Origin of the sequence: Arcicella rosea (genome assembly GCF_014204325.1) — a bacterium.
GTDB lineage: Bacteria > Bacteroidota > Bacteroidia > Cytophagales > Spirosomataceae > Arcicella > Arcicella rosea_A.
The window spans coordinates 57,672-112,077 of the sequence record NZ_JACHKT010000018.1; the positions used below are offsets into that span (position 1 = coordinate 57,672).

42 protein-coding genes and 1 tRNA gene (1 of these 43 running past the window's edge) are annotated in these 54,406 nt (G+C 34.4%); 22 read left to right on the forward strand and 21 right to left on the reverse strand.

Translation table 11 applies throughout. The features are described from left to right. Positions 1-243: the final stretch of a DNA-3-methyladenine glycosylase gene (locus HNP25_RS12890; RefSeq protein ID WP_184134708.1), read on the forward strand. It extends 321 nt beyond the left edge of the window; only the last 243 of its 564 coding nucleotides appear in the window; its start codon lies beyond the left edge, outside the window; the stop codon is at positions 241-243. Between the two features lie 4 nt (positions 244-247). Here the strand turns inward: HNP25_RS12890 and HNP25_RS12895 are convergent, their stop codons facing one another. From HNP25_RS12895 to HNP25_RS12910, 4 genes are all read right to left on the reverse strand, one after another. Beyond that, positions 248-1,141 (reverse strand): EamA/RhaT family transporter, encoded by an 894-nt coding sequence (locus tag HNP25_RS12895; protein WP_184134710.1) that lies wholly within the window; start codon positions 1,139-1,141, stop codon positions 248-250. A 240-nt stretch (positions 1,142-1,381) separates the two neighbouring features. Beyond that, positions 1,382-2,446, reverse strand: coding sequence for a ferrochelatase (gene hemH, locus HNP25_RS12900; protein WP_184134711.1), 1,065 nt, complete (start codon positions 2,444-2,446; stop codon positions 1,382-1,384). Between the two features lie 139 nt (positions 2,447-2,585). Continuing rightward, on the reverse strand, positions 2,586-3,722 hold the full coding sequence (locus tag HNP25_RS12905; RefSeq protein WP_184134713.1) for a DUF4249 domain-containing protein: 1,137 nt from the start codon (positions 3,720-3,722) through the stop codon (positions 2,586-2,588). A 50-nt stretch (positions 3,723-3,772) separates the two neighbouring features. Further along, a complete protein-coding gene (locus HNP25_RS12910; RefSeq protein WP_184134715.1) occupies positions 3,773-6,199 on the reverse strand; it encodes a TonB-dependent receptor in 2,427 nt (808 codons plus the stop codon). Positions 6,200-6,881: 682 nt separating this feature from the next. Here HNP25_RS12910 and atpA point away from each other — a divergent pair. The 7 genes from atpA (at position 6,882) to HNP25_RS12945 (ending at position 14,628) form a co-directional block, all read left to right on the forward strand. After that, entirely contained in the window at positions 6,882-8,459 is a 1,578-nt protein-coding gene (gene atpA / locus HNP25_RS12915) for a F0F1 ATP synthase subunit alpha (RefSeq protein WP_184134717.1), read from the forward strand. 101 nt (positions 8,460-8,560) lie between these two features. Further along, a complete protein-coding gene (atpG, locus tag HNP25_RS12920; protein WP_184134719.1) occupies positions 8,561-9,445 on the forward strand; it encodes an ATP synthase F1 subunit gamma in 885 nt (294 codons plus the stop codon). Between the two features lie 200 nt (positions 9,446-9,645). After that, entirely contained in the window at positions 9,646-10,482 is an 837-nt protein-coding gene (locus tag HNP25_RS12925; protein WP_184134720.1) for a DUF2911 domain-containing protein, read from the forward strand. A gap of 536 nt (positions 10,483-11,018) precedes the next feature. Then, positions 11,019-12,281 (forward strand): GTPase HflX, encoded by a 1,263-nt coding sequence (gene hflX, locus HNP25_RS12930; protein ID WP_184134722.1) that lies wholly within the window; start codon positions 11,019-11,021, stop codon positions 12,279-12,281. A 98-nt stretch (positions 12,282-12,379) separates the two neighbouring features. Then, positions 12,380-12,451, forward strand: a tRNA-Arg gene (locus HNP25_RS12935). Positions 12,452-12,621: 170 nt separating this feature from the next. Then, positions 12,622-13,638, forward strand: coding sequence for a glycosyltransferase family 2 protein (locus HNP25_RS12940; protein WP_184134724.1), 1,017 nt, complete (start codon positions 12,622-12,624; stop codon positions 13,636-13,638). 15 nt (positions 13,639-13,653) lie between these two features. Then, entirely contained in the window at positions 13,654-14,628 is a 975-nt protein-coding gene (locus tag HNP25_RS12945) for a hypothetical protein (RefSeq protein ID WP_184134725.1), read from the forward strand. A 58-nt stretch (positions 14,629-14,686) separates the two neighbouring features. On the opposite strand, the gene HNP25_RS12950 is transcribed toward HNP25_RS12945, so the two are convergent. The 3 genes from HNP25_RS12950 to HNP25_RS12960 form a co-directional block, all read right to left on the reverse strand. Continuing rightward, positions 14,687-15,124, reverse strand: coding sequence for a hypothetical protein (locus HNP25_RS12950; protein ID WP_184134727.1), 438 nt, complete (start codon positions 15,122-15,124; stop codon positions 14,687-14,689). A 26-nt stretch (positions 15,125-15,150) separates the two neighbouring features. Further along, positions 15,151-15,609 carry a Panacea domain-containing protein gene (locus HNP25_RS12955; protein WP_184134728.1) on the reverse strand — a complete coding sequence of 153 codons (459 nt, stop codon included), beginning with the start codon at positions 15,607-15,609 and terminating at the stop codon, positions 15,151-15,153. A gap of 184 nt (positions 15,610-15,793) precedes the next feature. Then, positions 15,794-16,822, reverse strand: a complete 1,029-nt coding sequence (locus tag HNP25_RS12960; protein WP_184134730.1) for a quinone-dependent dihydroorotate dehydrogenase — start codon at positions 16,820-16,822, stop codon at positions 15,794-15,796. A gap of 238 nt (positions 16,823-17,060) precedes the next feature. Here HNP25_RS12960 and HNP25_RS12965 point away from each other — a divergent pair, with 238 nt between their 5' ends. Then, a complete protein-coding gene (locus tag HNP25_RS12965) occupies positions 17,061-17,720 on the forward strand; it encodes a hypothetical protein (protein ID WP_221432466.1) in 660 nt (219 codons plus the stop codon). Between the two features lie 12 nt (positions 17,721-17,732). Continuing rightward, on the forward strand, positions 17,733-18,404 hold the full coding sequence (locus tag HNP25_RS12970) for a hypothetical protein (protein WP_184134733.1): 672 nt from the start codon (positions 17,733-17,735) through the stop codon (positions 18,402-18,404). Positions 18,405-18,441: 37 nt separating this feature from the next. Here the strand turns inward: HNP25_RS12970 and HNP25_RS12975 are convergent, their stop codons facing one another. From HNP25_RS12975 to HNP25_RS13000, 6 genes are read right to left on the reverse strand one after another with little or no spacing between them, the layout of a single operon-like run. Continuing rightward, the gene (locus tag HNP25_RS12975) at positions 18,442-19,068 is read right to left on the reverse strand and encodes an SCO family protein (RefSeq protein WP_184134735.1); all 627 of its coding nucleotides are present in this window, start codon (positions 19,066-19,068) and stop codon (positions 18,442-18,444) included. Next, a complete protein-coding gene (locus tag HNP25_RS12980; RefSeq protein WP_184134736.1) occupies positions 19,058-19,654 on the reverse strand; it encodes a toxin-antitoxin system YwqK family antitoxin in 597 nt (198 codons plus the stop codon). Before HNP25_RS12980 ends, HNP25_RS12975 begins: the two co-directional genes overlap by 11 nt. A gap of 35 nt (positions 19,655-19,689) precedes the next feature. After that, a complete protein-coding gene (locus tag HNP25_RS12985; RefSeq protein ID WP_184134738.1) occupies positions 19,690-20,436 on the reverse strand; it encodes a YHYH protein in 747 nt (248 codons plus the stop codon). Between the two features lie 26 nt (positions 20,437-20,462). Continuing rightward, positions 20,463-20,930: a Spy/CpxP family protein refolding chaperone gene (locus HNP25_RS12990; RefSeq protein ID WP_184134739.1), complete on the reverse strand. Its 468-nt coding sequence runs from the start codon at positions 20,928-20,930 to the stop codon at positions 20,463-20,465. Further along, the gene (locus HNP25_RS12995; RefSeq protein ID WP_184134741.1) at positions 20,927-21,223 is read right to left on the reverse strand and encodes a hypothetical protein; all 297 of its coding nucleotides are present in this window, start codon (positions 21,221-21,223) and stop codon (positions 20,927-20,929) included. The genes HNP25_RS12990 and HNP25_RS12995 overlap by 4 nt, the downstream gene beginning before the upstream one ends. A 7-nt stretch (positions 21,224-21,230) precedes the next feature. Next, on the reverse strand, positions 21,231-21,806 hold the full coding sequence (locus tag HNP25_RS13000; protein WP_184134743.1) for an RNA polymerase sigma factor: 576 nt from the start codon (positions 21,804-21,806) through the stop codon (positions 21,231-21,233). 220 nt (positions 21,807-22,026) lie between these two features. Here HNP25_RS13000 and HNP25_RS13005 point away from each other — a divergent pair, with 220 nt between their 5' ends. The 9 genes from HNP25_RS13005 to HNP25_RS13045 all read left to right on the forward strand — a co-directional run bounded on the left by HNP25_RS13005 (position 22,027) and on the right by HNP25_RS13045 (position 38,688). Further along, the gene (locus tag HNP25_RS13005) at positions 22,027-22,614 is read left to right on the forward strand and encodes an RNA polymerase sigma factor (RefSeq protein WP_184134744.1); all 588 of its coding nucleotides are present in this window, start codon (positions 22,027-22,029) and stop codon (positions 22,612-22,614) included. Between the two features lie 127 nt (positions 22,615-22,741). After that, a complete protein-coding gene (locus tag HNP25_RS13010; RefSeq protein ID WP_184134746.1) occupies positions 22,742-23,851 on the forward strand; it encodes a FecR family protein in 1,110 nt (369 codons plus the stop codon). Between the two features lie 286 nt (positions 23,852-24,137). Beyond that, positions 24,138-27,572, forward strand: coding sequence for a SusC/RagA family TonB-linked outer membrane protein (locus HNP25_RS13015; protein WP_221432467.1), 3,435 nt, complete (start codon positions 24,138-24,140; stop codon positions 27,570-27,572). 165 nt (positions 27,573-27,737) lie between these two features. Further along, complete coding sequence (locus tag HNP25_RS13020; protein WP_184134747.1) at positions 27,738-29,237, forward strand: RagB/SusD family nutrient uptake outer membrane protein; 1,500 nt, start codon at positions 27,738-27,740, stop codon at positions 29,235-29,237. A 57-nt stretch (positions 29,238-29,294) separates the two neighbouring features. Beyond that, entirely contained in the window at positions 29,295-31,349 is a 2,055-nt protein-coding gene (locus tag HNP25_RS13025; RefSeq protein ID WP_184134749.1) for a hypothetical protein, read from the forward strand. 17 nt (positions 31,350-31,366) lie between these two features. Continuing rightward, a complete protein-coding gene (locus HNP25_RS13030) occupies positions 31,367-32,980 on the forward strand; it encodes a family 16 glycosylhydrolase (protein ID WP_184134751.1) in 1,614 nt (537 codons plus the stop codon). 648 nt (positions 32,981-33,628) lie between these two features. Beyond that, complete coding sequence (locus HNP25_RS13035) at positions 33,629-34,240, forward strand: hypothetical protein (RefSeq protein WP_221432468.1); 612 nt, start codon at positions 33,629-33,631, stop codon at positions 34,238-34,240. A 201-nt stretch (positions 34,241-34,441) separates the two neighbouring features. Beyond that, a complete protein-coding gene (pheS, locus tag HNP25_RS13040) occupies positions 34,442-35,479 on the forward strand; it encodes a phenylalanine--tRNA ligase subunit alpha (protein ID WP_184134780.1) in 1,038 nt (345 codons plus the stop codon). Positions 35,480-35,718: 239 nt separating this feature from the next. Beyond that, a complete protein-coding gene (locus tag HNP25_RS13045; RefSeq protein ID WP_184134754.1) occupies positions 35,719-38,688 on the forward strand; it encodes a glycosyltransferase family 117 protein in 2,970 nt (989 codons plus the stop codon). Between the two features lie 239 nt (positions 38,689-38,927). Here HNP25_RS13045 and dnaJ read toward each other — a convergent pair whose 3' ends face one another. The 3 genes from dnaJ to HNP25_RS13060 all read right to left on the reverse strand — a co-directional run bounded on the left by dnaJ (position 38,928) and on the right by HNP25_RS13060 (position 41,714). Continuing rightward, positions 38,928-40,088, reverse strand: a complete 1,161-nt coding sequence (gene dnaJ / locus HNP25_RS13050; protein ID WP_184134756.1) for a molecular chaperone DnaJ — start codon at positions 40,086-40,088, stop codon at positions 38,928-38,930. 63 nt (positions 40,089-40,151) lie between these two features. After that, positions 40,152-40,754, reverse strand: a complete 603-nt coding sequence (locus HNP25_RS13055; protein ID WP_229202859.1) for a nucleotide exchange factor GrpE — start codon at positions 40,752-40,754, stop codon at positions 40,152-40,154. Between the two features lie 63 nt (positions 40,755-40,817). Continuing rightward, positions 40,818-41,714, reverse strand: coding sequence for a DNA-3-methyladenine glycosylase family protein (locus HNP25_RS13060; protein WP_184134758.1), 897 nt, complete (start codon positions 41,712-41,714; stop codon positions 40,818-40,820). Between the two features lie 68 nt (positions 41,715-41,782). Between HNP25_RS13060 and HNP25_RS13065 the strand changes: the two genes are divergently transcribed. Next, on the forward strand, positions 41,783-42,295 hold the full coding sequence (locus tag HNP25_RS13065) for a methylated-DNA--[protein]-cysteine S-methyltransferase (RefSeq protein ID WP_184134760.1): 513 nt from the start codon (positions 41,783-41,785) through the stop codon (positions 42,293-42,295). 91 nt (positions 42,296-42,386) lie between these two features. Here HNP25_RS13065 and HNP25_RS13070 read toward each other — a convergent pair whose 3' ends face one another. The 5 genes from HNP25_RS13070 to HNP25_RS13090 form a co-directional block, all read right to left on the reverse strand. Beyond that, entirely contained in the window at positions 42,387-43,385 is a 999-nt protein-coding gene (locus HNP25_RS13070) for a THUMP-like domain-containing protein (RefSeq protein ID WP_184134761.1), read from the reverse strand. 455 nt (positions 43,386-43,840) lie between these two features. Then, positions 43,841-45,016 carry a DEAD/DEAH box helicase gene (locus HNP25_RS13075; protein ID WP_229202860.1) on the reverse strand — a complete coding sequence of 392 codons (1,176 nt, stop codon included), beginning with the start codon at positions 45,014-45,016 and terminating at the stop codon, positions 43,841-43,843. Positions 45,017-45,241: 225 nt separating this feature from the next. Beyond that, positions 45,242-46,705, reverse strand: coding sequence for a TolC family protein (locus HNP25_RS13080; RefSeq protein WP_184134765.1), 1,464 nt, complete (start codon positions 46,703-46,705; stop codon positions 45,242-45,244). Position 46,706: 1 nt separating this feature from the next. Further along, positions 46,707-48,074 carry an HlyD family secretion protein gene (locus tag HNP25_RS13085; RefSeq protein WP_184134766.1) on the reverse strand — a complete coding sequence of 456 codons (1,368 nt, stop codon included), beginning with the start codon at positions 48,072-48,074 and terminating at the stop codon, positions 46,707-46,709. A gap of 3 nt (positions 48,075-48,077) precedes the next feature. Next, positions 48,078-50,264 (reverse strand): peptidase domain-containing ABC transporter, encoded by a 2,187-nt coding sequence (locus HNP25_RS13090; RefSeq protein WP_184134768.1) that lies wholly within the window; start codon positions 50,262-50,264, stop codon positions 48,078-48,080. A gap of 359 nt (positions 50,265-50,623) precedes the next feature. Here HNP25_RS13090 and HNP25_RS13095 point away from each other — a divergent pair, with 359 nt between their 5' ends. After that, complete coding sequence (locus HNP25_RS13095; RefSeq protein ID WP_221432469.1) at positions 50,624-53,008, forward strand: DUF5686 family protein; 2,385 nt, start codon at positions 50,624-50,626, stop codon at positions 53,006-53,008. A 371-nt stretch (positions 53,009-53,379) separates the two neighbouring features. After that, positions 53,380-54,225 (forward strand): SMP-30/gluconolactonase/LRE family protein, encoded by an 846-nt coding sequence (locus HNP25_RS13100; RefSeq protein ID WP_184134771.1) that lies wholly within the window; start codon positions 53,380-53,382, stop codon positions 54,223-54,225. Positions 54,226-54,406 lie beyond the last annotated feature (181 nt).

The following is a 54,406-nucleotide window of genomic DNA, read 5'->3' on the forward strand; positions in this document are numbered from 1 at the left end:
AGACGAAAAAGTAATGTTTTAAAGAATCTATGTTCTGGACCAGGAAAACTAGTACAAGCAATGGGCATTCATAAAGGTATGAACAACTGGCATATTTTAGAAGATGATTTAAAAATACTTCCTCCACTTTCAGATTATGTTCAAAACCCAATTGTTACCACTACTCGAATAGGCATTACGCAAGGAGCAACATTACCTTATCGGTTTTATTTTGAAGGAAATGCGTTTATTAGCAAAAAGTAAATTGCTAAAAAAGTCCTTGATACGAAATCAAACCAATAGCAATTACCGCTAAGACTAAACCTATTTTATTCAATAATGTAAATTTCTCTTGAAAGAAAATAAAGGCAACCAATGCCGAACCTACAATAACACCAATATTATAAATTGGTAAAACGAAAGCACCATTATTTTGATAAGCATCCAATGCTTTCAGCAGATAATAGAATGATAAAAAGTTCGGAATGCCCAACGGAATTGCCGCTATCAAACTTTTAAATACCAATTTTTCTTTTCCTTGAATTATCCTAATTCCTAGAACAATTCCTCCAATTAAAACAGAACCCACTAAAATGGTTAACGTAAAAGGAATAGTTGTTCCTGAGGCTGTTACATACTTGGCATTCAAGTAATTAAAAGTTGTATTAGTGATACCATACATTACAAATACAGCAATTGGTAATAGCCAATCTATATTTTCTTTTTTGCTGCTGCCATCGCTTTCGCTCTTTTTAAAAGTACTTAGTGCTACTGCTACGATGGCTAAGACTAATCCTAAATAATTTAAAGTATCAAAACTGCTACTCATTTTCAAAACAACTAAACTGAAAATCACTGGCACTACCAACGACATATTATTTGCCAGAGAAGTCATCGCCATGCCGATACGCTGTGTAGAAATACCCGAAAGCATAAAAGTAATGACAAAACCTACGCCCAAGAGCATGGCTAATTGTGTTGAGGTTTCGGATAAATCAAGACTAAAATGCTGATTTTCTGGCAAGAATAACAATCCTGTAACGATACAAACTGGATAATTAAGAATAATTGTCTGAAAGGTATTAACGCCAAATCGTGGATGTAACCGAAAGTTGATTAACAATAAAACCGAGAAGATAATACTGAGTAATAAATCTATCATATCGAAGAATGGTTAAGTGCTTTTAATGTTGATGAGTTTTTAAATGCTTATTATTCAAATTTAAGCATTGTAATATTATGTTTAAACAAATATTCCCAAATTCAGGAAGATACTTTTTCGAGAAAGCATCATTTCCTAAATTCGGGAATATAATTGGGTCGTGAGTGGGGAGTGATGAGTTGCGAATTTTGAGTGATGAGTCTAAAATTCATAACCCATCACTCAAAACTCGCCATTCAACTATGCTTTTTTAACTAAGTCTTCTAATAAATCAACCCACATTGGTGAATTATTTAAGCTTTCTACCAATTGCCAATGTTGTCCGCCAAATTCTTCAAACATTTCACGGTACTCTTCACCAATTTCGATAGTTGTTTCTAAACAATCTGCAACAAAAGCTGGTGAGAAAACTAAAATCTTCTTTTTGCCTTGTGCTGTTAATTCTTTAATCACAACATCTGTATAAGGTTGAACCCAAGGGTCGCTTCCTAATCTTGATTGAAAAGTAGTAGCATAAGTACCTTCTTTCAAACCTAATTGTTTAACTAATAATCGAGTTGTTTCATGACATTGTGCTCTGTAACAATATTGATTCATCGAATGAATAGTATCACAACATGAACCAAACTGGCAAGTATTACCTGTACAATCTCCTTTTCTGATTTGACGCTGCGGCAAGCCATGATAACTAAACATGAAGTAATCATAATCTTGCTTTGCCATATAATTACGAGCCGCTGTTGCGAAGTATTCTATGAATTTCGGATGGTCGTAAAAAGTATTGACAAAACTTATTTCTGGAATAATCTGCCATTCTTTTACAATACGCATAGTTTTTTCATACACCGAACCTGTACTTGCAGAAGCATATTGTGGAAAAAATGGCACTACAATGATTTTTTTATAGCCTGATTTTTTAAATAATTCTAAGCCTGCATCCATACTTGGACTTTGATAACGCATCGCCAGCTTCACATCATACTCTTCGCCCAATTGTGCTTGTAGCATTTTCTCAATATCTTCTCCGTAAAATTTCAATGGTGAGCCTCTTTCTGTCCAAAGTTCTTTATATACTTTAGCTGATTTTGGTGCTCTGAATGGAGCAATGATAAGATTCACTAACATCCATCTAAAAGCATAAGGAATATCAATTACTCTTCCATCCATTAAAAATTCTCGTAAATATTTACGAACATCTGGCGTACTTGGCGAATCTGGAGTTCCCAAATTAACAATTAATACGCCTGTTTTAAGCTTAGTTGCTACTGATTTCTCAGACGATACTTGTGGTTCTTGTACTTGCATTTTAATAAATTATGTTTCTTTTATTTACGCAAAAAATCGCTAATAAGATTGTTTAAAGACAACATTCAAAGTACAAATTTGTTTGATTTTAATGTTTCTACCACTTATTTGTGTTTTTTTATTTTAAGAAACTTCTAGCTTAATCCTTCCAACCTGTTGGTTTGAAAGGTGTTCTGTTTAAATTATCCAAACATTCTACGTACTCATTACAAACCCTTGTACCAGCTGGACAAGTATATACTTCCCCTTGAAGTCTCACATAAGATGGTTTTTCGCCTTCAGGAATTCCCACAGAACGATCGATATAAAACACTTTTTTTCTTACAGAATGGACATCAAAAACACCAAGAATTTTTTCGCTACGATTGGTTACAGATTTAATGTTATAGCTAAAACGTGTTTCCGCAGGAACATCAAACAACGTTCCGTTATTTTGTGTCTGTGCAACAAGCCCTTGGTAATAATTATAAACACTTTTGGTAATAGAACGCTGTTCAAATTGTAAATAATATGGCGTTGTATCATCAAATGGCACTCTAGCTACTTGTTTGCCAGTTATTCTTTGCCCGTTCAGGTATGAATCAGAAAAAATATTAAGTGCCGTTGAAAAAGTAATATTCCAACAATCTCTATCGCATTTATAGTTGAGTGTTAAATCAGTTGGCTGCGGCGGGAACATGCACGTTTTTTTAGCAAAATCATAATATCCATTGGTGCAGGTTTCACAAATAAAAGCTTTTTGATAATGTTTCCAAAACCATTGATAATTATCACCAAGATTGGGAGAATCCTGAAAATCGACATAAATATTAAAACCTCCACGACGAGCATCACCTTTTACGTAAATATCCATTACTTCAAATTTTGTAATCAGATTTTCAATTTCTGGGACTGGTCTCATCGTTTCAGCAGATGAAACGTACTTTTTGCCATCACTGGTTTCAATCGTTAAGGTATATGTTCCACCTACTCTGCCTGCAAATGTTCCAGAAGTTTGATAATCCCCCGTTCCTTTGGGGTCACTTAGGTTTTCAATTAAACCTTTTTCGTCTGTAAAATATACTTTTGCTTTTAGAATTGGCAGAAAAGACCCTCCAGTTAGTCTGTTCGACGACATGTAGAGTTTCACTTTGTGTAAACCAGGTTGGTCTGACAAAGTGGCTTCGACCGAAAAAAAGCTGTTGGTTGAAACTTGTTCAAAATCGGTGATTGGTGTGATGCACGAAATCACTAAAACACTTATTAGTAAGGTTAATATTGGAAATTTAGTTTTCATGTTGAATCTATTTTCAGCCTTTCTGTTGGAAAGGAATGGAAAGTCTGTCTTTATAAAAATTTAAAATTATAGGTCAGCGAAATTAGTGGATTGGCAAAAACGCTTAGCTCATAAGGCTTTAAACCGTTTCCTACAGGTTTGAAGAAAACAGAGTAAGGATTCTTTCTTCCATAAATATTATAGACTGTAAAAGTCCAACTTCCCTCCCATCGCTTTTCTTTTAAACTAGGATTAGTTATCGTCCAAGAAAAATCTAATCGATGATAATCAGACATTCTATCATTATTACGAGCTTCATAAACAGGATATTTCTTATTGTCTAACTGAAAAAAACCTGAAGGAGATGAAAACGGACGACCAGTATTATAAGCAAACGTAAATGAAAAACTATGGTGATTCGTTGGCTGAATATTCATCATGATATTCAAACTATGCGGTTTATCATAATTTGAAGCATACCAATTACCATCCGAAATCTGTTGAAGTTCAGGAAAATCACCTCTTACTTGTTGTAAAGAGCGGGCATAAGTATAACTCATCCAGCCACTCAGTTCCCCTCTTTTTTTAGTAACCATTACTTCCAAGCCATAAGCTTTTCCTTTTCCAGCAATCAATTGTGTTTCTATCGCTTTGGTTAACTGCAAATTTGCTCCAGAAATATAATCTACCACATTTTGAGTAGAACGGAAATAGCTTTCTCCCGACAATTCCCAAATATTATCTTTAAAGGTTTTAAATACTCCTAACGAAATAAAATCGCTTACTTGAGGTTTAATGTATTCATCAGCAGTTTTCCAACGAGCCGTCGGTAACGGTGTAGTATTGTTTGATAATAACTGAATAAATTGTTGCATTCTGTTATAACCAAATTTCAACGTGCTGTTTTCGCCCAAAGAGTATTTTATGGCTAAACGGGGTTCAAAGCCACCATACGTTTTTTCGACAGCACCGCTTGAAATAGTTTCTTCTCCAATCTGCGATGAAATCGTTCTAGGTTCATTATCCAGATATTTTCTTACCGTGGTAGGACCAAAACTCAAATACTGAGCGTAACGAATACCTGCCTGAATCGTTAGTTTTTCATTCGCTTTGTATTCATCATCAACAAACAAACCCAATTCTAAAGATTGTTCTCTTGGTAACAATACTGTAGAAATTCTTGAACTAACATTCTCATTCAACTTTCCGGGTGAAATCTGATAATTGATTCCGCTTATTCCAAAGTTAATTTTATGTTTTTCGTCTGGATTGTAATCAAAATTGACCTTCACACTTTTATAATTGACACTATTTCTTAAATCAATTCTGTTCACACTATCAGGTGCATACGTTTTGGTTTTATAATTACTCAAAACGCCTACCACATCCAAACTCATTTTGGTATTAAAGTAATGGCTCCATCTTGATGAAAAATTCAAATGTCCATAATCAAACTGCGTTTGTTTTGCTACCACATTTTCTAAACTGAATAATGAATCTACCTGATAAAAATCCTTACTCACATAAGTTGACAGTGAAAATGTATTATTCTTATTGGGCCTGAAAAATACTTTAGTAGCTAAATCATAAAAATTCGCACGGGTATTTCGCATATTCTCAGGGCCAATCAATTTAAACCAAAAATCATTGAACGATAATCTGCCAGCTACAACCACTGAAAGTTTTTCTTTAATAATAGGAATCTCAGCCATTGCTCTGTTAGAAACAAAACCTATTCCACCCGAAAGTTTAAACTTTTCTAAACTTGGGTCAGTCATTTTAATATCTAAAACAGAAGCCGTTCTACCGCCAAATCTTGAAGGAATACTTCCTTTATAAAGTTCTAATTCACGAATAGCATCTGATGCAAAGACAGAAAACAAACCAAACAAATGAGTTGAATTAAAAATTGGTGCATCATCAATATAAATCAAATTTTGGTCGATATTTCCACCACGAACATTGATTCCATTTGAACCTTCACCAACCGAAGAAACACCCGGTAAAGTTTGTAAGGAACGAATAATATCAACCTCGCCCATCATTGCAGGCAATTTTTTGATGCCTTTGATACTTAATAATGTTACTCCTAATGATGGCGTTTGAATACTTTTACGAGTAGCTTGGCTTGAAACAATTACTTCTTCTAAGGTTTTTGATACATCATCGAGTGCTAGGTCAAAGGTTGTGTTCCCTTTCAATGTTATTTTCGTTCTGTAAGGCTTATAACCAACATGACTGAACTTGAGGACATAATCGCCTTTGGGCAAGTAAATATTAAATCTCCCAGTCGTATCCGTTATTATGCCAGATTTTCTAAAATCTAAGAAAATCGTTACTCCAACGATTGGCTCACCTGTTTTAGAATCTGTAATTTTTCCTGTTAAAAGAGGCAGTTTAAATTCTGCATTTTGAGCAACAATTTGTGATGGTAATATTATGTAAGTGCAACAAAAAAGTAAACACTTCAATGAAAGTATTCGTAATAGTTTTTTCATAGTTTAGTTTTAAAATCGACTAAGTTCAAAAGGTTAGCAGATTTTACAAAGAACGACATTTTAGCGGGAATCTATGACATGACCTACTAAAACAACTATCAATATAATACAATAAAAAAGATGAAATGTATAAAAACAGAGATGAAACCTCAAAAAAATAGCGTCGAAACAAAATCCTGCCCGACTTGTTTCAACGCCATATTATTTAGAACATTATTTAAAATTGTTAATTATACTTCACATGCTGTTTAGCGATTAAACAGATGATTTGTTTTTATGTTGCAAACTTAGAATATTTAAAACTATCAATCAAATCGATAATAATTATTACAAAATAGGCTATAACTATAAATAAGCTTAATTATTCAACGAAAAAAGGATTTTTTAAAGACAAATGCCCAAAAGGTTACAGAATTTATAGAAGCCCAAAATAATGAATCCCCAAAAAGTATAACATTTAAGCACTAATTGTTAATCATTTCATGGAATTGTGAAATTTGTTCCCTAATTTTGCACCTGAAAAATAAGTAATTTATTAATTAAAGAAATCAGTTAACAACGACAGAGTATTTATTAATATTGTAAGTCTTTAATAATTAATCTCTAATTGACATTTAACTAATTCTTATCTAGTAGATTAAATACTATTCCAAATTCAAAATCACAAAACAAACTTATTATAATGGCATCAGTCAGACCAGATGAAGTATCAGCAATTTTGAGAGAACAACTCTCAGGAGCAAAATCAGAGGCTGAACTTCAAGAAGTAGGTACCGTATTACAAATCGGTGATGGTGTAGCCCGTATTTACGGACTATCGAAAGTACAGGCGGGTGAATTACTCGTTTTTGATAATGGCTTAAAGGCCCTAGCTTTGAACCTTGAAGAAGATAACGTAGGAGCGGTATTATTGGGGGATTCGTCTGATATCAAAGAAGGAGACACTGTAAAACGTACTGACGAAATCGCATCTGTTAAAGTTGGCGACGGTATCTGCGGTCGTGTTGTAAACACACTTGGTGAACCAATTGATGGTAATGGACCAATCACGGGTGACTTATATGATATGCCTTTGGAACGTAAAGCTCCGGGTGTAATCTTCCGTCAACCAGTAACTGAACCCCTTCAAACAGGTATCAAAGCAATTGATGCAATGATTCCAGTAGGTCGTGGACAACGTGAATTGGTAATCGGTGACCGTCAGACAGGTAAAACTACTGTTTGTATCGACACTATCATTAACCAAAAAGAATATTTTGAAGCTGGAAACCCTGTTTACTGTATTTATGTAGCTTGTGGTCAGAAAGCATCTACTATCAAACAAATCGAACAAACGCTTCGCAAAGCTGGTGCGATGGACTACACTGTAATTGTAGCTGCGGGTGCTTCAGATCCTGCTCCGATGCAATTCTTTGCTCCATTTACTGGTGCTGCTATTGGTGAATTCTTCCGTGATACAGGTCGTCCGGCATTAATCATTTATGATGATTTATCTAAACAAGCTGTTTCATACCGTGAAGTTTCATTGTTACTTCGTCGTCCTCCAGGACGTGAAGCTTACCCAGGTGACGTATTCTATCTTCACTCTCGTTTATTAGAGCGTGCAGCTAAGATTAACTCATCTGATGAAATTGCTCGTAACATGAACGATTTACCTGAATCTATCAAACATTTGGTAAAAGGTGGTGGTTCATTAACAGCTCTTCCAATCATCGAAACACAAGCTGGTGACGTTTCTGCTTATATTCCTACAAACGTAATCTCGATTACGGATGGACAGATTTTCTTAGAATCTAACCTTTTCAACGCAGGTATTCGTCCAGCTATTAACGTAGGTATTTCGGTATCACGTGTGGGTGGTAACGCTCAAATCAAGTCGATGAAAAAGGTAGCAGGTACTTTAAAGCTTGACCAAGCACAATTCCGTGAATTGGAAGCATTTGCTAAATTTGGTTCTGACTTAGATGCTGCAACGAAATTGACTATCGAACGTGGTCGTCGTAACCTTGAAATGTTGAAGCAACCAAACGGTGCTCCACAAAGAGTTGAAGAGCAAATCGCAATGATTTTCCTTTCAACAAAAGGTCTTCTTGATACTGTAGCTGTAAGTAAAGTTCGTGAATTCGAGAAAGATTTCATCAACGTAATGAACGCTACTCAAAAATCAACGATGGATGCTTTGAAAGCAGGAAAATACGATGATTCTTTGACAGACGTATTGACAAAAGTATCGAAAGAAGTAGCGCCGAAATATGCGTAAAAAATAATTTCCAATTTTGAATGATAGAATGATAGTGATTTTACAATTTTATTAATTCACTATCATTCATTCATTCTATCATTCATTTATTAGAAAAGAGAATGGCTTCATTAAAAGAAGTAAGAAACCGAATAGTATCGGTAAACTCAACTCAGCAGATTACCAAAGCCATGAAAATGGTGTCGGCGGCTAAACTTCGTCGTGCGACAGACGCAATCACTCAGATGCGTCCCTATTCAAAAAAATTGACTGAAATGATTGCTACCGTTTCTGCAAATGCAGAAGGTGCAAAAGAAAATCCATACACTATCGTTCGTAATATCAATAAAGTATTAGTTATTGTTGTTACTTCAGACCGTGGTTTGTGTGGTGCTTTCAATGCCAATGTTGGTAAAGCAGCAGTAAGCTTAATCGCTGAAAAATATGTAGAACAACAAGCAGCTGGAAACGTTGAAATTATGGCTCTTGGCAAAAAAGGTGGAGAATACCTTGCACGCCGTGGATATAATGTAAACACTCAATATGCTGATATTTTCACAAAACTAAGCTTTGCTAATGTTCGTATCGCAGCAGAAGCAGCAATGAATGGTTTTGAAGAAGGAAAGTACGATGTTGTTGAACTGGTTTATAACGAATTCAAAAACGTTGCAACTCAAATTTTAAAAACAGAACAAGTAATGCCTATCGTTGAGAAAAAAGACGATAAAGTAAAAGCATCTTCTGTTGATTATATTTTTGAACCTTCTGAAGAAGAAATTATCAATGAATTAATTCCTAAAGCATTGAAATTGCAAATCTATAAAGCAGTACTAGAATCAAATGCTTCTGAGCATGGTGCTAGAATGACAGCAATGGATAAAGCAACAGATAATGCTGGTGAATTATTAAAAGAATTGAAATTACAGTACAACCGTTCTCGTCAGGCAGCAATTACTAACGAAATCCTTGAAATCGTGGGTGGTGCAGAAGCTTTGGCTGCGGCATAATATTATTATATATTTCTCTAAAAAACTCATTCTCGAAAGGAATGAGTTTTTTGTTTTTATGACAATCCACGATAAAGTATTTTATTGAGCTACTAATATTTACTGTTTATCGAAATTTTATGTACTTAACAAAAAGCTAAAGAATTCTTGAATAAACTATACTTATATTTGTAGCTTACATCAAAACAAATTTTCTTCTCATGAAAAATTTTATTCTTTCAATTCTAGCAATTTTCACTTTAAATACTTCATTAAATGCACAGGGAATTAAAACCCCAGCGCCAAGTCCAACGCAAACGATTAAACAAGACTTTGCATTATCAACGATTGAAATTACTTATTCAAGACCCAACATCAAAGGCAGAGTAGTTTTCGGAGATTTAGCTCCTTTTGGCAAACTTTGGAGAACAGGTGCTAATGCAGCCACAAGAATAACTTTTGGCGAAGATGTAAAAGTAGGTGGCGTAGCTTTAAAAGCTGGTACTTATGTTTTATACACGATTCCAAACAAAGACGAATGGGAAGTAATCTTCAACAAAGGCATTAATAACTGGGGTATTGATGGCTATAAAGCCGAAGAAGATGTTGCTAAATTCAAAGTAAAACCTAATGCTTTAGCGAAATCTGTTGAAACATTTACCATTGAAATTGCGAATGTTACAGCATCATCGGCAGACATTGAGGTTAGTTGGGAGAAAACATCGGTTGCTATTCCTGTAACGGCTGATATTGATAGCAAAATTTCAAATGCTATTGAAACAGCAATGACAGTTGATAGTCGCCCGTACTTTCAAGCAGCAAGTTATTATTTTGAAACAGGTAAAGATTTGAATAAAGCTTTAGCTTGGGCTGATAAAGCGATTGAACAAACACCTAAAGCATTTTGGATTATGCACTTAAAGGCAAAAATTCAAGCAAAATTAGGAAATAAGACTGTAGCAATTGAAACTGCAAAAAAATCAATAGAATTAGCGAAAGAAGCCAATAATATGGATTATGTAGCGTTAAATGAAAAGTTAATTGCTTCAATGAAGTAATATTCATTGAATTCTTTTTTAAACCTGTAAGCGAATCTAACGTTTACAGGTTTTTTTGTGTATAATGCTATAGAAATCAGAAAATAATTATACCTTTGCAAGACTAATTTTAAACGATTCTTTCAGAATCCAGTAAACATGAAGCTAAGACAAATTTTCTGCTAATTCCCTTTCTCGGCTCTGCAAAATCCAGTCTTCATGGATATTGCCCTCCGAAAGGGCAGTAATTTCAAATCATTCAATTCCTGTTTAAATGTTTTAATTTCTGGAAGATAAAATCAATTGTGTATCTTTAAAATACTCAGTTAGATTAATCTTAGCCTTTTGATTTGAAACAAAGCAAACAAGATAAATTTCCTATAAAACAATGTCAATTTAAGATAATACTCTCAACATTTCTCATGAATATTTACCCTTACCGACAGATGAATCTGTGAAAGAGTAATGAACCAATCTTGTGTTCTTTAATATTCATGAAAAAGTCTGAATTCATTTAGACTTCTGAATAACATTCCAATATTGATTATCAAGATATTATGCATACTACAGAAGAAGTAAAAGAGACAGCCGTATTGGTGGCTGTACAAACACAAAAGCAAACAGCAGAACAAACCAAAGAATATTTAGATGAATTAGCTTTCTTGGCTGATACTTCTCAAATCAATACGCTATATACTTTCACTCAAAAATTAGAAAAACCTGATACTCGTACTTACGTTGGGAAAGGTAAAATGCAAGACATCATCGCTTATGTAGTGGATAATGATGTTGACATGGTGATTTTTGATGATGATCTTTCGCCTGTTCAAATCAGAAATATTGAAACAGAATTTGCGAAGTTTCAACACGAAGTAAAAATCCTAGATCGTAGTTTATTAATTCTGAATATTTTTGCGATGCGTGCTAAAACCGTTCAAGCAAAAACACAAGTTGAATTGGCTCAACAACAATATATTTTGCCAAGATTAACAAGAATGTGGACTCACCTTTCTAAACAACGTGGTGGTGTGGGTATGCGTGGCCCGGGTGAAAAAGAACTAGAAACTGACCGTCGTATTGCAAACGATAGAATTGTTTTCTTAAAAGAAAAACTCAAGCAAATTGATAAACAAGCATTCACACAACGCAAAAATCGTGATAGAATGGTGCGTGTTTCTTTAGTGGGTTATACAAACGTGGGTAAATCTACACTGATGCGTAGATTGGCGAAAGCGGAAGTATTTGCAGAAAACAAACTCTTTGCGACGGTTGATGCTACAGTTAGAAAAGTAACTTTCGATACCATTCCATTTTTACTTTCAGATACGGTAGGTTTCATCAGAAAATTACCTACCATGCTGATAGAATCTTTCAAATCTACTTTAGATGAGGTTCGTGAAGCGGATATTTTATTACACGTAGTTGATATTTCGCATCCAAATTATGAAGAGCATATCGAAGTAGTAAATTCGACGCTTACCGAAATTGGTGCTGCCGACAAGCCAACGATTCTTGTGTTCAATAAAATTGATTTATTCTCTTCAGAAGAAATCGTGATTAATGACTGGGAAATTGGTTCTGGAAATGAACCTGAAAATCAACAAAGTAGAATTGAAAAAGTAACCGCTTTCTTGAAGAATTCTTACATGAATAATCCTCAGCCGCAAACGGTTTTCATTTCTGCTGAACAAAAAGAGAATATCGAAGAACTCAGAGACACCATTGTAAAGGCTGTTAAGGAAAAACATATTCTTATTTTCCCAAATTGGTTGAATGAAGTACATTATCCAACCGAAGAACTTGAAGGGGAAGAAGAGTAAAAGCGAATATTAATCACTTACCTTGATTATTAAAGAGTTTTTAGAGAAATTTGCAATGAAGGAGCTTCCAAGAATTTATTTCTTGGAAGCTCAACAAAGACGCCATAGTTCAACGGATAGAATAGACGTTTCCTAAACGTTTGATGTGGGTTCGATTCCCGCTGGTGTCACAGAATAATGAGATGTGAATGATGAATTATGAATTTAATAGGTGTTTCAATTGGCAGCATTAAAGTGTTCTGGGACTATTTAAAACAGCGACCTAGGTTTACTCAACATTCATCATTCTAAACTCAAAACTCATTCATATACAACGTTTTACCGACTAATTTCATACAACTTGAAAACCATTTCAATCGCTCTTTGTACATACAATGGATCTAAATTTTTAAGAGAACAACTCCAAAGTATTGCTAATCAAAAGCTTCTGCCAAATGAAATTATTATCACAGACGACTGTTCTACTGATAACACAGAAAGTATTGTAAATGAATTCAAAAGCCTCCTCAATATTACTTTTATCAGAAATATTGAACCACTGAAAGTTGCTAAAAACTTCGAAAAAGCCATTTCTCTTTGTACTAGCGATATCATTACTCCTTGCGACCAAGATGATATTTGGCATCCAGATAAGCTATCAATCATCCACAACTTTTTTGAAAAAAATCCCACGAAGCTTGCCGTTTTCTCTGATGCAACATTGGTTGATAAACATGGAAAAGATTTAGGACAACACTTTTGGCAGAAAGTACGTCTTGGTACTCCACAAATTGAAGCGTGGAAGCAAGATAAAGCTTTAGACATTACGCTTCATGGCAACAGAGTAGCTGGTTGTATGTTAGCTTTTAAGAAAGAATTACTTTCCTTTGCACTACCTTTTCCTACTTTTCGTCCACCAATGATTCATGATGGTTGGCTTACTTTGATTGCTTGTATGATGAATAGTATTTCTTTGATTGAAAAACCTTTGATTTCCTATCGTCAGCACGAAGCACAACAAGTTGGAACAAGAGCCGTTGAAGGTGGAAAGGTTTTGACATTAAAAGAACGTTTGGCTCGTCCAAGAGCTGAGAAAATTGCACCTTTTCTTCAAAAACGAGATGAATATATTTATCTAAAAACCATATTATCAACCTATTTAAACCCAACCAATCATCCAATCGTCAGTAATAATTTCCAAAAAATTGATGCTATAATTGCTTTTTATGAAACTAGATCTCAACTTTCGACTTTTCATCTTGCCAGATTTTTCCCTGTGATGAAATTATTGTTTGTTGGTGCTTATCATCGTTATAAAGATCAAGAAGCTTCTTGGAAAGCTCCTTACATTGCAGCACTTGGTGATTTATTTGAATAAAGAAAAAAATCGTTTATGAAATTAATATATACTGTTTGTACTTCTAGTTACTTATATCAAGCTTTTTCGCTAGGTGATTCTATCAAAAAAACAAATCCTGATTATGAATTAATCATTTGTCTTACTGATAAAATGCCAGAAGTTAATTTCCCGATTCCCTATAAAATACTTCCTGTGGAAAGTATCAACTTTCCTGCTTTAGAAGAGTATAGTCAAAAATTTAGCATCATCGAATTAGCTTGTGCTTTCAAACCTATTTTTGCCTTTTATTTGCTCGATAAGTATCCTACTTTAGAAAAACTAATTTATTTAGATACTGATATTTTTCTATATGATTCGTTGGCTGGCATTGAGAAGAATCTCGACGAACATGATATTATCATAACGCCGCATATTACGAAAGCAATTCCACTTTCTGAACGTTGGAACGAAAAACAATACTTAAACGCAGGCTTGTATAATGCTGGTTTTATTGCTTTTAAACGTACCGAAAACTCCTTGAAATTCTTGGATTGGTGGCAAACGCATTTGAATAAATATGGTTATCTCGACTATTGCAAAGGGATGGGAGCCGATCAACTTTGTTTGAACTTTGTTCCTATCTTTTACGATAAAGTATTAATTGATTATAATCCATCTCTCAATATTGCCTATTGGAATTTACAAGAACGTGAATTGAGTTTTACTAATGGAAGATACTTTGTCAATAAAAATATTCCTTTGGTTTTCTTTCACTTTAGTGGTTATAATCCACATAAACCAACACTAATTTCTAAGCATTATAAATTGCCTAGAAACAGAAGCCAGAAAGCTTTGAAGCAAATCATTAAAGAATATAGAACGGTACTAATCAATAATCACTTTAACGATTTAAAAGGTATTATTCCTGCTTATGGTATTTATACTGTTCCTCCTAAAGAGAAACATCCTTTCGTAAAATTTGTTGAAAAATCTGCTTGGAAAGTAATTAATTATGTAGAAAAATTTTAAGGTTTTCTACATAATTAATTTAGGTCTATAGACTTATTTTTTAGATAATAGTATACTTTTACACAGAATCATTAGTATTACTCTCTTTCTTTTTTGATGGGAAAAGGTATTGTGTCACTGCAAGAAAAAAAGCACACACATTAATTGTTGTTGTTGTAATTAAAGCTATCAATACATTATCAGAAAGTGAAAAATTAATAGTGTAATCGGAAGTTTTATGTCGCAGAAAAAATCCACAAGTTGAAATAGTAAAGGACTTCATACCTGTAAAAACAATAACTAAGAATATTGCAAACAACCAGATTGAAACCATCCAGAAAATAAGTCTTGCATAAAGCTTACGCTGGTCAGTATCTTGACGCATACTTTCTAACTCAGCTTGCTTAAGGGCTGCTATTAAACTAGCAGTAGTCGGATCTGGCGTAGAAGATGAAGTACTAATAGCTTCAATAACATTCTGAGCGAGGTTGTTGTGATTGGATGAAGAGGGTATCATTTCGAACAAGTGAAAAAAACATATATTTAATGATTGTCAGGGATAATATTAAAAGTATCTCTGAAATAAGTTTTTGTCTCTTCTGAGTCAATTGGAGTATTGTTCCCTTTTTTTATTGAGACATCCCAAGGAGATTCAGGTTTATGTGTCCAATTGGCAAGCTTTATTCCATCAAGCTCCTTTGTAATTTCCCAGACAATAGACAGTATTTCTTGTGTTCCTGATTCTAAAACAATGTTTCCCGATGGTTGTGGTCTATTAATTGGTTGATTTCCCCAAGATTTAAATCTATCATATACTGAAGGGAAAACTGGCCCATATTTCCATGCCTCTGGTACATCTTTCAACAATTGTTCCCCTTTTACTGCTAAATGAATACCATTTGCTATATACAACACTTTTTGTAACTTCATATTAGTTAATGGAATATCATTGACAATACCCAAGTTAATAAAATAATTTGCTATGTCTGTTGCATTAAACATTTTATTCAAAATTTATACTGTGTATAACTGTAAAATATAATTTTATAGTATTGAAATATATATTCAATCAATAACATATAAAAATTATTTTAGCCATGTAATTAAACAAATATAACCTTTTAGATATCTAAATACACAGAAAATGTAAAAATTTATTTATGTAAACTAGTATAATACTATCTCCTTATTTTTCACATGCTATTGCTTTATTAATTTCACTTGCCAAAGCTGGACCTTCATAAATAAAGCCTGTATAGATTTGTACTAAACTTGCCCCTGCATTCAATTTTTCGATAGCATCTTCTGGAGAATGAATCCCTCCTACTCCAATAATTGGAAATGCTTTATTTGATTTTTCAGATAAATAACGAATTACCTCTGTCGAACGCTTCTCTACAGGTTTTCCGCTTAAACCACCCATTTCATTGGTTAAAGTGCTTTCCGAACGTAATCCTTCTCTTGAAATTGTAGTGTTTGTTGCGATTACGCCTGCTATATGTGTTTCTTGAACGATTTCAATAATATCATCTAATTGCGAATCTGTTAAATCTGGTGCAATTTTCAATAAAATCGGTTTTGATTTCAGACGTTTCTCATTTTCTACTTGTAAAGTTTGTAGAAGATTTTTCAATGGCTCTTTTTCTTGCAATGCTCTAAGATTTGGTGTATTCGGAGAGCTTACATTTACCACAAAATAATCTACTACATCAAAAAGCTCATCAAAACATATCAAGTAGTCATCTACTGCATTTTCGTTGGGCGTTACTTTATTTTTACCGATGTTTCCACCAATCAGAATATCAGATTTACGTTGTTTTAATTTCAATACGGCTTCTTTTACTCCTTCGTTATTAAAACCCATTCTATTAATTAAGGCTTTGTCTTCTTTTAAACGAAACAATCGTGGTTTATCATTTCCGGGCTGTCCTTTTGGTGTAAGCGTTCCAATTTCGATAAAACCAAAACCCATTGCCGATAATTCATCTACTAAAACTGCATTTTTATCAAAACCTGCGGCTAAACCTACTGGATTCTTGAAGGTTAATCCAAATACTTTTCTTTCCAATACTGGATTTTCGTAATGATAAATTGCCTTGAAAATGGCAGGAACAAATGGAATTTTAAACAAGAATTTTACTAAACTAAAAGTAATATGGTGGGCTTTTTCAGCATCAAATTGAAACAATAGAGGCTGGAGGAGAAATTTGTACATTGATTGAGCTTTTCATGAAAATAATGGCAAAATTACTAAAAGCCCAAATAAAAACCTCTCAAGTATTGAATTAATGAGAAGCTTTTATTGAAGTTTAAATAAATTCTTTCACTGGAAACTTGTTAATAAATCTTAAATCTTACAGCAACGTTATACGTTTACTTGTTTAACATTATATAAGCCATTACTTTCGTCATCAAATAAATAACACTTAAATAATTAAAACAACTCTTACACTATGTTAAGCAAAAAACTCCCTTTGCTCGTCATGATGTTTATCATGATTAGTTTCCTCTCTAAAGCCCAGTATGAAAAAGGCTCAAAATTTTGGCAAGTTGAAGGTACTTTTAGAGGGTCATCAAGCTCTATTAAAAACAATGACTTCAATTTTTATGATGCAGAAAGTAATAGTCACAGCATCGGACTATCTTTCAAAAGAGCAGTTTTTAAGGAAGATTATCTTGCTAAAGGCTGGTCGGTAGATTACAATTTATTTTCTGGTAAAAGTTCAGTGTCAAGCCCTAAGAATGAGAGCCAAACTTATATCCACAACATTGGAGTAGGTTACTTTGTGGATAAGTTCAAACCACTGAGTAAGTCATTAGCCATTTATGGTGAAGTGAACGGAAAAATAGGATATAGCTTGGTGAATGGAAGTCCAATTTACACAAATGTTGATGGCAATAATACCTATGCAAGTGATAGTTACAATATCGGTGCAGGAGTAAATTTTGGTGTTCGTTATTTTTTAAAGAAAAATCTATTTATTAATGGAGAAACGTCATTATTGAACTTAAATGTTTCTCATAGCACGTCGCCAAGTAAACAGACAAATGTGTATTTCAATACCATTATGAATGTAAGTTCATTGTCAATTTCAATCGGTAAATCATTCTAAACCTCCAAGAACATGAAATCAAACATAAAATTATTATACATCTTTGCTATTATCTTGTTAGCAAATACTTACACAAAAGCACAGTTTAATGCAGGTGAAACTTTTTTACAGGGTTCTTTAAATGCTAATAAATCATTCAATGATGTCGGTTTTAATAATGGACGATATTCTGGTAGCATTGATTGGGGTAAATATGTCTCTAAAAACTCAGCTAATATTCTTTCACTGACAGTTTCTTACGAAGGTGTAAATTTTGATTCACAAGTTTACAAAAATAACGTTTTTAGAGTTGGTTTAGCAAAAGGACACGAATACTATAAACCTATTTTTGGAAAATTTGGTATGTACGGACGCATAATGGGCGGTGTAAATTATAGCAATGCAGCCAATGGTATTAATTATGGTAATGGAGGAGTAATAAAAAGTAATGAAAGTTCAGATCATACAATAGGTGTTAATTTATTTGGAAACGGTGGATTAATGTATAGACTAAGTGATAAATGGGCTTTTTCTGGACAATTATTTAATCTAAATGTTGCTAGTCTGGGTTACAATTGGAAAGATGAACAAAGAATTCCTACTCAAGGTGCTACAGCAACTTCTACCAAAAATCAGTTTAGTTACAATTTCAGTCCCAATATTTCATTCTCATTCGGCGTCGGAATTAGGTATATTTTGAAGTAAAATAAAAATCCCTTCGGAAAGATTTTCGGAGGGATTTTTATTTCTCAGCTTTCAATACTTTAATATCTTCAATAAGATTTTCTATGTCTAAAGGAATCGTTCCATTATAAATTCCTCTGATTCTAAGCTTTTTATCTACTAAAATAAAGTTTTCGGTATGCAAGAAATCATTTTCTTTTTTCTGTACTCCTAAATTTTCATCTGCAAAATATGAGTTTCTCGCTAGTTGATAAATTGCTTTTTTGTCTCCCGTCAATAAATTCCAATTAGCATTATTAAGCCTGTGCGTTAAGGCATAACGTTTTAAAACACTTACGCTATCACGATTGGGCATTACGCTATAGGACATAATGCTGACTGTGCTATCATTAGGAAATGCCTTTGACACTTTTTGCATTGCTTCCATCAATCTTGGACAAAGACTTGGGCAAATCGTAAAAAAGAAATTCGCTACATGAATTTTACCTAAAACATCTTTTTCAGTAATACTTTCGTTATCCTGATTTTTAAATTGAAAAGGTGAAATGGTATGAAAAACTTCTTCTGCTTTCCAAACGGACGTAAAATCAGGCGTATTATAAAAGGGAATTTTATTACTTTCTTGCTTTGCTTCGCATTGCCAAAAGAGTAAAGCGATAAAGGCGAAAATGGCTTTATTTTTCATTTAAAAGAGTTTTTTCATTATTGCCCATACAGCCTTTTGCACCTAATAATCCGAATCTTCTGCCATTTTTTACTTCATAATTTGCCTTGATTTTGCCATCATCAAACCACATTTGTTGTACACCTACTGGTTGACCATTTTCATCATAATTATTTACTGAAAAAAGTTGTCCATTCGAGTACCATTCTTTGTGTTTCTTGATGGGAGCATCATTTTTAAATTCATATTCAAAACGTTTTTGTCCGTTTTCCCACCAAGCTTCGTGCTTGCCTATTTTTTGGTTTTGACTGTAAAATCTTCTCTCTTGAATTTGTCCGTTTTCAAACCATTTTTCACTTAAACCTTCTAGCTTTCCTTTATCAAAACGTTGTTTTGATGCTATTTTTTTATTAGAATAATACTTTACAAGAGTTCCAGAAAAAACTTTTTGCTGATAAAGTAAACCATCATTGTTTTGAGAGAAAAGCTTTTCATCCCAAGTAATTTCTACTTGGGGTGAACTACAAGCTACAAATATCAAAAGCAAAAAGAGGATGAGTTTTGAGTTTGGAGTGATGATGCTGGAATGATGAATTTTGATATACATTGCCTTTAAACTTAAAATCACATAGCAAAATGGTTTTATTTACTCACCGTTCCAGCCGTTCCATAAAAACCAGAACCGTTGATGTAAGGGTCGGCATCTGTAATATGATAATGATAAATACCTTCTGGAAATTCTGTAGTAGCATGAGAATGTCCATGCAAATTATCTAAATCGGCATTGGTGACAGCTTTACCATTTTCTAGTGAACCATAAACTGGAAAACCATCTAAAAGTAATCCTAGAAAAGTAGCTTTTCCATTTTTGGTGGTTAAATATGTCGGTTCTTGATGGTAGTGATATTGACCAGTTTGTTGTGGATGTCCCAAATACTGGTCGAATGAATTAATCTCATTTGTCAAAGGTTGGTTTGGTCCTGCATATTGATTGAAAAAAGGAATGCCATTCAATGAAACCCCAATTGGTCCAAGCGGAGTCGCCGAAGTATTACTCGCTTTATTGGGATGCAAAGGAATTTTAAAGACCAAAGTTTGCTCTAAAATGCTGTTCGGATTGATTGAAAATTTGCTATTACTGCCATTGTAAGCTTCGTAACGAGCATCCGTTTTAGCAAAATATGGACTTTTGTGGTCGGGAATGCCGTTACTTCTAATTACTAGATAATCACCTTCAACCGTTGCCGTAACACTTGTTCCTGAGAATTTAGTTTTCAGTATAGAAATATCAATGGTTGAATTATTAGTACTTGGTGTTACAGTGGTATCATCGCTTTGTTTACAAGCAAAGAAGATAATCATGAGCAATAATAATGATGAATATTTCATGTTTTTCAGGGTTAAATAATGATAAATTAGGGTCTTGGCGGTGGAGGAGGACTGCCTTGTCTCCCCATTTTTGCTAAGATTTCAGATAAAAGATTATCCAGTAAAGGTTTCTGTTTATCGGTACAAATAGAATCTCTTACTTTTCTAAAGTGCTTCAAGGTTGCTAAATCTTGCTGAATTACCAGTTTGGCAATTTGTTCGCTAATAATTTTCGTTTTGAGCGAATCTTCAGGGAAAGCAATCAGTTGAAACAATTCATTTTTCAAGGGCTGTATTTGCTGATGAATTGAACGCATTTCTTGTTGATGCTCTTTGATGAGTACATCGTATTGGGAAATTTGCTCTTCTGTGAATTGCAATTCTCTTTCAACAAATTTTCGAACTTCTTGTCTGTCAGGATGAGGCGGTTTATCATGAGTAAACCAAATAGTTCCTAACAAAAAAACATTGAGCAGCACCAGCAAGCCGATTAACCAAGCAGATTTATTTTTCATGGCTCATATAAATTTTGGGTGGTTGTTATTCCTAAATAAGTACCAAATTCCTCTTTACTCATGACTGAATGCTGTTCGTTTAAATATATTTTACTGAATGTAATAATATTAAAACCAACAATTATCATACAGATAGCAAGCTTGGCATAAGTCAACCAAGAGACAATCGTTGGCTGACTAAGCTTGTTCATTCGATGTTTAATTTTGGCATACAAAAAGGGATTAGAAGCAACTGGTTGAATATTTTCAATACTTTCCAGTGTTTTGGCTATTTCTTCTTCGATATTTTTCATGTTCAAATTATTTTTCGGATTCGTAATAATTTTTCAATTTCTTCTGTAAATTTCCTTTAGCTCTGAATAACAAAGATTCTATCGCCGAAGTACTCAATTCCATTACTTCTGCAATTTCTTGATAGCTCAAACCATCAATTTTATGCAATGAAAAAGCTACTCTTTGGCGTTCGGGTAATTCATCCATTTTACTAAAAAGTAAGTGCGTTCGCTCTTTATTTTCAAGTAAAATGCCTGGATGTTCTGCGACTATATTACTAGGTGAATTGAGTTGTTCTTCTAAACCAAAAATGGATAATACAAAGCTGAATCGCTTTTTTCGCTTCTTTTTTCTTAAATAATCTAAAGATTTATTAACAGCAATTCTGTACAAAAAAGTTGATACTTTAGCATCGCCTCTGAACGAAACAATTGATTCATAAACCTCAATAAAAACCTCTTGTGTTAAATCTTCAGCTTCCTCGACATTCCGTAGAAAGCCTAGACAAGTATTAAAAACTTTGTCTTGGTACTTTTCCACCAAAAATCGAAAAGCCGCTTCATCAGCGTTTTTTAACTTTCCTAAGAGTTCTTTTTCAAGCATTGACAACAATTGAGGTTCATTTACGCTTTAGATGTTATTAATTTAAAAAACTTGCGAAGTATTTTGAATTTTTTTTCAATAGAAGTTAAATAATATTGAACTTCAGACTCAAATCTTGCTTAATACTACAATTACTTATGTGCTAATGCTCATAACGAAATCAAGAGTTTCTAGTATTTATTGAATGTTTTACAGTATTTTGCATCATTATTTTCATCAAATGGAGCCTAAAAACGATTACATAGCACTGTGGAAATCCTTCCAAGAAGGTGATAGTAAAGCACTTGGGCATCTTGCAAACCATCATTACAAGGTACTTTTTAACTATGCCACCAAGTTTACGAAAGACCGTGAACTGATTAAAGATTGTATCCAAGATTTGTTTTTGTTTTTGTGGGATCATCGAGAAAAACTACAATCTTCTCCTTTCGTGACGATTTATTTGTTAAAATCTCTTAGAAATAATCTTTTCAAAAAACTCAATCAAGAAAAAAGAAATGCTTCTGATGATTTAGATATTGATTTGCCTTTTACCGAAGGCATCAGTCCTGAGTCTGAGTTGATTGAATTAGAAATGTTTTATGAAAATGAATCTAAACTGAAATCACTGCTTACTTCATTGCCCAAACGCCAACAAGAAGTAATTTTCTTGAAATTCTACGAAGGTTTGAGCATCGAAGAAATTGCAGAAGTGATGGATATGAACCGCCAATCGGTTTCTAATTTGTTGCACCGAGCTATTTTGAATCTTAAAAGCAATTGGTTTCTTGCTGCACAATTGTTTTATGTACTTTATTTGAAAGCCTAATTTCTTCGGCTTTTTGTCCATTCTTTTTTCTTTTTCAAAAAAAATAAAAAATATTTCATTTCAACTGAGTATGGAGTATTAGGTATCGGCTATTTCAAGTATAGAGCAAAATAATACAAATTATTCTATGTTAGATTACAGCCAATATACAGCTAATGAATTCGCTTTGGATGCGAGTTTCAGAAAATGGGTTTTGAAAAACACGCCAACAGAAAGTATTTTCTGGGAAAATTGGCTTGCTCAACACCCTGAAAAGCATGAAACTATCCAACAAGCGAAAGCAATCATTGTTGCTCTTAGAAATGTTCAAGAGGAAATCGGGGAAGAAGAAATCGCAGCAGCAATTGCTAAAATTGTAGATGTAGCCGAACAACGTAACATTAAAAAAGTAAACTTCTGGCGTAATTCATTCTTTCAAAAAATAAGTTTGGCTGCTTCGGTATTACTCGTGACTTTACTTTCCTATGTAGTTTTTGAAAAATTATCCGAAAAAGAAACACCAACATACAGTAATTCTGTAGCCAAAATCGCACAGAAAACGAAATTCATCGAAATAAAAAACACTTCATCAACAAGCCAATTAATTACTTTATCAGACGGAAGTTCTGTGGTTTTGCAAGCTGACAGTAAACTAAGTTATCCAGAAAAATTCACGGGCAATACTCGTGAAGTAGTACTTTCTGGGGAAGCTTTTTTTGAGATTGCTAAAAATCCAAATCAACCATTTTTTGTTTATGCCAACGAAGTAGTGGCAAAAGTACTAGGAACAAGTTTTACCATCAAAGCTTTTGAAGATGAAAAACAAGTTCAAGTATTTGTTAAAACGGGTAAAGTTTCGGTTTTCTCTCAGAAAAATGTTACGCTCAAAGAACAACAAGTAAGCAAAGTATTAACGGGTTTACTGGTTTTACCAAATCAGCAAGCCACTTTTATTCGTCCGAAATGGCAATTCAAACGAGCTGAATTGACTGCTCCGCAAATTATAGCATTGCCTGTCATCCAAAGCCAGAGTTTTATTTTCAAGAACAAATCAGTACTTGAAGTGTTTGATATTTTAGAAAATGCCTACGGAATCAAGATTGAATACGACAAAACTTTGATGGCTTCTTGTGAACTAACTGCCGAATTGGGCGATGAACCTCTAGCTGAAAAAATCAAACTTATCTGTGAAGTATTAGAAGCCAAATATGAAATGAAAGATGGTAAAATTGTGATTGAGGGAAAAGGATGTAATTAACCGTCAGACTTGATAGAACTAATTAAAACAATTTCAAAACATAAACAATCATCAAACAATTAATAAAATCTCAAATCAACGTGAAGTAATCAATCTATCAAATTTCGTGTAAAAAAAAGCCGATGATGCTACCAACATCACCGACTTAAATATCCCTAAAAGTGCTCAAGCTTTTCAACATCAACTATTCATTTGATGCAGGGATTCTTTTGTGTCAGTCGTTCAAAACTAACAATTCAAAATTATGTCAAAAAATCGACAATTTAACAAGATTCCGATTAAGATCATGCGAATCAGTTTATTCCAAACCATTATTACCTTTCTGTGCATTTCGTTTGCAAATGCAAGGACAACAAATGCTCAGGAAATACTTGACCAAAAGGTAAGTATCAACGTTAGTCAGCAAGAAGTTGAGAAAATTCTTGAAAGGATAGAAACCGAGGCAAATATCAAGTTTATGTATAGCCCTCAGTTGATTATGGCTAACAGAAAGGTAAGCCTTGTAGCAAAGAAAGAGAAACTTTCAACGGTTTTAGAAGAATTGCTAAAGCCTTTGAAAATCAATTATGAAGTAGTTGGAAGGAAAATCTTACTGAAAAGATTGAGCCCTAAAACTGCTTTGAAAATGGATGTAGAAGATAAATTGGGCATTTTAGAAAGCAATATTGTAGAACAAACCATCAAAGGGAAAATTACTGATGCTGAAAATAATGAAACCATTGCTGGTGTAAGTATTGCCATTAAAGGAACTACACAGGGAACTACAACGGATGCGAATGGGAATTTCTCATTGGTCGTTCCTAACGAAAAAGCAGTACTGGTTATCACTTCGGTTGGTTATGACCCACAGGAAATCACGGTTGGTAATCGCTTTTCAATCAATATCAGTTTAGTACCTGATAGTAAAAACCTGAATGAAGTAGTTGTGGTAGGTTATGGAACGCAAAAAGTAACCAATGTTTCGGGTGCAATCGCTACAGTAAAAGGTGCTGATATTGAAAAACTTCGTCCTGTTCGTCCTGAAGATGCCCTTCAAGGTAGAGCTTCTGGTGTTACTGTTATTTCAAACGGTTCGCCAGGTTCAAAACCAACAGTATTGATTAGAGGTATTCCTTCTTTTTCTGGAACAGACCCTGTTGTTATTATTGATGGCGTACCGCAAACATTGAATGACTTTAATTCAATCAATTCGGCTGATATTGAATCAATGAACGTGTTGAAAGATGCCGCAACTACAGCAATTTATGGGGTAAAAGGTGGAAATGGAGTGATTGTAGTAACCACAAAAAGTGGTGGAAAGAATCAGAAAGCAGAAATTTCTTACAGTAGCAATTACGGCGTTCAACAAGTAATGAACACGATTGGCGTGTTGAATGCAACTGAATATGCTGCCATTTTAAATGAAGGAAGTTTGGTTTCTGGTGGAGGATTGATTTTTAAAGATTTAACGACAATAGGCCTTGGAACAGATTGGCAAAAACAAGTTTTTAAAGATGCTCCTTTGCAATCGCACAATGTTTCGGTAAAAGGTGGAAGCGAAAAAGTTCAGTACTTTCTTTCTGGGGGATATTTAGGACAAGATGGTATTGTAGGTGGTGGTGAAAACTCAAATTTCAACCGTTTGAATTTTACAACAAACCTTACTTTTCAGATTGCACCCAAGTTGAAATTCTTGGCAAATACCAGTTATGTAAATATTAAAAGTGTAGGAGTACAAGAAAACTCTTTTAATTCAATTATAGGAAGTGCCTTGAATTTCGACCCAACAGTATCAGTATTAAACACTGTACCGAATACGGTAGGAAAATATGGTTTCAGTAATTTATTGCTTTCAGAGATTTTTAATCCTTTGACTAAACTGGATAACAACTACAATGAAAGTAATGGTAACAAATTATACGGGAAATTGGAGCTTCAATATGAAGTAATCAAAAACCTGACGCTTTCTTCTCGTTTTGGTTATACCAATTTTAATAATACTTTCAAATCGTTTACGCCGCTGGCTTTTTATGGCCCTTTGAATGTTGAAAATACCATGAATGCCGACGGCTCAACTGTTACGGGCAGACATAACAGTGTTTACGAATCTAAACGAACAGACAATACTTATACTTTTGAAACTTTTGGTACTTATAATTTCAGCATCAATAATGACCATCATTTTGAAACTGTATTAGGGATTTCACTGGCTAAAATAGCTGGCGACGAAATCAATGGTTCAAGACAAGACGTTCCTTTTAATTCATGGACTTTCGCAGACCTTACTTCTGCAACAGGTATCAATACTGCTACTAATACCAATGCACAAACTGTAGGTAACGGACAATATTTTAGAAAAAACCTTTCGTACTTCGGTAGAGTAAATTATGACTATAAAGACAAATATTTAGTATCGTTCTCTGCTCGTCGTGATGGTTCTTATGCTTTCGGGATTGATAATAAATTTGCCAATTTCTATGCTGGTTCTTTGGGTTGGGTGATTTCAAACGAAGATTTTTTCAGTGTTGATTTCTTGAATTACTTGAAAATCAGAGGAAGTTATGGTTCAATCGGTAACGAAAACGTTAATCCACAATATGTAGGTATTATTTCTGGTGGTCCAAGTTACGCAGGCGATGCCAACAGTAACGGTTATACTTTTGGAAATACTTTTACGACTGGTTCTACGGTGGGTTCTTATGCGAATACTACTTTACGTTGGGAGAAACAGTTACAAAGCAACTTTGGTTTTGATGTACGTTTTGGCAATAATAAATGGTCGCTTTCGGCAGATTATTTTGACAAATCGGTTGATGGTTTATTATTTACGCCTTCTATTTCATTGTATTTGGGTGCTGCTGCTGCACCAACGGCGAATATTGGTTCAACCAAAAGTAGCGGTGTTGACTTGAATCTTGGATACAATGCTGAAATCGTTAAAGATTTAAAACTGAATACTAACGTTACTTTTACTACTTCAAAAAACTTAGTAACTGCTACTAATTCAGACGGTACTGCTATTATTCCGGGTGGTTCATATTTCAATGGACAATCACAAACGGCTACTCGTTTCCAACAAGGTTTTGCTCCGGGATATTTCTACGGATTTAAAACCAATGGCTTGTTCCAAAACACTGCACAAATCGCTGAAGCACCTACACAAACAGGAGCTGTTCCAGGTGATATTCGTTTCGTAGATGTGAATGGCGACGGACAAATTACTGATTTAGATAAAACACAAATCGGTAATCCTTTCCCTGACTTTACAATGGGTTGGAATTTAGGAATTACTTACAAAAGCCTTGATTTGAACGTCTTTACTTATGCGTCTGTAGGTAACGATATTTACAGAGCTTATGAAAGAAATGCGATTTACTCTAACAAATTCAGATCTGTTTTAGGAAGATGGACAGGTGAAGGTTCAACTAACGATGCCAACAATCCACGTTTCTCTTTCGTAGATGCTAACAGTAATATCAGAGTTTCTGACCGCTACATTGAAGATGGAAGTTTCGTAAAAATCAAAAATATTCAGATTGGTTATACATTACCTTATGCTTTAGTACCTAAGAAAGTTGTGAATAAAATTCGCATTTATGCTCAAGTAAAAAATGCTTTCACTTTTACGAAGTACTCTGGTTACGACCCAGAAATTCCGGGTGGTGTTTTAGATACTGGTGTTGACCGTGGTAATTATCCACAAGCTAGAACTTGGTCTATTGGTGTTGATGTGAGATTTTAAATTTGGGTTTTCAGCTTTCGGATTTCGGACATCAGTTTTTTGACTTCTAATTACGATTTTCAGTAATTAAAGCTGATAATCTAAGCGTAAATAAAAGGTTAAATTCCAAATCCGACAACCGAAATCCGATGTCCGAAAGCAATTACATTTTAAGAAAAACTAACAATGAAAAATATAAAAAATATTCTCTATTTTCTATTCATTACAATGGCTTTTACTAGCTGTAGTGAATGGGTTGACTATAGTCCAAAAGATGATTATAGAGTAACCGACCAAGATTATTTGAAATCTTCTGCTGATTATCAAAGTATGGGTGTAAGTGTTTATTCGCCTATACAATGGTTGAATCAGTTAGTGCCAGTGGGTGATATTGCTTCAGATAATGCCGTAGCAGGTGGTGAAAATGCTTCTGATGTGCTGGATTTTCAGAATATTGATGACTTTACACTTACAGCACAAAACGGAACTTTAGCTGAACTATGGAAGGCTTCTTACGAAGGTATCAATCGTGCTAATTATCTGTATCAATACAAAGATAAAAATCCAGCGGGCGAAGTAATCTCTTTTCCTGAAAAAGAAGCCATGTATGGTGAAGTAGCTTTTTTAAGAGCTTACTATTATTTCACTTTGGTAAAAGTATTCGGAAATGTGCCTTTGTTTACAGATAGAAAACTAGGAATTGCTGATTCAAGAACATTGAAACAAGCACCTAAAGCAGATGTTTATGCACAAATTGAAAAAGACTTAACCAATGCCATTGCTGTTTTACCAAGTACTGACCCTAAAAATGGTAAAATTACCAAATTTGCGGCACAAGCACTTTTAGGAAAAGTTTACTTGTATCAAAATAAATTTGATTTAGTAGCAGGAGTATTAAAAAGTGTAATTGATGGCCCCTATTCTCTAGTATCAAATTTCGGTGACATTTTCTTACAATCTGGTGAAAATGGTGCTGAGGCTGTTTTTGAAATTCAGTATTCAAATCTTTCTCCTTATTACAATTGGGGTGGTGTTACTCGTGGACAAGGAAATTTGGCTGTTCAGCAATGTGGTATTCGTGGACTTACTGGTAATAGTCCCTATGCGGCAGGTTGGAGTACTAATTTGCCTACGCAAGACTTAGCAAATGCTTATGAAGCAGGTGATAAAAGAAAAGAAGTTACTTGTCTGGATATTGAGGCTTACAAAAATGCTAATCCTAGTTTTGGCATTACTTATCAAGTAGCTCCGTATAAAAATACAGGTTTATATAACCAAAAATACTTGCCAAGAAAAGGAGAATCTAGCGGGCAAATCGAACTGAATTATTTGAATAACCAACGTATCATTCGCCTTTCGGATGTCTATTTGATGTATGCTGAGGCTTTGAATCGTAAAGCTTCTCCAGATGATGTAAATGCACAATTGTACTTAAACAGAGTACGTCAAAGGGCTTTTGGCGATAATGCACATAACATCTCGGCTACTGGAAATACCTTGAAAGAAGCTATCTGGGCTGAACGTAGATTAGAATTAGGTATGGAAGGCGACCGCTTTTTCGACTTAGTTCGTACTGGACAAGCGGCTACCAAAATCAGAAATTTTGTAGTTGGAAAGAACGAAGTATTTCCAATTCCTCAAGCTGAAATTGAAGTTTCTGGCTTGGTACAAAATGCTGGTTATTAATTCAGACTCATATTTTCTAAATGAATTTCGATGAAAAATATACATAAATTTTTATCCATGATAGCGTTTATCGCTATCATGTCGGCATGTAATGAAAAGTTTTTTGATGATATTTCTTTTCTTGAAACTGCCTCTTCGCCAGCAAAAATGTCGGCTCTTTTTGACATTACCCAAGATAATACGGGTTTAGTAACCATCACTCCCAATGGTGAAGGAGTGGCTACTTTCTCGGTAAATTTTGGTGATGGTACTGCTACAACCGCTACTGTAGATGCTGGAAAAAGTGTACAACATAAATATGCTGAAGGACTTTACACGGTGAAATTGGTCGGAAAAGGTGTTACAGGAAAAGTGACTGAAAGTACACAAGAACTTACTGTCTCTTTTAAAGCACCTGAAAATGTAGAAATGAATGCTACTATCGACCCAGCAAATCCTTTTAAAGTAAACGTTTCGGCAAAAGCTACTTATGAAACTTTATTTAAAGTGTATTTTGGAGATGTTGCCAATGAAGTGCCTGTTTCTTTTTTAGAAGGTGAAACTATCAGCCATACTTATACAGCAGTAGGAAATTATGAGATGAAAGTGGTGGCTTTGAGCGGTGGAAAAGCAACAACCGAAGTAAAAAAGACCATGAACATTGTAAGTCCTGTAGTATTACCACTTGACTTTGAAACGGCTGGACAAACCTATAAATTCAATAATTTTGAAGGTGGTGATGTTTCGGTAATTGCTAATCCGCAAGTAAGTGGTATTAATACTTCTTCAAAAGTGGCTAAGATGGTGAAATATGCAGGACAAACTTATGGTGGAAGCTTAATTACTTTGGGTGGGTCAATGGATTTTTCTGTCAATAAATACTTCTCGATGAAAGTGTTTTCTCCAAGAGTAGGTGCAAAAGTTTTATTGAAAGTAGAAAATTCCTCAAACGGTTCACAAAGTTTTGAGAAAGAAGTTACTACAACCAAGGCAAATGTTTGGGAAGAATTAATCTTTGATTTCAGCACTATTAATACGGCTAATTCATATCAAAATATCGTATTGATTTTTGATAATGGTACTCGTGGCGATGGTTCAGCTAATTTCACTTTCTTGTTTGATGATATTAAATTGATGAATCCTGTTGTGATTGCACCAATTAATTTACCTGTCACTTTTGATGTCGCTAATACAAATTATACCGTAACTGATTTCGGAAATAATACTACTATCGATGGCGTTGACCCAACGAATGCAAGTAACAAAGTAAAAATTACCACCAAACCTGCTGGTGCTGAAACTTGGGCTGGAACTACTATCGGAACAGCAAGTGGTTTTGCTTCTGCTATTAAATTGACGGCTGCTAATCCTAAAATGAGTGTGAGAGTATATTCTCCAGTAGCAGGGATTCCCATCCGATTAAAAATTGAAGATCGTAGTAATGCTTCTATCTCTGTTGAAACAGAAGTATTAACTAAATCTACTAAAGCTTGGGAAGAATTAACATTTGATTTCACCAAACATGTAGCGGGTACACCAGCACTTAATTTATCGAATACTTATCACAAAGCTTCACTATTCTTTGATTTTGGAACGGCTGGTAATGGTAAAGTTTTTTATTGGGATGATGTAAAAATCGCTACAGCTACTGAAACCAATAATACGCTTACTATTCCATTGACTTTTGAATCTACTTCTTTGAAATACGACTTCTCGAACTTTGACGGAGGAAATGCAACTGTTTTGGCTAATCCACATTCAAATGGCATCAATACTACAGCTAAAGTAGCCCAGATGGTTAAAAACGGTGGTCAGCCTTGGGGAGGTGCTTTTATTTCTTTAGAGAAACCGATAGATTTTTCTGTTGGTAAAACTTTTAAAATGAAAGTATATGCACCGAAAGTAGGTACTAAAGTTTTATTGAAAGTAGAAAATCTGACGGATGGTGGCGTAAGTTTTGAAAAAGAATTAAGCACAACAAAAGCTAATGCTTGGGAAGAACTAACTTTTGATTTCAGTGGAATTGATGTGAGTAAAAGTTATCAAAAAGTTGTCCTGATTTTTGATAATGGAACCAAAGGAGATGGCTCTGCTAACTTCACTTATTTATTTGATGACATCATTCTTTATTAATCTAACATTCAGCAATCATGATAACTAATAATATAAAATCATTCGTACTCATTTTGTGTGCATCAGCAATGTGTTTTAGTGCTTGTAAACAAGCAGAATATGCTTTTGGAGATATTGTTGCACCTTCTAATCTTACATTAACCGCAGTTGTGCAAGGGGTAGATGCCAACAATCCAAATGGTAATGGTTCTGGAAATGTGGTGATTTCAACGCTTGCCGACAAAGCGTTGACTTATAAAGTTGATTTCGGTGATGGAACAACGCAAATGGTTCCTTCAGGAAAAATTACTTATAAGTATAGTCTTCCCGGTACTAAAGATTATACCGTTACAGTAAGTGCTGTCGGAACAGGTGGTGCTGCTTCTACCTTGAGTAAAAAAGTAAAAGTATTTGTGGCATTTGAAGTTCCTACGGATATTCTTACGGCTTTGACAAACAATGCTTCAAAAGTTTGGGTGAATGATAAAGATGCTGCGGGCCACGTAGGTGTTGGGCCAGTAGATGCTTTCTCTCCTATTTGGTATGCAGCAGATCCAAATTCTCGTCCAGCTTGTTTGTATGATGATGAAATCACTTTTACAAAAGATGCTAACAACAACGTAGCAATGACGGTAGATAACAAAGGTCAATCTTCATTAATTGGTGCGGCTACTTCATACTATGGTTTAGCTGGTGGCGATGGTTGTTATGATATAAGTACTACGGGTGCTAAAAATTTAATTTTTTCGGGTGCTACTTCAGCATCAACAGCTGCTAATTCTACCAGAGTACAATTTACTGTGCCAGGCAATGGCATTGTAAATTTCGCAACAGGTAGTAATACTTATGAAATATTAGCACTTTCTGCCAACAGCATGACTTTAAGAACAATCGGTGCTGATGGAAATGCTTGGTTTACCAAATTGAAAGTAAAACAAGCCGAAGAACCCGTAACTGAGAAAAAATTGTTTTGGTCGGAAGAGTTTGATAAAGACGGTGCCCCTAATCCTGCTGTTTGGGGTTACGATTTAGGCAATGGAGATAATGGTTGGGGAAATGCTGAAAAACAATTTTACACAAACCGTACCGAAAACATCCAAGTGAAAGACGGTATCTTAAAAATCACGGCTCAAAAAGAGAATTACAGTGGTTTTGCTTATACTTCTTCGAGAATTCAAACCATGAATAAATTCTCTTTTACTTATGGTAGAGTAGATATTCGTGCCAAACTACCTACTGGCGGAGGTACTTGGCCAGCTTTATGGATGTTAGGAAGTAATATTCAAACTGTTGGTTGGCCTGCTTGTGGCGAAATAGATATTATGGAGTACAAAGGCAACGAACCAAATAAAATTTACGGAACGATGCACCACCCAAATCATTCGGGAGGAAATGGTGATAGTGGTAATACTACCATCACCAATGCCTCTACTGAATTCCATATCTATTCGGTAGATTGGTCGGCAAGTACTATCAAGATGTATGTTGATAATAAGCTTTATTACACTTTCACCAACACTAATAGTTTGCCATTTAATAAAGATTTCTTTTTTATCATCAACTTTGCAATGGGCGGAACATTTGGTGGGGCAATTGATCCAAATTTTGTTTCTTCAACCTTTGAAGTAGATTATATTAGGGTTTTCAAGTAGATGGTTTTAACAGAAAAAGACAGGTTAATAGCCTGTCTTTTTTAATGTTGGAGTATCTGCTACGAGAATATAGGCTCCCGCTTTTAGAATTAGAGCATCCGCTAAGAGAATATAAGCTCCCGCATTTAGTATTAGAGCATCCGCTACGAGAATATAGGCTCCCGCATTTAGTATTAGAGCATCCGCTACGAGAATATAGCCTCCCGCTTTTAGAATTAGAGCATCCGCTACGAGAATATAAGCTCCCGCATTTAGTATTAGAGCATCCGCTACGAGAATATAGGCAGTTTAAACAAATTGTCGGTATCCTGAAATTTAAGAATTCATAAAATTTCTAAACCGAATTAATGCAGTTGTAGAAGAATTATAGCAAAAAGAAAAGATTGAGAATAGTGTCATACGCTTCATTTTTAAGCTATAAACATTTGAATCCTTCGGATTCTTTTCGTTTATTTGTTTTAGTTGTTATCAACTAAATCGTCAGTAAAACAGTGAGTATTATAATACAAAACCCCATAAACAAAAAAAACCCGGATTCATGCTCCAGCATCTAAATACTGGGAGAGGAATGACCGGGACTGCTACTACAAAGATAAACTGAAAATTATGAATAAGCACTACTACGAGAAGATATTTTCAACGCAAAGAATGAGCAAATATTTTCAAAAATACCCTAATAACGAGAATAAGGCAATAACACATTATCATTTGAATATAATGGTTTCTGAGTCTTTTTACCCTATATTATCTATTCTTGAAGTATCATTACGTAACAGTCTCAATAGAGAATTAACTACCTTTTTTGGTACTGAAAATTGGCATTTAGAGATTGAATTAATTCCAACACTAAACAGTTTAACAAATGATATTAACACTGCTAAAAAACATATTCTAAACAGAAACGAATCTATCACGGCATCTAAAGTAACGGCTGAACTAACTTTAGGTTTCTGGGTAAAACTTCTCAATACAAAATACGAACAAATATTATGGAAGCCACTCAGAAAGGCTTTCCCTTATCTCGAAAAAATAAATCGACAAAGAAAAACTGTTTCTGCTCCATTAAATAAAATAAGAAACTTTAGAAATAGGGTTTTCCATCATGAACCAATCTCTTGGAATTTCAGCGAACTTGAAAATACTCATAAAGAAATCATTCAAGTAATGGGATGGATTAATAAAGATTTACCTCTAATTATTGCTGAGATGGATAGGGTAGAAAATGTGCTAAAAAGTGCTAAAATTAGGCTCAATGAATAATGCTTACTACTTCATTTGAGTTTTCTTATAAGAATAAGAAAAAACCAATCCAAAACCCAAGCCTCTAAATTTGCCTTTTTTTTTTGCCCCTTTATGGCGAATAGTGTAATTTTGCACATCTTCAAGAAACAATCATTCAAAATTCTTCAAGATGCCATCGTAAACCTAATACTTTGGCTCACTGAATTCATTACTGAATCAATGCAAGATAAGATTAACGACATTCATCAGCAGATTGCTGATTTTACTATTTCCAACAAGGAACAATTAGAGGCTTTCCGTATTGCTTATGTAGGACGTAAGGGCGTAATTGGTGATCTTTTTGATGAACTAAAAAATGTTGCACAAGAAGAACGCCGTGCCGTTGGACAATCCCTGAATTCATTAAAAGAAGCGGCTCAAGTAAAATTCAATGAGTTTCAAGCTTTAATGGAAGCAAGTACTGAAAAATCAGTGGCGGTTGAATTTGATTTAACGCTCCCAAATGTTCCTTTTGAAAATGGCAGTATTCATCCATTAACTTTAGTACGTGCTAGAATCATCGAAATCTTTGCTAAAATGGGTTTCAATGTTTCGGATGGTCCTGAAATAGAATCTGATTTTTATAATTTCACGGCATTGAATTTTGCAGAAAATCACCCTGCTCGTGAAATGCAAGATACTTTCTTTATCGAGAAAAAAGGTGGAAACGTTGCCGACGATATGTTGTTAAGAACGCATACTTCTAACGTACAGATTCGTTTGATGCAAAACCAAAAACCACCTTTGCGTTCAATCATGCCGGGACGTGTGTATCGTAACGAAGCCATTTCTGCGAGAGCTCACTGTTTATTTCACCAAGTAGAAGGCTTGTATGTTGATAAAAATGTTGGTTTCAAAGATTTGAAAGATACGCTTTATTACTTTGCCAAAGAGATGTTCGGACAAGATACTAAAGTGCGTTACCGTCCTTCATATTTTCCATTTACAGAACCTTCTGCCGAAATCGACATTACATGCTTAATCTGCAAAGGCAAAGGCTGTAATGTATGTAAGTATTCGGGCTGGGTAGAAATTGCAGGTTCTGGAATGGTTGACCCTAATGTGTTAGAACAATGCGGTATCGATTCACAAGAATACACAGGTTTCGCCTTCGGAATGGGTATCGAAAGAATCACGATGTTAAAATATCAAATTAAAGATTTACGATTATTTACCGAAAACGATGTAAGATTCTTACGTCAGTTTGAAGGATTATAAAGATAAAATCAAGTTGAATAAAAAGACCTGTAAACTCAGGTCTTTTTATTTTGTATAAGGCTATAAAATTCAAGTACTTCTAAGCGGAATTAACACATTTTAACAGCCCTATCCTCTTCAAGCCAATCTTATTTAGTATTTTTGAATTCAAATTTGTCTTTTGCTTACGTTGATAAGCGTTTCTGGCTAAAAAACGACCATTATCAACAAACAACCGATAACTGATAACGTACCCCTCAATGAACAATTTTAAAAAAATCAACAATCTCATAGGCTGGATTGTATTTGCTATCTCACTATTTGTCTTCACCGCAACGGTTGAACGTACTGCTTCCTTTTGGGATTGTGGTGAGTTTATCGCTTGTGCATTTAAACTTCAAGTTCCACACCCTCCAGGAGCACCTCTGTTTTTATTATTGGGTAGAATGTTCTCGTTGTTAGCAGGTTCAGACACCACTCAAGTAGCTTACTGGGTAAACATGATGTCGGTACTTTCAAGTGCTTTAACGATATTGTTTATGCACTGGACGATTGTTCTGATTGGTCGTAAAGTTTACAATAAAAAATTTGAAGAGCTTTCAAAAGGCGAAGCCATTACTTTATTGGGTGCTGGTGTAGTTGGTTCTTTGGCTTATGCTTTCTCAGATACTTTCTGGTTCTCGGCTGTTGAGGCAGAGGTTTATGCCATGTCATCATTCTTTACTGCTTTGGTAGTTTGGGCGGCATTCAAATGGGAAGTTATTGAAGATGAAGCTACTGCAAATCGTTGGTTGATTTTAATTGCTTATATCGTTGGTCTTTCAATCGGTGTTCACTTATTGAACTTGGTTACTGTACCTGCTTTGGCATTGTTATATTACTTCAAAAAATACCCAAAACCTACTTTCAAAGGTGGTATTATTGCTTTATTAGCAGGTTTATTTATTTTAGGAGTAATCAACTCGGCAATCATTCCGGGTATTCCTTCAATGGCATTCAAATTTGAATTATTGTTTACCAATGGTTTCGGATTACCTTATGGAATTGGTGCAAGTTTATTTATTGTGCTTTTAGTTGGTGCTATCGTTTGGGGAATTAGATATTCTATCAAGAAAGAAAAAGTAAACCTGAATATCTCTTTACTTTCATTAGTTTTTGTATTAATCGGATACCTTTCTTATAACTTGGCTTTTGTTCGTTCTACTTTTAATACTCCAATTAACGAAAACGACCCAAGTAATATCTTGAATTATGTAAAGTATTTGAAGCGTGAACAATATGGAGAACGCTCTTTATTGTACGGCCCAATTTATACAGGTTCTGTTGAAAGTGTAGAAAAAGGTGCACCTGTTTACAAAATGAAAGATGGTAAGTATGAGGTTTACGACTATAAACAAAAACTGATATACTCTAAAGACGGGCAGATGTTGTTGCCACGTGTTTATAGCAGTTCTCCTCAGCACATTCAGTTATATGAAGAAATGTTAGGATTAGCCGCTGGCGAAAAACCTAGCTTTGGCGATAACCTTAAATTCATGTTTACTCATCAAATGGGACACATGTACATGAGGTATTTACTTTGGAATTTTGTAGGTCGTGAAAGTGACGTTCAAGATGCTGGCGTAATTGATTATACCAGAAAAGGCGAGCTTCCAGAATTACTAGCACATAATAAAGCTAGAAACAATTACTTCTGGTTACCTATGATTTTAGGCTTATGCGGTTTTGTATTATTGGTTCGTAAAAACGAAAACGACTTCTTAGTAACAACCTTAATGTTCTTATTGACAGGTTTGGCACTCGTTGTTTTCCTGAACTCACCACCAGTTGAACCCCGTGAACGTGATTATATTTATGTAGGGTCATTCTATTTCTTTGCCATTTGGATTGGTCTAGGCGTAATTCAATTAGCAGAATGGTTAGGTAAATTCTTGAAAAACCCAATGGTTGCGGGTACTGTAGCAACTGTTGTAACAGCTGTTGTTCCAGTAATTTTGATTCAACAAAACTGGGATGACCATGACCGTAATCACCGTTACCACCAAATAGATTTTGCCAAAAACATGTTGAATTCATGTGCACCAAATGCTATTTTATTTACAGGTGGAGATAACGATACTTTCCCTTTGTGGTATGTACAAGAAGTAGAAGGCTATCGTACAGATGTGCGTGTTTGTAACCTTTCTTTATTAGGAACAGACTGGTATATCGACCAAATGAAACGTAAAACTTATGATTCGCAAGCACTTCCAATCTCTTTACCAAAAGACCGTTTCTTGGAAGGCTTGAACGAGCAAATCATGTATTACGAAAACCCAAATGTTAAAACGGGAATCAATTTATTAGAATATTTGAAATTGGTAAAAGATGATAATCAAGCTATCAAAGTACCTTTAACGGATGGCTCAATGATTAATACTTTACCAACTGAAAATCTATTCTTGCCAATTGATACCGAAGCAGTGAAAAAAGCAGGATTTGTTCCAAAAGATATGGAGCCATTCTTGACAGGTCAAATGGCTTGGTCAACTGGTAAAAATGGTATCATGAAACCAGAATTGATTCAATTAGATTTGATTGCTCAGAACGCTGCAACAGGTTGGAAACGTCCAATTTACTTTGCTACTACTTTACCTTCTGCAAGCTATTTGAACTTGAAAGAATACATGCAACTAGAAGGTTATGCTTATAGATTGATGCCTTTCAAAGTACCAGAAGCAAAAGATGGTTTTGTAAATAGCGAGTTAATGTATAAGAATCTGACTACAAAAATGTTCTGGCGTGATTTAGATAATCCTAAAACCTATTATCATTCAGATTTTTATTTAGAAGTTCCAGTGATAACAGCTCGTTTAGCTTTCTTGCGTTTAGCAGACCAATTAGTACGTGAAGGAAAATTTGCGAAAGCGAAAGCTGCATTAGATTATTGCTTGAAAGTAATGCCTGACAAAACTATTCCTTACGACCAACTTTCTGCCAATTTTGTAGCACTTTATTTGGCAGCTGGTGATAAGAAAACAGGCTTAGAAATGGCTGAAACTATCATGAATAGAAACAACAAAGCCTTGGACTATTATCTAAATGATAGAAGAGGTAGCGATGGCAGAGAAGTTCAAACGAATTTATATGAGATGCAAATCATCATTGAAGGCGTAAAGAATGCAAAACTCCCAGAAGCTGCTAAGTATCAAGCGATGTTTGAGAAGCAAATGAATAAAGCGAATTCTTAGTTTTTATTAGGACTGATGGATTTTGGACTTTAAGACTAAAGGAGTCTATTCAAAATAAAATGCCCTTATTCATATTATTGAGTAAGGGCATTTTATTTGTTTTCAGTATATTGATAAACTCTTGTTACAAACATAAACTCCCTTATACATTGCTGTATAAGGGAGTTTATGTTTATGGCAAAGCTTATTTGAATTCCTTTAGTCATAAAGTCCTACAGTCTTCAAATCTCAAATAAAATCTAATTAAAAAAATCTTTCATTTTCTCAAAGAAATTTTTGTCACTTTTACTTGGCTTTGGTTGGAAGTTTGGCGACGTTCTGAATTTCTCTAATTGTTCAGTTTCTTCACGACTTAGCGTTTTAGGTGTCCAAATATTTACGTGAATTAATTCATCACCCACACCATATCCATTCAATTCTTTGATACCTTTTCCTTTTAAACGAAGGATTTTACCTGCTTGCGTTCCTGCTTCAATAGTAATACGAGCTTTTCCACCAATAGTTGGTACTTCTACAGAAGTTCCTAATGCTGCATCAGCGAAGTTTAAGTATAAATCATATACTACATTCGTTCCGTCACGGTGTAATACTTCATCAGCTTCTTCTTCAATCACAATCAATAAATCACCAGCGACACCACCACGAGGAGGAACATTTCCTTTACCCGTCATAGATAATTGCATTCCTTCTGCAACACCTGCTGGAATTTTAATTGGAATGATTTCTTCTTCTAACACTCTCCCTTCTCCAAAACAAACTTCACAACGAGTTTTAATCATCTTGCCTTCTCCATTACAAGTAGGACAAGTAGAAGTTGTCACCATTTGTCCAAGCATTGTTTGCTGAACACGACGCACTTGACCAGAACCACCACAAGTCTGACATGACTGTAATTCTGTTCCGTTCTTCGCACCACTTCCGCTACAAGGTTTACAAGTAACATGACGTTTTACTTTGATTTTCTTTTCAACACCGTTGGCAACTTCTTCTAAGTTCAATTTAAGTTTAATTCTTAAATCAGAACCTTTTCTAGTTCTACGTCCTTGCTGTTGTCCTCCTCCATTAAAGAATCCACCAAAAGGATTGTTATCACCGAAAATATCACCGAACTGGCTGAAAATGTCATCCATATTCATGCCACCGCCGTTGAAACCGCCACCACCGCCAGCAGCACCACTCATACCTGCATGACCGAAACGATCATACTGGGCTTTTTTCTGTGCATTCGATAGTACTTCGTAAGCTTCGGCTGCCTCTTTAAATTTATCTTCGGCACTTTTGTCACCTGGATTTTTATCTGGGTGATATTTAATTGCCATCTTACGATATGCTTTCTTTATTTCGTCTTCCGAAGCTGACTTAGAAATTTCTAATACTTCGTAATAATCTCTTTTTGCCATTTTTTCTGAACAATGAATAAAGTAATGATTAAAACTTAACAATAAGCATTACTCTTAATATTTTTAGTTTGCTACAACAACTTTCGCAAAGCGAATTACTTTTTCATTCAAATAATATCCTTTTTCAACTACATCAAATACTTTCCCTTTATCTTCTTCTGTAGGAGCGGGGAATTGAGTAATTGCTTCGTGAACATCTGGATTAAATACTTGTCCTTTCGCATCCATTGGTTTTAAACCTTTGGCAGCCAAAATATTAATCAATTTATTGAAAATCAATTGAATTCCTTCTGAAATCTCTCCTTCTTGTGCGTTTGCTGTAGCTCTTTCAATATCATCAATCACAGGAATAACATCTACAATTACTTTTTCTGAAGCTGATTGAATCATTTCTAATTTCTCTTTCGCCGTGCGTTTACGGAAATTATCAAAATCAGAATACAGGCGTAAATATTTATCTTTTAACTCCGCTATTTCTCCTTGAAGTTTTTCAGTTTCAGAAATTTCTACTGTTTCTTCAATTACTGCTTCTATATTTTCAGAAACATTGTCAGTTTCTTGGGTCAACACTTGTTCTTCTGTCTGTAATTCTTCCTTATTTTCCATTTTCAATATACTTTTCGCTTTATTTTTATATTTGCTTAATACTCTCAAAAGTTTTGCCATTTGTTTTTTCTGTCAGATTGACAGATTTTGAATTGACAAAGTTACGTTTTTTTATACTCAGATTTATTGAATTGCTTTATTCTTCACTGCTAAACTTCGCCATAAATAAAAAACAGTATAAGCTTCCCAATCTTTAAAGGCTTCGAAAAAAGTATCTAAGTCTTTTCTCAAAGGTTTTTTAGGAAAATTTTTCAATGAATTCAGTGCATTATACAAACCAACATCTCCATAAGTAACACATTCTAAACGTTTTAAAGATTTCATCAAAGCATAATTGGCTGTCCATTCGCCAATTCCACGAATAGCTACTAATTTCTTAATGGCTTCATCAGTTGAAAGACTTTCCAACATTGTTTTTGAAAGTAATCCTTCCGAAAAATGACGAGCGATTTCAATTAAATACTCTGCTTTTCTCGTTGAAAATTGCATATTTTTAAGTTCTTCAACCGCTAAAGAAGCAATAATTTCAGCCTTTGGAAACAAGTAAAAATCAGTATTTTGATAAGTTTGTTTTTCGCCATAGGTTTCTGTTAATCTTCGCTTGAGCTTATACGCAAAACTAAGATTAATTTGCTGACCAATAATCGACCAACAAAGGGCTTCAAACAAATCTGGAATTCCCAATAATCTCAATCCATGATAATCTGAAACCATATATTTTAAATCTTCATCAAACGCTAATAATTGATAAAATGGGATTAAATCACGTTCTAAATCAAACCATTCGCTTACAAAATGGCAGATTTTTTCTTCGTCAATTTCACCAAGAATTACTTCAATTTGTAAGTATTCATCAAGCCGTTTTATTTCAACTAAACTTGGCTTTTCATTTACTGAAAGCAATTTTAACACAGAATTTTCCCGAACTTCGTGCAGACAATCATCATAGTTTCTATCTAAAAACCATAAACATTCTTGAAAAGAAAACTGTGGAGGAACAGGAAGAAGAAGTGAATTCATGTTTTTTCTTGCAAAATACTGAATTGTTTTCTTCCATAAAAACTAAAACTTGCTAATCTGACCGCAAAATGACTATCGAAATTTTCACAAAATACATTGATTCCCCTTTGGGCATGATTGAAGTATCCGCTACCGAAAGCTATTTGACTTCCATCCTTTTTGTGGAAACACAGAAAAAACCAAGTCCACGCAAAGAAGTAACGGCAAACATATCTCCTATTATTGATGAATTTGAGCAACAAATGAAAGAGTATTTTGAAGGAACTCGCAAAGATTTTGAACTCGCCATCAAACACGAAGGAACGGATTTTCAGAAAGCTGTTTGGGGAAAATTGGAAACGATTCCTTATGGAAAAACGATTTCATACTTAGAACTTTCAAGAAGGATTGGCAACGAAAAAGCCATTCGTGCCGTTGGAACGACGAATGGTTCAAATAAATTTACAATTGTTGTGCCATGCCACAGAGTAATTGGGACGAATGGCTCATTGGTTGGTTATGGTGGTGATTTATGGCGAAAAAAATGGCTTTTAGACCACGAAGCCAAACATTCTGGGAATTATCAGACGAGTATGTTTTGATACTTTTAGGTACTATTTTCTGTAGGACGAGTTTCCAACTCGTCCATACCATTAAATTTTACTTTCACGAGTTGGAAACTCGTTCTACGGGCTATTTGCTGCAAACAATTACAATCTTTTGATTTTGGGCATCGGTTGTTGCGAAAAGATAATCATCACCCCCTTCATTCAGTTTGAGCTTTTCTCTGATTTGCTTCACCGTCAAAGGAAAATTTCTAATCGTTATATTGGCTTTATTGCCTGAAATATGTTTGGCAATTTCCTTTTTATCCAATTTACAAACAGCTTTTATTTTAAAAGTTCTTCCCTGAAAATGTTCAACCAATTGTTCAGAAGTATAAAGATGACTATGCGGTGCAATTTTTTGTAATCCAAATACCTGAGCTGTCATTCTAAAAGCACCAGATTTTAAAATCGAAGCATTGGGTTCATACAAAAATTGTTTGGGTGAACTAAAGCTAATGACAGCCGTTTTCTCTTCCGATTTCTGAAAAGTAAAAACATGTTTTTCAGGTAAATCACTTCCAGCTACAAGTACTTGTTTTGGAAAATTGATGGCTTGAATTTTGGCTTCGCCTTCAAAATCTTTTTCAAGCTTAAATAGGATTTCTTTCACTTCATTCTCTACCGCAACAACATATACTTCAGATACATTTTTCAAGCCCAAAATTGCTAAATCAATATCCAACATTGGTGATACTTTCAGTAAAACATTATCTGTTTTCTCAAAAATTAAATCTTTAATTTTCAAGATATTAGGCTCGCAATCTTCTAGTTTTACTACTTTATTACCAGTGTCATCTCTTCGATGTGGGTCAAGATAAATCCAAGAGAATATTGTTTCACTTTGCTTTAAAAAAACTTCAGAATTTCCTCCTACAAATTGCACATTTTTAATACCCAACACTTCGTAATTATGCTGTGTAATTGTCAATAATTCACTATTTTGTTCGGTATAAAAAGCTTTTTTAAAATCTTTACTCAGATAAGCAAGGTCTATTCCCATTCCTCCCGTAAGGTCTAAAATACTTTCACCTTGCACTAAACTAGCTTTAAATTTTGCGGTAATTTCCGAGGAAGATTGTTCCAAAGAAAGCATTTTAGGAAAGAAAACATCAAGGTTTTCAGTCCACTCAGGAAGTTTATTTTTAGCTTTTTGTCTGGCTTGAATTTGTGCAACTAAATAGGGAATATTGAGATTGGGGAAACGCTTTGCTTGTAAAAGTAACTGATTAACATCATCATTGAGATGACTTTTAACAAAGGCTTTTTCTTCTTCTGAAAGTAAATATGTTGGAGACGATTCGATAATTTTAGCATTTAAGCTACAAAATTAAGCGGTAGAAATGACATTCTCGTTACGCACATTCATTTAAAGACTAAACAATGTTTGAGTTTAGGCTGTTGCTTCAATTTTAACAAAACAGAAACAGCCTATTGACAAGTAGTGATTAGTAATTAGAGATTGGCGATTATCATTTCACCAACCTAATTATCAACTATTTACAAAAACAAAAATGTCAATTAAAATATATTTACTACTTATTATTGCTCTTTTTTTACGAACTTTTTCTTTTTCTTAAATGGTTTTTTCTTAAACCCATCCGCATTCACTCTTTTGTTTGGTTGATAAACGGGAGCTTCTCCCATTCCATCTGGAAGCGGCGTTTTTGGGATTTCTCTTCCAATTAAAGTTTCAATTGCCGCAAATTTCTTTTGGTCTTTATCATTGATAAAAGTAATTGCAACGCCTTTTGTCTCAGCACGAGCAGTTCTACCAATTCTATGAATATAATCTTCGGGGTCGTGAGGGGTGTTAAAATTAACCACTAAGTTAATTCCTTCCACATCAATTCCTCTTGAAAGAATATCTGTTCCAATCAAAATTGGCAATGATTTACTTCTGAATTCACGAAGAATGTCTTCTCTTTCTTTCTGTTCTAAATCAGAGTGAAACGCTTTGGCTTTTAAACCAGCTTGTCGAAGTTCTTTATCTAATTGTTTTACGTTCTCTTTGGTTGAAGCAAAAATAATTACACTGCTGTATTTACCTTCTTCTAAAAGATGAGTCAACAATTTAATTTTCTGTGTATCATACACCAAATACGCTTGTTGTGAAATACCCTCAGAAGGTTTTGAAATGGAAATATTTACTTCTTCAGGATTTTTCAGAATAGTATTTGCCAACAATCTAATTTTGGGAGGCATCGTCGCCGAGAAAAGAATCGTTTGGCGATTAACGGGTAAATACTTGATAATTTTGATAATATCATCGTAAAAACCCATATCCAACATTCTGTCGGCTTCGTCTAAAATCAAATGTTTTAAATGCGAAAAGTTAATCTTCCCCATTTGTAGCAAAGCAATAAGTCTTCCAGGCGTAGCAATGATAATTTCTGCACCATCTTCTAAAGCCTTTTTCTGCTGATTCCATGCAGCACCATCACCACCTCCATAAATAGAAATAGAGCTTACTCCTGTGAAATAACCCAATCCTTCTACTTGTTGGTCGATTTGAGTGGCGAGTTCACGAGTGGGAGAAATAATCAGCGTATTGAGATGCCTTTGTTTTTCAGGCGTGTTGATAATTTTATGCAAAGTCGGCAATAAAAAAGCAGCAGTTTTACCTGTTCCAGTCTGAGCACAGGCAATTAAATCTTTATTTTGGAGAATCAGCGGAATAGCTTGTTCCTGTATTGCAGTTGGTTTGTTGTAACCCATTGAATCAAGGCCCTCTAATAGCTTTGAATCAAAGTTGAAATCTTGAAATGTCAATTTGTATTTGTTTAAAATTTGCTCGTCTAACAAGTATTGTCTTGAACTTGTTGGCTCTCAGTAAGTATTTCAGCACGAAGAACGAACAAACGTTGATGTTCAATTTTGAAAAGATAGCTAAAATTTACGACAAATACAAATTAACAATCCATACTCATTTATAGAAAAAAACTACAAAAGCTCGGTCAAACCCGCTGTGTAAGCCAAATTTGCCAATGCTTTCTCGTATTTACTCTTCAATGATTCTACTTTTATTTTCATATCAATCAACTTACTTTCACGAGTATTGATTAAAAATAAAGTACTTTCACCAATATCAAATTTTCGCTGTTCAGCTTTTGTAAGAAGTTCTTGATTTTTAGCGGCATCTTGCTGTATGCGTAGCTGACGTTCATAGTTTCTCACTTCGTTGTAAGCAGAATATACTTCGTTCATGATTTCACGACGAGCCAAATTCAGTTCAAAACCTGTACTTTGCTGTTTGATTCTGATTTGCTGTAATTTACCTCTTTCTTTTCTCAAGAAAAGTGGCATTACAAACTCAAAACCGACTTTATGGTTATTCGTTGAAAAAGAATTTTCGTAAGTATAAGCAGGATTTGAGCTAAAACTATCGGCAATTAAATTGAAATTAGCGTTGAAAGTAGGCTTTAGCATTTCCTTTCTAAACTTTTCTTCAATCCCCAATTGCTGAATTTTTAAATCATATTTCTGAATTTCAGGATGTTGTGCTTTTGCCTGAGTAATCAAACCTTGCAATGTGGTTTCATCAACTTTACGAACGGCAGATAATGGCGGGAAAGCATTTTCTGGTAATTCTAGTGGCGTTTCCTTTTCATCCCACAAATAATTCGATAACGCTAAACGAGCATTTTGCAAATCTACTTGAGCTTGTTCCAAAGCAACTTCACGGTCTTGTAAAGTAATTTTTGCTTCTACGGAATCAATCGTAGCTTGTTCTCCTACTCTCGAACGTTCACGAGTTCCCACAAATCTTCGATTCGCCAAATCATACCCTTCACGTACAAATTGTAATTGCTGATAGCTAAACCACCATTCCCAATAACTTTTTGCAGCGTATAAAATGGTTTTATTGATAAGTTTCTGACGTTCTGCTTCAGCAATATTTTTGGCTAAATTGGCTTGCTTTAACGTATTTCTTCTGGCATCAATCACTAACCCTTGTCCGATTGGAACGCTTAATCCTGCTACCATCAAACGGGAAGATTCTTCTGACAAAAGTTTTTTACCTGAACTTTGTTCATAACCAACTTTGAAATCTACACCTGTCCAAGTTGGAATTTTCAAGGCATTTTTCCAGCGATTATAATAATCATCGCCTTTAAAAGCCTTTCTATCAAAATCTGATGAAAGCTTTGGGTCGAAAGCACCTTTTGCTTGCATGATTTCAGCATCAGCATCCGATAAATACAAATTGGCTTGTTTTACGGTTGGATGATTTTTTAGGACTAAGCTTTTAAAATCTTCATAACTAAAAGATGACTGTGCATTCGCTTTGGGAATACACAGTGTTAAAAGTAGGAAGAAATATATGTTGTAAAATCGTGGCACTGAAAAAACCTTCGTTTTAAAAAGTCCAGTTTGATGAACGCCACTCATTTTTGATTGTTTCATTTTACTTGGCTTTTTTATGATTTAAAGCTCCCTCAGGCTCTTGTTTTAACGTTGGTGGAAAAGCATTTAATTGACGCCAGATTTCATACCAAACTGGTACGTCGTCAAGCATTACCCAACCTGCTACTCCAGAACCCATTCTTAATTGTTTTGGCCAATCTTGTTCGCCTTTATGGATTTTGGGAATAACTAATAAACGATATTCGCCTTTGGCATTATCAATTCTATCAATTACTTTCACCACACCACCAAAAGTGCCAACAGATGTTGAAGGCCAACCAGAAAACACTAAAGAAGGCCAACCTTCAAATTGTAAACGTACTTCACGTCCTTCTGTAATTAAAGGAACGTCCATCGCTTTTACATATAATTCTACTGCCATTTCAGGGGCAAAAGGTTGAAGCGTACAAATAGATTCTCCTTCTTTGATAGTTTCACCAATACCAGCTTTTAAGGCACGAACTACATAACCTTCTTGAGGTGCTTTGATATAATATTGATTTCTGCGAATGTCAACATTGGTAATTTTATTACTCAACTGTGATATTTCATACTGACCAGCTGCCAAAGAAGATAATGCCGAACTTTTATCTGACTGAGCTTTCGCAATTTTTTCAGCATATTCAGCACCAATTGAATTCAGTTCAATTTGGGCATTAGTTAATTCTTGACGAGAAATTGCCAATTTATTTTGCGTCGAAACTAATTTAGCTCTTGTTTCTTGCAATTTCAATTTACGAGACTCAAACTCACTCAAGGAAACCAAACCACCATTTTTGTATTGGTCTTCGCCCCTATCATATCGAGTTTGTGCAATATTAAATTGAACTTGTTCAGCAATGACATCTGTACTATCAGAGGTTACTTTTAACACTCCTTGCTTTACTTTATTTTTAGCTTTTTGTAAACTGAATTTTTGATTTTGTTCTAACGCTACAATTTGTTGTTCTAGGGCTACAATCTTTGCTTGGTAACTATCTAATCCAGCTTTTTTAGCTGTTAATTGATCTTGCAAACGAGCTGGAAGATTTGGGTCAAAGTAATCGTCTTTAGTTTCAGAAATCACCAAAAGTGTATCTCCTTGTTGTACTAAATCACCTTCTTTCACCAACCATTTTTCAATTCTTCCAGAAATAATATTCTGAATATTTTGAGGTCTATCTTTGGGTGTAAAGGCAGAAATATCACCTTTTCCAGTTACGTTTTGTTGCCAAGGTAAAAATAGCACCATTAATAAAATCACCACGATAGCCATCAGCCAACGCTTTAGCACTACTGCCGAACGTGGTGTATGAAGCGTATTGAGCGAATGTAATTCAAACTGCTCATTTACTCGCTTACTGACACTTTGTTTTGATAAATTTAACATATCTTAGTCTATTGCTTCTTGAAAATTGATGTCTTTGATTAAATCTTGATATTTCCCTTGTAATACTATTTCGCCTTCATTCAAAACGATTACTTTATCGCAAGCCGCCATCACCATTGGATCGTTTGAAATCGTAAGGAGTGTCCAAGGATTAGATTTATCAGTTAAAAAAGCAATTGTTTTTAGACGTTCCGCTTTGTGCAATTCACGATAAATATCGGTAATCATCAATAATTTAGGTTTCTCAACCACACATCTAGCCACTGAAATTTTAGCAATAAAACTTTCTGAAAAGCGTTTTCCACCAGCAATCATCGAAGTATTTAAGCCTTCAGGAAGTTCGGAGATGAAATCACTTAAATTTAAATTATCTAATCCCCATTTCACATCACTGTACTTTACACTTGCCCGCCCCATTGCGATGTTATCCAACAGTGTCCCATCAAAAATGGCATCTAAAGCTAAGTTTCTTTCGATACTATCACGGATTGAATCTAATTTTACATCTCTGATTGACATGCCATTATAATTAATTGCCCCTTCAAAATCAGTAAAAATAGCCGAAAGTATTTTCAGTAAAGTTTCTTTGCCAGAACCGTTCGTTCCTGTGATACAAATACTCTCTTTAGGTTTTATATCCAAATTAAGTTTTTTCAATACATATTTACTCTCGCCTGGATAACGGTAACTCAAATCTTTCAATTTAATATCCATTCCTTCATTTTGCTCATGGAAATTAATATTTAATCCTGATTGACGTTCCAACGGTAAATCTGTAACTAAACCCATTTTCTCGACTGCCGTTAATAAATCAAAAACGGTATCAGCCCCAGAAATTAGTTTTTCTACAGAGTTCACAACCAAAACGATGATGATTTCTGACGCCACAAATTGCCCCAATGAAATTTGTCGGTCAATAACCAATGAAGTACCCAAAATCAATAAAACTGCCGTTATGAAAGTCTTGAAAAACACGGCATTTCCATACAAAATCAACAATACTTTAAAGTGTTTCTTTCTGTATTTCAAATAGTTATTCACCAAATAATCCATTCTTTGCATTGGCAAATTAGTAGAACCAGCCGACTTGAAAGCATATAAAGTACGGGCAATATCTTCTAACCATTGTGCTACTTTGTATTTGTATTTAGATTCTGCCAAGCTAGTTTCCATTCCTTTTGCAGCATTCAAATACACCACAAAAGTGACGATAGCGATGGTTAAAAAACCAAATGCGATAAAGTAAGGATGATACAACGACAATAAAATAATACCGAAGAGAATCTGAATAAGAGCGGCAGTAATATCAATTAATACTTTAGGAAGCGCTTTTTGAACATTAAGAATATCAAAAAAACGGTTCATTAATTCAGGAGCATAAGAGCCTAGAAGGTCTTCAGACTTTACTCTTGGAATACGATAGGTGAATTCAAAAGCAGCTTTGGCAAATACTCTTCTTTGCAATACTTCTACCAAAGTTTGTTGGTAAATCTGTAAAACGCCTGTAATTGTAACCCCCAGAATTACGATGGTAATTAAGACATATACTGAGCTAAAGGCCATACCACCAGATACTAGCCCGATAATTGCTTGAATTCCTAGTGGCAAGGTTAGGCTGATAATCCCGACGACGATGGCATAAATGTAAATATAACCAATGTCTTTGCGTTCTGCACCTAGCATTCTGAACAAACGCTTCATTGGGCTTAGGTCTTCAGGGACAGGCGTATCATCAATATTTTCCAAAGGATATACAACGAGAAATCTTACTTTCCCATCTTTGGTGCTATCTGCCTGATTAGTGACTTTTGCAGGATTGAAAGATTGATTTTCATCAATTTCTTCTACCCCTTTATCATCTACAAACTGATAAAAAAAAGGTTTGCTGTTTTTAAGTTGTCTGCCTGCAAAAATGGTTTTAACGCCGTCCTTGCTTTCATCAAAAAAAATTACAGGGTGGTTATTCGCTTGAATAAGCTCTTTAAAACCTTGCTCATTAGCATAGTTTTCTACTACTAAGAATTTTTGTTTACGGGCTGCTTGAGTAAGTGCGTTTACAAAATCATCAATTTCGTTTGCTTTAAACGTTGTTTGCTTCGAAAGTGGTGATTGATACGCAAAGTTATCAAAATCAGTACCGTAAAACTCGGTTAGTTTCTTAACAATAAGGCTTAACTGAGTGGATTGCATATTTTTCTTGTTTGAATGTGTAATATTTATTGATTTATTAATGGAATAATCGCATTTTAATTGTTATGACAACGAAATTAATTGTTTTGTTTAGAAAAATTCTAAATAATTGATAGGCGGTTTATATCAACAATAAAGTTAAGATTTATCAATAAGAAATAATTGTACCAAAGTTTGTTTGTAAATTTACTGTTCATTTTTTTATAATTCTCAACATCTGTTCTATCAATAATTTTTAATTGATTCTATCCGTTTGAATCATTAATGACCATACACTGAAACTTTATGAAACTTATACTAGATTCAGAAACAAAACAATCAATATGTTCATAAAAAAAATAATTGCTTTATTTATATTTTTGACCTTCAATTTATATAATAATTCATTCGCTTTTCAAAAAAACAATGCTGATTCAAACTTAAATGCTAATAGTATCATTCAAAAAGCAATTGAGCTTGCTCCGCTTCATGATAAAGCATTTGTTAATTATCAAGCAGAAGTATTTATCCAAAATGCTGCAAAGTGGACGCAAATTCCGGGCTTATGGAAACCAATTTTGAAGAATGAAGGTATCGAAGAAAATCTTCTTTACCAATCTGAGTCTTTTGCTCAATTCTCAGTAAGTGCTGATAACACTTATCATTTTATCAACAAAGCTATAAGAAATAATTATCATACTGAAGCACGTCCTGATAAATACATAAATCCCAATTTTTACAAAGCTACTTTAGGAACAAATGCCATTTCGCCACTTTCGCCTAAGGCTTTCCAATATTATGATTTTGAATATTTAGGTACTGAAATCATCAACCAAGTAAAAATTCATCAAATAAAAGTTATTCCTAAAAACAATAACGACGAAAAAGTATTTAGTGGTATTATTTCCCTAACTGATGTAGATTTTTTTCTACAAAGTGTGGAATTAAAAGTAAAAAACTATAATATTTCCTACCAAATACAAGTAAAATATATACCATTTAATACTCAATGGGTGCCAGAACATTTTCAAATTACTGCCACTGGTACTTTGATGGGTTTTGAAGGCGAATATACTTACAAAGCTAAAGTTCGGAATTATCAGAGTATTATTCATAAAATAATTCCTGAATTAATTCGCCCTAATGAAGATGAATTCAAGGAAATCGTCAATATTCAAGAACGTAATTTTGAGGTTCAGCAATTCAAACAAGTAATGTCTGCACTGAGTACCAACCTTAAAAACCAATGGAGTGATGCCAACATTGCTTCTGGGTTAAGACGTTATGACAAAATTGAAATTGCTCCAGAAGCTGATATTCAAAACGATAATGTTTGGTATGAGTTGAAGCTCAATTCAGATTTTAAAGCTTTCACTCCCGACTTACCGATTAGTTCATACAATAAAAACTCACTTCCATTACAACCTGACGAGTTTTCAACTTATCGACAAGCCAATCAAAAATTTGGTGTCGGAAGTGTCTTGTTCAGTCGGTCATACTTTTGGGGAAACACCAAAAGGGGCTATTATCCTTATGAAATCTATTACAAATCTCCTGTTTTAGATTTCAACTTTAATACCGTCGAAGGATTTGTTTACAATACTGGTGCATTGTTTCGCTATCGTAGAAACCGTTATGATTGGTGGGAAATTGACCCAACGTGGCGTTATTCAGTAACACAGAATCGTTCTTTGGGAATGGTGAAAATTCGTTGGAAAACACAAAGAGAAGATTTTAGTGTTTCAGGAGGTTCATACATTTCTCAATACAATGTAGATACTCCTGTTGCTTTAGACTTAAACTCTCTTTCAACGCTTTTACTCAAGAAAAACTTCGTCAAAATCTATGAAAAAGATTTTGTCAATCTTTCTTATAACGACCGTTTTTCAAATACTTTTGGTATCAAAACTTCATTGGAATGGGCAAGGCGTTATCCTTTAGAAAACACGACCAATTATTACTGGATTAACTATGCTGGCGATTCATACTCCCCAAATTTTCCTCAAAACAAAGAAATTACAAATACAAAATTCCAAAATAACGATGCTTTCTTAGCAAGTTTCCAGATTAATTATCGCCCTACGCTCAAAAAACAATACCGTAACAGTATTCGTTATGTAGATTTTTCTTCATCACCTTTGATTACTTTTAAATATCGTGGAGCGATTCCTAAAGTATTTGGTACGGAAATGGATTTCCACACCATAGAATTGGGAATCACACACAACTTCCCGCTAGGCATCAATTCAAATTTTAATTATATCGCCCAAGCTGGTACTTTTTTAAGTGCCAACAAAATGACCTTTGCAGATTATAAGCACTTCAACGGAAATAATAACATGATTTCTATTGGTGATGCACTTACCACACATCGTTTGGTTGGTTTTTATGATAATTATATTTGGGGTGTAAGTAAAAAGCTGATTGACCCATTTTACTTTTCAACCAATGGCTCATACATCGACATCATGACAATGGTCGGACTCAGAAAATTCGCCTTAACGCAATCAACTAGAATCCGTAACAAAGGTATTCGTGAAGAACTTTTTGCCAACTATCTTTATACAGCTAATAGAGATATTCATAATGTAGAAGTAGGTTATGGAATCGACGGAATATTACGCATACTAAGAGTTGAGGCTGTTTTTGCATATAATAACAGAGGTTTGCCAAACAAAGATTTCACCAAGTTTCAAAATACACAATTTGGCATCAGAATTTCACTAAATTCAAGAGTTCGTGGAGGAGTAACGCCTGATTGGTGATAAACATAAATCATCATTTTCTTAGCGGAAATACATCAAATCTTATGGAGATAGATGTGTTTTCGCTATTTTTTTGTCCTTGCGGAAAATGAAAATGCTTCCGAGGAAAAATATTTTTGAATTGAGGAAAATAAAATCGCCTCAGCGGAAAAACATTTTTGAATTGAGGAAAATAAAATCACCTTTGAGGAAGATTATTTATGGATTGTGTAATTCTTAAAGTGATTTCTACAAAGTCAACAGGATTAAATTGACGTTATAGCAGAATTTTCGCCCTGTACATCTAAAAAAAGACAAGAAAATCAGGATAAAACACTACTTTTATTTATGAATAAATTGTTTGAGCATTCGTATTTTAAATCTAAAAACTAATGAAAAAATCATTTAAAATCGCAGCTTTGTTTGCGTTAGTACTTTCTTCAAATTACTCTTTCTCGCAAGTAACCTTAAAAAAAGTCTGGGAAACAGACACAACACTTACCACCCCCGAATCTATCTTATTCGAGCCTAAATCTAAAACTGTTTTTGTATCCTGCATCAATGGCGGCCCAGCAGCTACTAATGAAAAAAGCTTTATCGCTAAAATTGATTTGGATGGAAAAATCACTCAATTAAAACTGAGCGAAAATCTACATTCTACCAAAGGAATGGGCTTTTTAGATGGTAAACTTTACGTTGCTGAAATTTTTAAATTAATAGAAATTGACCCAAAAACGGGGAAAGTATTACATAAATACGAAGTACCTGATGCAAAATTCTTGAATGATGTAAGTGTAGATACCAAAAATAAAATTGTGTATTTCACTGATATGCGTTCGGACAGACTTTGGAAATTAGATAAAGGACAAATTGTAAAAGTAGTTGAAGGAACTCCGCTCAAAAGCCCGAATGGAGTATTCTTTGAAAATGGTAAATTGATTGTTGGCAATGGCGATGGTAAAATTTTGGCTTATGATTTACAATCTCAACAGTTTTCAACCATTGCAGAAGGAATGGGCGGTATTGATGGCATTTTAACAGATGGCAAAAAAGGTTATTTCGCCTCTGAATGGAGAGGAAAAGTTTGGCACATCAACACAGAAGGGAAAACGCAATTACTCCTTGATTTTGTGGATGCAAAAGTAAACACGGCTGATTTTGAATATATCCCAAGTAGAAAATTAATACTAATTCCAACTTTCTTGAAAAACAAAGTGTTAGCTTATTCGGTTGAGTAGTTCGTTTTTGGATTTCGGATTTCAGCTATCAGATGTCAGATTTTATAAAATTTAGAACTAAATTAAAACCCTGTATTAAAAAAAAAAGGCTCAATCCTTAAATTAGGCTGATGACTTTTAATGTATATTTTTGTATTCAAAACATATAAGATATGCAAATACAACTACATAAGATTTTAGA

Coding starts and splice junctions, on each gene's coding strand:
- HNP25_RS13025 (WP_184134749.1), top strand. CDS start 29,295: ATGATAGCGTTTATCGCTATCATGTCGGCATGTAATGAAAAGTTTTTT.
- HNP25_RS13000 (WP_184134743.1), bottom strand. CDS start 21,806: ATGCTTGAAAAAGAACTCTTAGGAAAGTTAAAAAACGCTGATGAAGCG.
- HNP25_RS13055 (WP_229202859.1), bottom strand. CDS start 40,754: ATGGCAAAACTTTTGAGAGTATTAAGCAAATATAAAAATAAAGCGAAA.
- HNP25_RS12960 (WP_184134730.1), bottom strand. CDS start 16,822: ATGTACAAATTTCTCCTCCAGCCTCTATTGTTTCAATTTGATGCTGAA.
- HNP25_RS12950 (WP_184134727.1), bottom strand. CDS start 15,124: ATGATACCCTCTTCATCCAATCACAACAACCTCGCTCAGAATGTTATT.
- HNP25_RS13045 (WP_184134754.1), top strand. CDS start 35,719: ATGAACAATTTTAAAAAAATCAACAATCTCATAGGCTGGATTGTATTT.
- HNP25_RS13015 (WP_221432467.1), top strand. CDS start 24,138: ATGCGAATCAGTTTATTCCAAACCATTATTACCTTTCTGTGCATTTCG.
- hemH (WP_184134711.1), bottom strand. CDS start 2,446: ATGCAAGTACAAGAACCACAAGTATCGTCTGAGAAATCAGTAGCAACT.
- HNP25_RS12990 (WP_184134739.1), bottom strand. CDS start 20,930: ATGAAAAATAAATCTGCTTGGTTAATCGGCTTGCTGGTGCTGCTCAAT.
- HNP25_RS12945 (WP_184134725.1), top strand. CDS start 13,654: ATGAAATTAATATATACTGTTTGTACTTCTAGTTACTTATATCAAGCT.
- atpA (WP_184134717.1), top strand. CDS start 6,882: ATGGCATCAGTCAGACCAGATGAAGTATCAGCAATTTTGAGAGAACAA.
- HNP25_RS12970 (WP_184134733.1), top strand. CDS start 17,733: ATGAAATCAAACATAAAATTATTATACATCTTTGCTATTATCTTGTTA.
- HNP25_RS13075 (WP_229202860.1), bottom strand. CDS start 45,016: ATGGGTTACAACAAACCAACTGCAATACAGGAACAAGCTATTCCGCTG.
- HNP25_RS12955 (WP_184134728.1), bottom strand. CDS start 15,609: ATGTTTAATGCAACAGACATAGCAAATTATTTTATTAACTTGGGTATT.
- pheS (WP_184134780.1), top strand. CDS start 34,442: ATGCAAGATAAGATTAACGACATTCATCAGCAGATTGCTGATTTTACT.
- HNP25_RS12965 (WP_221432466.1), top strand. CDS start 17,061: ATGTTAAGCAAAAAACTCCCTTTGCTCGTCATGATGTTTATCATGATT.
- HNP25_RS13100 (WP_184134771.1), top strand. CDS start 53,380: ATGAAAAAATCATTTAAAATCGCAGCTTTGTTTGCGTTAGTACTTTCT.
- HNP25_RS12910 (WP_184134715.1), bottom strand. CDS start 6,199: ATGAAAAAACTATTACGAATACTTTCATTGAAGTGTTTACTTTTTTGT.
- HNP25_RS12975 (WP_184134735.1), bottom strand. CDS start 19,068: ATGAAAAATAAAGCCATTTTCGCCTTTATCGCTTTACTCTTTTGGCAA.
- HNP25_RS13010 (WP_184134746.1), top strand. CDS start 22,742: ATGTTAGATTACAGCCAATATACAGCTAATGAATTCGCTTTGGATGCG.
- HNP25_RS13020 (WP_184134747.1), top strand. CDS start 27,738: ATGAAAAATATAAAAAATATTCTCTATTTTCTATTCATTACAATGGCT.
- HNP25_RS12905 (WP_184134713.1), bottom strand. CDS start 3,722: ATGAAAACTAAATTTCCAATATTAACCTTACTAATAAGTGTTTTAGTG.
- HNP25_RS12980 (WP_184134736.1), bottom strand. CDS start 19,654: ATGTATATCAAAATTCATCATTCCAGCATCATCACTCCAAACTCAAAA.
- HNP25_RS13035 (WP_221432468.1), top strand. CDS start 33,629: ATGAGCAAATATTTTCAAAAATACCCTAATAACGAGAATAAGGCAATA.
- HNP25_RS12995 (WP_184134741.1), bottom strand. CDS start 21,223: ATGAAAAATATCGAAGAAGAAATAGCCAAAACACTGGAAAGTATTGAA.
- HNP25_RS13060 (WP_184134758.1), bottom strand. CDS start 41,714: ATGAATTCACTTCTTCTTCCTGTTCCTCCACAGTTTTCTTTTCAAGAA.
- HNP25_RS13085 (WP_184134766.1), bottom strand. CDS start 48,074: ATGTTAAATTTATCAAAACAAAGTGTCAGTAAGCGAGTAAATGAGCAG.
- HNP25_RS13065 (WP_184134760.1), top strand. CDS start 41,783: ATGACTATCGAAATTTTCACAAAATACATTGATTCCCCTTTGGGCATG.
- HNP25_RS12925 (WP_184134720.1), top strand. CDS start 9,646: ATGAAAAATTTTATTCTTTCAATTCTAGCAATTTTCACTTTAAATACT.
- HNP25_RS13030 (WP_184134751.1), top strand. CDS start 31,367: ATGATAACTAATAATATAAAATCATTCGTACTCATTTTGTGTGCATCA.
- dnaJ (WP_184134756.1), bottom strand. CDS start 40,088: ATGGCAAAAAGAGATTATTACGAAGTATTAGAAATTTCTAAGTCAGCT.
- atpG (WP_184134719.1), top strand. CDS start 8,561: ATGGCTTCATTAAAAGAAGTAAGAAACCGAATAGTATCGGTAAACTCA.
- HNP25_RS12985 (WP_184134738.1), bottom strand. CDS start 20,436: ATGAAATATTCATCATTATTATTGCTCATGATTATCTTCTTTGCTTGT.
- HNP25_RS13005 (WP_184134744.1), top strand. CDS start 22,027: ATGGAGCCTAAAAACGATTACATAGCACTGTGGAAATCCTTCCAAGAA.
- HNP25_RS13080 (WP_184134765.1), bottom strand. CDS start 46,705: ATGAAACAATCAAAAATGAGTGGCGTTCATCAAACTGGACTTTTTAAA.
- HNP25_RS12895 (WP_184134710.1), bottom strand. CDS start 1,141: ATGATAGATTTATTACTCAGTATTATCTTCTCGGTTTTATTGTTAATC.
- hflX (WP_184134722.1), top strand. CDS start 11,019: ATGCATACTACAGAAGAAGTAAAAGAGACAGCCGTATTGGTGGCTGTA.
- HNP25_RS13090 (WP_184134768.1), bottom strand. CDS start 50,264: ATGCAATCCACTCAGTTAAGCCTTATTGTTAAGAAACTAACCGAGTTT.